Raw genomic sequence first — 57,671 nt, 5'->3', positions numbered from 1 at the left:
TTGATCAACCTCGTGCGCAGCGCCTCCGGCGCCGAGAAGATGCGGACGCTGTACCCCTCCCAGCCCGTGATCGCGACATGCGACGACGACTGGCGGGGACAAGTCCGCCGGCATGCCGGCGAGCGGGGCGTCCAGGTGGTCCTCGACTGCATCGGCGGTGCCATGACCCAGGACCTCGCCGAACTGCTCGCCGACGGCGGCACCCTGATCTCCTACGGGCACCTGGGTTCCGGCACGACACCGTTGGAGGCGCTTCCCCTCATGGCGCGGGCGCTGACGGTGCGGGGGGTGTCGATACTGCGCTGGATGAGCCGCACCCCCAAGGAGAGGGCCCAGGACGTCGCCTTTGCCCAGGACCTGGCGCAGAACACGCCGGACCTGCTTGAAGTCGCGGCCAGCTACGACCTCGCCGACTTCAAGGCGGCCGTCGAGCACGCCCGCCGCCCGGCCAAGAGCGGAACCGTCCTGCTCACCACACCGCGGACGGCCGACTCTGGACACGGGGCCGCCTGATGAAGATCGGAATGCTCGGAGCCGGAGCAGTCGCTCAGGCCATCGCCCGGCACGCGATCCGTCACGGCCACGAGGTCGTGCTCAGCAACAGCCGAGGGCCAGCCTCCCTGGCCCCGCTGGTCAAAGACCTCGGCGCGCTCGCGGCAGCCGCGACCCCTGCGGAGGCCGCCACCGCGGACCTCGTCGTGCTGGCGGTCCGCTGGCCGCAGATCCCTGACGCCGTCGCCGGGCTCCCCCGCCTGGACAAAACCGTCGTCATCGACGCCACCAACCAGTTCGCCTCCCTTCCCCCGAACCCGAAGATCGCCGAGCTGGGCGACCTCACCGGAAGCGAATACGTGGCCTCCCTGCTTCCCGGCGCACGCGTGGTCAAGGCGTTCAACGCCCTCTACGCGCAGTTCATCGCACCCGATCCCCGCCACGAGGCGGGGCGGCAGGTGCTGTTCCTCGCCGGTGACGACGCCGACGCCAAGAACACCGTGAGAGGCCTGACCTCCGAGTTCGGCTTCGCCCCCGTCGACCTCGGAACGCTGCGCGAGGGAGGGCGCCTCATCCAGCTCGGCGGCCCCCTGTCCGCCCTCCACGTCCTCAAGCAGGACTGACCCCACCAACCCGCTCGTGCTCCTCATGCCCATGAGGAGCGCCTTCCGCCACGAAAGAGATCCTCATGTCCGACCAGACCTCAGCGCCCAGCACCCAGCCCCTCCTGCGGCCCGTTCAGCTGGGCGCGCTCAAGCTGCCCAACCGCGTCGTCATGGCTCCCATGACGCGCTCCCGGGCCGACAACGAGGAACTGGCCCCCACCGCCCTGCACGCCACCTACTACGCGCAGCGCGCCGGCGCCGGCCTGATCATCAGCGAAGGGACCTGGGTCAGCACGGACGCGATCGGCTTCATCAACGTCCCAGGCATATACACCGACGCCCAGACCGCCGGCTGGTCCAAGGTCACCGAAGCCGTGCACTCCGCGGGAGGCAGGATCGTCTCGCAACTCGGCCACGCCGGCGCCGCCTCCCACCCGGATCACCACGGCGGCAGGCTCCCCGCCGGCCCTTCAGCGATCAATCCCCACGAGATGTCCTTCACCCCCGACGGCCCGAAGGACTCCCTCACCCCACGCGCCCTGAGCGCCGCAGAGATCGCCACCACGATCGGCACCTACCGGCAGGCAGCCGCCAACGCCCTGCGCGCCGGATTCGACGGCCTGGAGATCCACGCGCAGGTGTCCCATCTCGTGGCCCAGTTCCTCAACCCACGGCTCAACCAGCGTACCGACGCCTACGGCGGCAGCAGTGAAAAGCGGGCCCAGTTCCTCCTCGACATCGTGGACGCCGTCAGCAGCGTGTGGGGCAGCGACCGCATCGGAATCAAACTCTCGCCCTACTGGAATCACGGGCCTGCCTTCACAGCAGATGCCGAGACGATGGACGAGTACGACCAGCTCCTCAAGCGTCTCAACGACAGCAACCTGGCCTACCTCCACCTCCTCGGCCCGGAACCCGACACCGGAACCGACACCCTCACCGCATTCACCCGCTACCGCGCCCACTACCGCGGCGCTGTTATCGCCAACCTCGGCTTCACGCAAGCGAGCGGCAACGAGCTGCTCGAACGGCAGCTGGCCGACGCGGTTTCATTCGGCGCCCCCTTCATCGCCAATCCAGACCTCGTCGATCGATTCACCCACGGCCACCCCCTCGCCGCCGGCAACCGCGACACCTACTTCGCGGGTGACGCGGAGGGATACACGGACTACCCCGCGGTGACCGGCTCCTACTAGGGTCTGTCGTTTGGATCATGCGGCAGGTCGCGGGGTGTGGCACGCACCATTTGCGGCGTTGTCGTCGGTTGCCGACGTCCCCCCAGCCTTCGGCCGGGGGTGCCCCCAGCGCGTTGACGCCCTCCTCCGCCTTGCAGATGCACGCACCGCACCCCGCTCGGCCCCGCCCACAAGGCGCCGCATGTCGGCGCCACCTGGTCCAAACGAAAGGCCCTAGTTCGGCCCGCTCCCGTCGTCCTCGTCCAGCTCGGGCCCGTCCGGGGCGCGCAGTGGGCGCAGGGCGCCTGCGGCTGGGGTGCTGGCGGTGAAGCTGTAGCGGCCGAGCAGGTTCAGGTTACGGTGCTTGAACGGGGAGAGCCGGGCGATGTCCTCTCCTGCGCGGTGAGCTGCCGGTTCATCTGCCGCCGGTAGGTGTCGTCCACCGGGTCGACCACCCGCAGCAGGTGCTCGGTCTTGGCGATCCGCCCGTACTCCGCGAACGCGACGCCCAGCGGGGCCGGGCGGCCGTCGCGTCCGAGCATGCGCAGCAGGTCGTATGCGCGGATCTGGTTGGTGACCAGGGAAGCGGCGACCTTCATCAGCATGTCCGGCCAGTGCGTGATCACCTTGTTCAGGTTCACGCGGTTGCGGGCCAGGTCCTCCACGGCACCGTAGGTGCCGGTCTCGACGCCGGGCATCGTGGCTCGCCAGAACCGCTGGTCATCAAGGTCGCGGAAGCGCGGGCTGAAGTTGTAGCCGAGGATCTTGAACAGGCCGAACACCATGTCGGAGTAGGAGGCGTTGTCGGTGGCCACCATCTCCGGCTTTACGCCGCCGTCCAGGTTCAGCAGCACGTCCAGGATGTACAGGGAGTCGCGCGGGGTGCCGGGGACGACCATCTGCCCGATGCCAGCGACCTGGTCGTTGACGGCGTTGAGCCAGGTGATGCCCCGTTTGAACCCGAAGTACTTCGGCCAGGGCGCCGCGCTGACCGTACGGACGGGGACGACGAACCGCAGCCCGTCGACCGAGGCGAGCAGCCCCTCGCCCCAGAACTTCACGATGGGCACGGCGGCCCGGGCTTCGATCAGCGCGGCGTTCGCCGCGGCGATGGTGTCAGCGCGCAGGTAGTACTGGTCGACATGCACGAGCCGCGCCCGGGTCAGGGCCTCGTAGCCGGGGTTCACCACCGGGGCCAGGCCGATGTTGCACGCCTCCGGCACCAGCAGCGCGACCACCGAGGTGGACAGGTCCTTCATCCGGGTCGTGCCGTCGCCGAGGTGCACGAAGGCGTCCAGGAACCCGGTCCAGGCGTTCACCTCGAACAGCAGGTCCGGCAGGAGGCGAAGACGTCGCGGTTGTTCAGGGCCCGGTGCAGCTGCTCCAGTCACGCACACCACGTACGCGTCCCGGTCCACCGCGCCCTGCGGCAGATCAGGGTTGGCGTACACCGCCTTGCGCCACGCGGGCGGCACGAGCTTGTCGTCCACCTCGCGCGGCAGCAGCGGCTTCACCCCCACCTTCCGCCGCGCCAGCGCCGGAAGGCCGCGCACCCCGGCCAGGACCCGCTTCCCCGCGCTCGCCGCCTCCAGCGCCTTCGACTCGCCCAGCAACGCCAGGAACGGCCTTACTGTGGCCTACCGGTTCGCCGGCGCGGCCCGCATGGCGACCTCGGCCGAGTTCTCGTCCTCGGGCACCAGCGAGACCACCCTGGCCGCCGCGGTCATCACCGCGGAGCGCGGGGCGACCTCCTCGACCGCCGCCCACAACGCGGCCACGTCCACGTCGGTGCCGTGCCCCTCGACCAGCTCCAGCTCCTCGAACAGCACCTTCGCCGCCCGCGCGAGCACCCGTGACGCCTTCTCCAGCTGCGGCAGCGTGGACAGCCGCTCCTTCTCCGTCTTCCTTCGACCCCAGCGCGTACCGGGCCAACGCCGCCATCCGGTTCGGCGGGATCTGCGACAGCCTCAGCCGCCCGAGCCGGTAGGCGCCGATCTCATCCACCCGCTCCAGCGCACGGGCCAACGCAGTACCCGTCGTCCGCGTCGGCGGCCGGCGGAGCCGCTCCAGCTCCGAGAACCGGGAACCCTCCGGCGTCTTCAGCGTCGCCACCAGATCGCTTGGCAGGCCGGGGTCGGCACGGCGGGCGGCGCCCGCGACGGTGGCGTGCAGCCGCTCCTCCGCGACCTTCCGCGCCTCCGACACCTGCCGGGCCAGCACCGACACCCCCGGCAGCAGAACCCGGTGACGGCGCAGCCAGCCCACCGCGTGATCGAACAACGCCTTCGGGCCCTCGGCATGCGTCCACGCCCGCCCGTGCAGGAACGTACGGAACCGCCGGCCCCACTCGCCGTCCTCGTAGGGGTGGTAACCGTAGGCGTCCCGGATCTCCCAGGCATGGTCGTACAACGTCTGACGCCGCTCCGTGTACCGCTTGACCACCGACGGGTCCTCGATGCCGAGCTGCACGGCCAGGTGCTCGACCACCGGCCACGGCACCGCGAGCGGGTCCTCCAGGAACAGGCCGACGTACCGCACCGTGCACATCTGGAGCGCGAACCCGAGCTGGTGATGCTCCGTCCGCCGCAGGGCGATCAGGCATCGACTGTCCGATGTCGAGGTTCGCCCGGTCGAACAGGCCTCGACGGTCGGCGACATGAGCGCTCTTGAGGCTGTCATATGACGTGGCGGCCGCCGCGTCCACAGCCTTCGACACCGTCCCATGCGGATCGTCTCACCGGTAACTGGGGTGACCTCTGCGCATAGTTGGTGCCCGCGCTCATCACGAAGGTGGCTCTGTCGAGTGAAGGAGACCTTGCCGGGCTGGTTCGCGCCGAGCGGCCCGGCAACGACCTTGTCCGGGTAACTGGCGAAGTACTCCCGGTCGAAGGTGGCACCTGTCGACGACCTCCTGCACCGCCGTCGGCCGCGACGAGTTCCAGTTGCCGAAGTTGTACCCCGCGGACCCCGGTCCTCCTGTCCACAGCGTCTTCTCGTTGAGCTGCAGCTTCTCCTTGCCCACTCCCCCGGAGAGCATGGCGCCCATGGCTCCGTTGCCGATGGGCAGTGCTTCCTGCTCCCAGTCGGCTGCCGGCTTGGCGTACCAGAGAGTGTTGGGGTCGGCGGCCGCGGCTTTGCTGTCAGGCGCAACCGGGGCCGCCCTCGAGGCCGGGGGACGCCCAGGGCGCCCACGACCGCAAGGGCAGTGACAAGCCACCCTAGCGTTCCGCGTCTGCTACGTCTTCTGCTCATCGCACGTACGTCTCCTCGGCTCGCGGGACCCGAGTCGCCCCGCCGTGGGGCGGGACGACTCGGCCTGCGCTCCCCCGGTGGGTCCTTCCGCGTCAGTTGGGGTTGAGCTGCTGCTGCGGTATGACCTGCTGGTCCTGGCCGGGGCTGGACCAGAGCAGCTTCATGTGGGCCTCGCCGGTCTGCTCGACATACTCGATCTTGATGGCGTGGCGGCGGCCCTTGGTCAGGTCCACCTGGGCCTGGTCAACCTGCACGTTGTGCGGCTTCCAGTTGTCGATGACCAACTTGCCGTCGATCCAGACCCGTACGTTGTCGTCCGAGACGGTGCTGAGCGTGTAGGTCTCGGTGCGCCGCGGCTCAATGGTGCCGCTCCAGCGGACGCTGAATCCGTCCGACGGAATGCTCGCATCCGGAGATCCGGTGAACTTCCACGAGTGGTTGACCGTCGGGTCCGTACGCGTGAGTTTCGGCTCGCCCGCCAGGTCCGGGTTGGCGAAGACCTCCTCCTTCAGGCCGGTGCCGCTGCCCGGTGCTGCCGTGGCCCCGGGGTCGACGGTCAGCTCGATGACGGTGGCGGTCTCGTTGGTGGCCGCGCCGGAAGGCTTGATGTCGTAGCCATCACCGGACTTGGTGACGGACACCGATTGGGCGGAGCCCAGCACGCGGGCCTGCGTCACGTCGAAGCCGGTCCGGGCGGTCAGGTGCAGTGAGCCGCCCGACTGAGGCCACTGGGTAACTGCCGCGTACAGCTTGCCGCCCTTGCGGCTGACCGTGCCCCAGGACGGCTGCTCGACCAATCCGGCGCTGCCCGCTCCACGGACCGCCTCGCCCTGGTCCGCGGTACGCAGCCAGTTGCCCATCTCACCCAGGCGCTCGGCGGCGGGGCCGGGAACCCGCCCGCGAGCGTCGGGACCGATGTTGAGCAGGTAGTTGCCACTCCGTGACGAGGTGGTCAGCAGGTTGCGTAGCAGCTCGCTGCTCGACTTCCACTTGTCGTCGTAACGGGCATATCCCCAGTGGTCGTTGAGGGTCCCGCAGGACTCCCACAGCTGACCTGCGACCGACGTATCCGGTATCTCTTGCTCCGGAGTGCTGAAGTCGCCGTCGGTCACCCGATTCTTCCCGACCCGGTTGTTGACGATCAGATCGGGCTTGAGGCCTCGCAGATATGCCTCCAGGCGCTCGCCGTCCTCTGCGGTCCAAGGCTCTTGCCATGCCCCGTCGAACCACAGCAGCGCCGGATCGTAGGTGTCCACCAGTTCCTTGAGCTGGGCGTACATGCGCTTCTCGTACGCAGGGAAGGTGGCCCGGTCCGGGAAGTCAGGATCGTGCCAGTCCCAGATCGAGTAGTAGAGGCCGAGCTTGATCCCCGCCTCGTCGGCGGCCTTCTTCAGCTCGGCGATGATGTCCCGGTTCTTGTCGAAGGCCGAGTGGTCGCGCAAGTTCCACGAGTTGACCTTTGTCGGCCACATCGCGTAGCCGTCGTGGTGCTTGGCCGTGATGACGATGTACCGCATGCCTGCGTTCTTGGCCGCGGCGACGACGGCCTTGGCATCGAAGTCGGCGGGATTGAACGTTGCGGCCTGCTTCTCGTACTCCTCCCTCGGTATGTTGCAGTTCCGCATGATCCACTCGGCGTCGCGGCAGACGGTGCCGTCGGGGCGGGTGTACTCGCCCTCGAGGTTGGAGTAGGCGCCGAAGTGGATGAACATGCCGAAGCGGTCCTGGCGGAACCAGCTCGTGCGATCAGCCGTGAAGGGATCATCGACCGCGTAATCCGTGCCAGGGCCGGCCGTGATCGCTGTCGGCGCGGCGCTGGGCTGCGCGGCGCTGGGCTGCGCGGCAGATAGGGATCCGGCGGCGAGTGCGGCGGCAACCAGCAGCGGCAGCGCGGTAATTCCTCGTGCGGTGCGGATGTGCGGGGGGTGCATTGCGGCTCCTCATTCTTCGGATGGATGGAACGTGGAAGCGGATACATCGGGGCGTCAGTTGTCGCCTCAGACAGGGATGTATGACGCGAGATGGAGGGCAGCGCCTCAGAATTCACCCGGTGTAGGGCAGGACAGCCTCAAGACGAGAGCATGTAGGTCCCACCGGCCGTCGTGGTGAAGGTGTACCGGTCGTTGTTCTGGCTCGTGCCGACCGCGGCTCCAGCCGCATCGGTGACCTTCATGGTCCGGCCGGGCCACGGGTTGAGCACGGTCACCGGGCCGCCCGCATTGTCCGCGGTCAGGGAGACGTTGGACACGCTGCTGCCGTCATAGTCGGCGCTGATCAGGAAGCCGCCAGGGGAACGGAGACGGCTGAAATGTGCCTTCTGGCCTGCGGGGTAGTTGGGGAACAACCGTATGGTGCCGTTGATGGACTGCATCAGCATCGCGTTGATCGCGTTGGTCGCGGCAACGCTCTCCAGGCCGCCGCCTTCCTGTTCGACGCTGAGGTTGGACCGCATCTTCGAGTCGATGAGCGACTTCAGCCGCGCTTGGAGTGAGGCCGCCGGATAGCCGACGCGCGCCGCCACCCCGTAGCTCTTGGCAAGGTTGTTTCCCTGGTTCCAGGAGTCTATCGCGTCAAGCGTGTCGATCGCCGTCCGACGCTGGATCTCGGAAGATTCCAGGTCCAGGTGGCCGAAGGGATGGATGAACTCCAGGTTGCAGATGGTCCTGCCGACAATCGTCGAGAAGTCGGTGTTGGTGTAGTCACGGTTGTAGACCGTCTTGCCGTTGTAGGACACGGTCGGGAAGTCCGGCAGGCTGGAGAGGATGTCCTTCCACTTGTCCCGGCGCGAGGCGTCGGCTCCGAGCTGCTCGCTGTATTTGAGGGTGCGTGTCAGCACGTACCGGATGGCGGCGAGCCCCAGGGCGTCGTCCTTGGCCCAGTCCTGTTCGTAGGCCGCGCCCATGAAGTGGTACTTCCCATCGGCCTCCTTCGGCCCGGTGTAGTCCTCCCAGAAGTTCGCCAGTTCCAGCAGGTACGGGTAGAGCGTGTCCTTGAGGAATCCGGTGTCCGGCGCGTACTCGTACTTGTCGACCATGGGGACGGCTGCGTAGCTCGCATTGGTCGGCTGGTTCCAGAACGTCCACTCGCCTGAGGCGCCCTGCGGACCGATCGAGACCGGGTACAGGTAGCCGCGGGTCGAAGCGGGGACGGACTCCTTGAACACCTGGCTCAACCGGGAGTTGACCGCACCGCCCGGGGTTGTCTGGACGCGGGCGATGTTGGCCGTACCCGTGGAACGGTAGTCCAGAACCGCCTGGATCATCGGCTCCGCGATGTCGATGCGGTTGCTGGAGAAGGCGCCGTAGTAGGGGGCCAGCGCGTTGTAGTTGAGGAAGTAGCCGCCGTTCCATTCCGGAGTGTCGGTGGTGCCCCACGGCCCCCACAGGCCGGGACCGGTCGAGCCCCGGCGCGAGGAGCTGCCGAGAAGGTACTGGGAGCCGTAGTAGTACTTCTCCAGAGACGGGTCGTAGACCCGGACGTAGGACTTGAGCCAGTACTGCTTCCACCAGTGGCGGTGCTTGGTGCTCAGATCCGCCGCGGATGCGGCCGTCACCGCGTTGGCGGTGGCTACAGCGCGGCTGACGTGATCGGTGACACCGCGGCCGCCTTCGACGGCCGAGACGATGGTGACCGTCTCGCCCGGCTTCAGGGTGAACACGGCGATGGAGGTGCCGGTGGAGTTCGTACCGGTGGAGACCGAGGCGCCGATGACCTTGGTGGCGAGGCCCATCCGCGACACCCACTGGCTGGACGAGGCGCTCTCGGTGCTGCGCTCCGCCCAGAGGGTGGAACCCTCGGTGCCGGACTTCGCCGGGTACTGCGAGGCCCCGGACTTCGTCCAGGCGTCCAGGGCGAGCCGGACCTCGGCGGTCCCGGTCGTGCTGACCTCGGTGACCACGATGTCCGCGGAGTCCGCGACGAAGGTGTGTGTCCGGACGGGCACGCTGTTGACGGTCAGTTCGGTGCGGACCTCGGCGTTGAGGATGTCCTGTGTCATCTCATACGCCGTGCCGCCGTCCGAACCCGACACCTTGCGCAACGTGAGCCCGCCCAGCGCGATCGGGTGAGCGCCGTCAGCCCCTGGGCTGGTCCAGAAGTCGTTCTTGCCCAGATACAGCCGCAGGGTGTTGCGGTCCCCACCGACGACCACGCCGAGCTCTCCGTTGCCCAGAAGGGCCCCGTCGGTCATCTTGTTGGTCAGACGGTCGGGGTCGGTCGTCGCGGGCGGCGAGGTCCAGTGGCCGGCGTATCCGGACAGCAGGTTGCCGAGCGTGTCCCAGTCCGCGTCGCCGTCGGCTGTGGCTGCGCGGGTGGCGGTCGCTCCGGTGCCGTCGGCGTGGGCGGTCCCTACGGCACTTGCGAGTGGCGCGAGGGTAATGGCGGTGAGCAGGGTCCTGCGCTTCATGACGATGCTGTCCTTTCCTTGATCCGGTCACGGGAGTGGCATGCGTCGAGCCCCGAGGCGTGCCGGGTATGGCGCGCCCCGGGCCTGTTCGTCTATCCGACGGTTCGGGTCAGGCGCTCAGCCGCCACTGCTGGCTGCTGCCGCCGTGACAGCCATGGATGATCAACCGCGTGCCGTCGCCGGTGCCACCGCTGTCGGCCTCCAGACACTTGCCGAATGCCTTGAGCTGCCTACCGGCGGGGTCGTACGTCCACTTCTGGGCCTTGGTGCCATTGCATTGGTAGAGCTGCACCGGGGTGCCGTCGCTGGTGTCGGCCTGCTGGACGTCCATGCACTTGCCGAGCGCTCGGACCTCACCGGTGGCGGAATCGAAGGTGAACTTCTGGGCGGCGGTCTTGTTACAGGTGTGCAGCTGCAGGTCGTTGCCGTCTTCGGCACTGGCCTGGGGCACGTCCGTGCAACGCTGGCTGGCGACCCCGGTGATGGCGTTGGGGTGGGGGTCGATGACGAACCGGTCGATGGTGACCCATCGACTGCTCTCGGTTGTGATCTTGATGGTGTGGGTTCCGTAGGGCAGCGCGGGGCTGAGGTAGGCCGGAACGTCGACGCTGCGGGACTCGTCGGCGAGGTTGACGGTCGTGGCCGGGCCGCCGTCGATGGATACGGCGGCCGTGCCCTGGTCGGGCCCTGTGACACCGTTCCAGGTGATTCCGGTGCCGGTGAACTCGTACGTGACGGTGGAGCCTGCCGTGTTGGAGTTGTGGCAGGTGTTGTTGAAGCAGCTGCCGGGGTTGGAGCTGGAGAACCCGGTGTAGGTGATGGCGGGGTCGGTGTCGTCGATGTCGGGCCTGGTCGTGGTGTCGACTTCGAAGGCGTCCACGGACACGACGCCCGTCGTCGGGGTGACGGTGATGGTGTGCTTGCCGCGGCTCAGCCCATAGCGGGCGAAGACGACGTCGTTCCCGGTCGGTGGCGAGGAGGCGAGGTCGACGGTCGTCGGGGGGCCGCCGTCGATGCGAACCTCTGCCTTGCCCGCGCCCGCGTCGCGTGCGCCGACCCATTTGACGGAGGTTCCGTCGAAGGTGAACGACGCGGAGTTTCCGGTCGCCGTCGAGGTACGGGCCGTTCCACCGAAGTACTGGTCTCCGCTGGCGGTGCCCCACGCGCCGTTGTAGCTGATCGAGGGGGAACCGCTGTCGGTTCTTCCGCCGTTGCCGGGGAGGGTGCCGGTGGCTTCACCGACGGCGGCGAGTTGGGCCATCGACGAGTCGGAGATGCGGCCGCTGGGCCAGTCGTAGCCGACGTCCCAGGTCATCGCGGCGCCCTGACTCATCGCGCCGGTCGCATAGTTCACCAGTGTCTCGGTGCTGTGGGACATCGCGGCGTTCGAGGGATTGCCCCAGTGGCCCTGGATGCGGTTCAGGCCGTGGTTGAGCACCTGGGTTCCGTTGTAGTCGCGCCAGCGGCCGTCGGGCGAGAGCTTGTCCTCGCCGGAGACGACATCGGACTTGGCGGCGGCGTTCTTGTTCGTCTCGTACTGCCAGCCGGCCGCGCTGAGCCCGATCAGGCTGTCGGGGTTGCCGGTGTGCAGCGCGTCGATGATGTCCGAGGCGTAGGAGTCGAGGTTCGCGAAGCCGCCGTCCACCCACCAGCCGTCGATGAGCGGGCCCCACTCCTGGGCCCAGTACTTGACGACCTCGAGCCACTTCTTCTGGAAGTCAGCGTTGTGCACGCCGCCGTCTTCGTGGTTGTTGGGGTCGGCGCCGAGCTTCTCGGCGGCGTAGGCGTCGTTCCTCGGCGGGTCGAGCGGGATGTACGCCATGAACTTCAGCCCCTTGGCGTGCGCGGCGGTGGCGAGGTCCTTGATCAGGTCGCGCTGCGAGAGGCGGCTGGGGTGAGCGTCAGTGGCCGGGACGTACTTCTCGTACACCGGGTTGGGCGCGTCCCAGTAGCCGGAGATCTGTCCGACCGGGATCTGGAGCCATCCGGCGCCGACGGAATCGACTTGGTTGACGACGCCCTCGATGTCGTAGTTGTCGACCCGGTCGTTCCACTCGGCCACCGTCGGCCACTTCCCGGTCGCGTAGGAGCCGACCTGACAACCCGGCGGACAGCCTTCCGCGAGGTAGTGCACGGAGACGCCCCACTTGCGCTGGTTCATCCAGTCCGTGGCGTGACCACCGGCGGCCGCAGCCGGGGTCGGCCCGACGGCTACGAACAAGCTAACGATCACTATGGCTGCCGAGATGGAGCTCACCAGAGCACGCAGTGTTCTGCGCAGTTGCATCGCTTCTCCTCTGGGATCAGGGGGTTGATGCCGTCCTTGTGCCGGCTCATGCGCCAGGATCGGCTGGGCTATTGAGCGAAGTAGTCGAGGTAGGGCCGCCGCCCCCACTTGCTGTTGGACAGCGAATTGTGCCGACCCCACCTNTGCTGTTGGACAGCGAATTGTGCCGACCCCACCTGCCTGTTCGTCTATCCGACGGTTCGGGTCAGCCGCTCAGCCGCCACTGCTGGTTGTCGCGGCCGTGGCAGGCAGCGATGATCACCTTGGTGCCGTTGGCCGTCGCACCGCCGGAAGCATCCAGACACTTACCGAAGGCCGTGAGCTGCTTGCTGTTGGGGTCGTACGTCCACTTCTGAGCGTCCGTGCCATTGCAGGAGTACAGCTGCACGGGAGTGCCGTCGTTCGCGTTCCCCTGCTCGACATCCAGGCACTTGTCGAGAGCGCGGACCTCACGGCTCTCCGGGTTGAACCTCCAGGTCTGGGCCGCCGTGCCGTTGCAGTCATACAACTGCACGTCGGTGCCGTCCTCAGTGCTCGCCCCCGGAACATCGACACACCTGTTACTGCCGACCCCGACGAGTGCAGTGGGCAGCTTGCCCACCGCCTGGCCCAGCGATTTCAGCTGCTGCATGGCCGGGTCGGAGATGTGCCCGTTCGACCGGTCATAGCCGACATCCCAGGTCACCACTCCCCCGACACGGATGACCTTGAGAGTGTGGTTGATGAGTTCCTCGGTGCTGTAGGACATCGGCTGGTCGGGCAGGCTGCCCCAATCGCGCTGCGCCATGCTGAGGTACTGGAGTTGCATCTGGGTGCCCCGGTTGTCGAGCCAGCGGCCGTCGGTGGGACGGGTGGACCAGTCGTTGACGCCCGTTTCGCCCGGGTTGAAGTCGGACTCGGTGGTCACCGACCCAACCCCATTGGGCAGGCCGTTGAAGGAGAGGAGGGCCTTGGGGTTGGCGCTGCGCAAGGTGGTGGCCATCTTGTCGTAGAAGGGCTCCAGGGCCCGGTAACCGGAGCCGTCGATGAAGTAGCCGTCGACGTCGGTGCCCCACTGCTGCGCCCAGGTCTTGGCTACCTTGAGCCAGTTCTCCTGGTAGGTCGCGTTCGGCGCGGCTGGCTCCTGGCTGTCGCCGCCGAGCTTCTTGCGGGCGTAGTCATCGCGCTGGATGGCGTCGTCGGTGATGTAGACGATGAGCTTGATGCCTTCCTTGTGCAGCGCGGGGCCCAGTTCCTTGATGAGGTCCCGCTGGGAGAGGCGGGAAGGGTGGTCTGCCGTGGGTGGCACGAGCTGGTCGTAGGCGGCGTTCGGGGCGCTGTAGTAGCCGGTGTTCTGGCCGACCGAGATCTGCAGCCAGCCCGCTCCGATGGACTTGAGCTGCTGGACGACGCCGTCGACGTCGTAGTGGTTCACCCGGTCGTTCCACTGCGCGACCGTCGGCATGTGGTCGGGGTAATCGCTGAGACTGCAGTTTGGGCAGCCTTCGGCCAGGTAGTGCTCCATGACACCGAACCTGCCGTCATGCATCCAATCGGTGGCCGAACCACCAGCGGCTGCTGCCGGAGTCGGTGCCGCGACCACGGCGGTAGCCGTGACTACAACGGCTGACAGTGCCAATCCGGCGCATTTACGTAGATACGTTCCCGAGTTGTGCACGGGTTCCACTCCCTGATGTGGTGTGCATGCGCGACCGCCCAGTGCGCTGGACGGCCCGGCTCTTGGGCGCCTCGGGGTTGAGGCGGTGTTTCAGGTGCGGCAATGCGCGTGGACGCCGTAGGCCGGAGGCGGTCCCTCCACCGGCCGGACGGCATCCGTGGCAGGTCAGAGTCGGACGACCTGACCGGTGCGGCGGGATCTCTCGGCCGAGAAGACGACGCGATGGCTGTCGCGACTGGCCTCCGGGCCGGTGAGCAGCAGTTCGGGGCGGCCCTCGTGGTGCGCGCGGACGAATGCCTCGATCAGGCCGGCGTCTCCGCCGCCGTGGCCTTCGGCGGCCGAGGCGCCGCCGTTGTCGGTGTCGATGACGGTGCGCTCGTCGGTGCGGAAGTCGTAGATCTCGATCGTCCTGCCGTCGCCGGTGATCTGGCCGTGGGTGCCGAAGAGTTTGGTGTGGCGGTTCTCCTGTGGGGTGAAGGCGGTGAGGGTGAAGGAGGCGGTGGCGCCGCCGTCGTACTGGAGGTTGACGACCTGGTGGTCGACGATGTCGTTGTCACAGGCGTAGACACAGCGCCCGTACGGGCCCTTGGCCAGAGCCGTCTCGACCGCCTCCGCGGTCATCTCGTCGGCGACGATCCGGGTGAAGTAGCGCTTGACGCCGCCCTCGCGCAGACCGACCGGGTAGAGCTTGCGGGCCGAGTACGGGCAGTCGGGCTCGACGGAGCAGCTGATGCACCGCTCGCCCGCCCCGGCGGGGGCGTTCTCGGTGCGGAAGTGGGTGAGGGAGCCGAAGGACGACACCGCGGTAACGGGGCGGCCGACGAGGTGGCCGAGCCAGTCGATGTCGTGGCAGGACTTGGTGAGCAGGAGGAAGGACGAGAGGTCTTCGCGGCGCCAGTTGCCGCGTACGTAGGAGTGGGCGAAGTGCCAGTAGCCGATGGGCTCCAGGTGCTGGACGCTGACCAGGTCGCCGATGCGGCCGCTGCCGAGGAGCTCTTTGAGACGGCGGGTGTAGGGCGAGTAGCGCATGACGTGGCAGACGGTCAGCGATACTCCCGCTGACTGGGTCACCTCGGCGATGCGGTCGCACTCCTCCAGGCCGGTCGCCATCGGCTTTTCCAGCAGCATGTCGTAGCCGCGTGCGGCGAATGCCTCCACCGCCTCGATGTGTTGGGCGTCTTGCAGGGTAATGAGTACGGCGTCCGCGAGGCGGGGAGCTTCAGCCAGCTCGCGCCAGTCGGCGTACCGGTGGTCGAGCGGCACCCCGTGCTGCTCGGCGAAGGCGGCGCGGCGGACGTCGCGCGGCTCGGCGACGGCGGTGAACGCGACAGGTGTCTCCCCCGCCGCGGCCAGAGCCGCGTACCCGGTGCCGCGCGCCCCCGCACCGGCCACGGCCAGGTGGAGCGGGCCGCCGAGGGGGCGGCCGAGGTGCTCGCGGAGGTTGGCGAACGTCTGCGTCACGGTGGTCATTTCTTGACTGCACCTCCGGTAGGGCCCCTTCACGATGTGCTTCTGTAGGGCGCGGTGGAATCTGCACGGGCATCCCGTCCGGTCGGCCCCGGGGGCACCGGCCGGTGAACCTTGGCGTCAGCCCTTGCTGGCTCCTGCGGTGAGGCCCTTGACGAAGTGCTTCTGGAAGGCGAGGTAGAAGACGAGGACGGGCAGGGTGGCCAGGAACATCAGCGCGAAGACCTGGCCGTAGTCCTGTTGGTGCTCCCCCATGGCGCGGTAGATACCGACGGTCACGGTGGTGCCCTCGGCCGGACCGAGGATGATCAGCGGGTTGAGGAAGTCGTTCCAGATCCACACCCCGAGGAAGATCAGCACGCTGGCCGAAGCGGGCCGCAGCAGCGGGAACACCACCTGCCAGAAGGTCCGCATCCGGCCGGCGCCGTCGATGGCCGCTGCCTGTTCGAGTTCGACCGGGATGGTCTTGACGAATCCCGCGAAGACGAACACACCGAAGGGGACGTAGTAACCCACGTTGACCAGGACGAGCCCCATGACGGTGGACATCAACCCGAAGTCACGCAGCACTTCGGTGATCGGCGCGATGATGACGGCCGGCGGAATCATGAGCCCCGCCAGCATCACGACGAGCATGATCCGTGCACCAAGCCCATGGCTGCGGGCCAGGAAATGGCCGCACATCGCCGACAGGACGGTGAGCACCGTGATCGAGATAGCGGTGACCTCGAGGCTGTTGATGAGGCCGTACCAGAAGAGGTGGTCGGAGCGGGTGAAGACCTGCTTGACGCTGTCCAGGGTCGGCGGGATCGGCAGTCCAACGGGCGAGTCGACGATCTTGCTGCCGGGCTTGAAGACGTTGACCAGGACCAGATACAGGGGCAGGAAGAACACCGCGGTGACGAACGTGGCCACCATCGGGCGCAGCCATCCGCTGGTCTGCTTGCTCATGCGTTCACCTCGCGGCGCTGGAGAAGGCGGAGGACCACCGTGGACACGACAGCGACGAAGACGAGCATCACCACGGCGACGGCGGAGGAGTAGCCGCTGCGGTTGCCCACCAGGCCGGTCTGGATGACGTCGAAGGCGATGGTGCTGGTGGTGCGGTCGCCGGGGCCACCGTTGGTGATGACCTGGACCTGGTCGTAGGTCTTGAAGGTGCTGATCAGCATCATGACCGTGTTGATGGTCAGCGCCGGGGCCAGCAGAGGCCAGGTGATGTGGCGGAACCGCTCGAAGGGCCCTGCCCCGTCGACGGTCGCGGCCTCGTGCAGCTCATGCGGCACGCCCTGCAGCCCGGCCAGGTACACCACGACGCAGAAGCCGATCATCTGCCAGGTGAGGATCCAGCACAGCGTGTAGAGGGCCAGGCCCGGGTCGGACAGCCAGCCCGGCGGGTGGTCCACGCCGAGTTTGCGCAGCGTCGTGTTGAGCAGGCCGTCGTCGGTGAGGATGGACTGCCAGATGACGCTGACCACGACTCCGCTGAGCACGACGGGTGTGAAGAACACGCCGCGCAGCGCGTTGTAGAGCCAGCCGCGGCGGTCCAGGAGGACGGCGATGGCCAGACCGATCGCGTTGGCGGCGATCGTGACGACGAAGGTGATGACGAGGGTGTTGGTCAGCACCTTCCAGAAGTCGGGGTCGTCGGCCAGCGTCCGGTAGTTGCGCAGTCCGACCCACTTCATGGGTGGATTGAACGGGTTGCGATTGGTCAGGCTGTAGTACCCCGCGATGCCGATCGGGACCAGGACGAAGCAGGCGTAGAGCGCCAGCGACGGCAGGCCGAAGAGAGCGAAGTGGCTCAGCCGACCGAACCTGCGCGTTGTGCGTGAAGGCCCACCACTCATGCGTGGCGGGCGGCCCGCAGGCGGACTCTGCTCGGCGGGTGGGTCCTGCGTGGCGGTCCCAGGATGTGTCGCCGTCATCACGGCGCTCCTTTCGGGGGCGGTGCCTGGGGGTCTGTGGGGGCGGCCGGGCACCGCTGGGTCGTTCCTACTGCTCGGCCTTGGTCCACTCGCTGTCGAGGAACCGTGCGAACTGGTTCGCCGACTTCTTGCCGGTGATCAGGTCCTGCACGCCGAGGGCTGCCTTGTCGGACAGGCCGGGCAGCAGCGACCCGTCGCCGTTCTCCTGGGAGAAGGCAGTGGTCACACGGCCTTTCTTGAGCGCTTGTTCATAGACCGCGAGAGTGTCCTGGTAGACCGGGCCCATGCCCTTCGGCGGCTGGTAGCCCTTGATCGCGATGATCGCCCCGTCGGACTTCACGACGGCGTCGAGGTTGGTCTTGTCGAGCTGGAACGCCAGCGCCCACTTCCTGGCCAGCTCCACGTCCGGGGCCTTGGCACTGACGCTCAGCCCGCCGCCGGTGAAGGCGGGCACCACGAGGGAACCGTCGTCGGTGGGCCAGGCGAACACACCGACCTCGAAGCCGGGCTTCTTGGCGTCGGCGGACGCCGGGAACCACGACCCCATCGGGTACATGGCACCCTTGCGGTCGCGGAAGGCCTTCTCCGTGTCGGTGTAGGAGCGGCTGAGTCCTGCCTTGTCGATGTAGCCCTTCTTGGCCAGCTGGGCCACCTTGTCCACCGCCTTGACGAAGGCGTGATCGTCGAAGCTCTTCTTGCCCGCGGCACGTTCGGCCAGCCACCGGGGGTCGCCCTTGTAGACATCCGTGGCGATGGCGGCGATCAGCGGGTACATGTCCGCCCAGGTGTCCTTGCCCCCGCCACCGACAACGATCGGTGTGATGCCCTTGGCCTTGAGCTTCGCGCACACCTCGAGGAAGTCGGCGTATGTCGTGGGCGGGGCGGAGATGCCGGCCTTCGCGAAGAGGGCCTTGTTGTAGTACACCAACGGCACGGCCTGGGTGTTATACGGCAGCTGGTAGATCTTGCCGTCGATGGCGTTGGACTTCGACCAGACGAATTTTGTCAGCTCCTGCGGCGTGAATGCGGCGAGCTTGCCCGCCTGGGCGAACCCCTGGGGGTTGATCGCCGGCATGATGTCGGGCATCTGGCCGGAGGAGTCGAGCTGCTTGACGTAGGCGGTGCGGTCGACGACGGGCGACACCAGCTTCTTGATCTTCACTCCGGGGACCTGCTTCGAGGCCCGCTTGATGGCCGCGTTCCAGTAGGCGGCGTCGAGGTTGGGCGTCTCGAAGGTGAGGAACGACAGTTCCACGTCGCCGCCGGACGACGAGGACGACTTGCTGCCCGCGGTACAACCGGTCAAGGCCGCGGCCATGACCGCCCCGCTCCCGGTGAGGAATCTCCGACGATCCATTGCTGCTCCTAGCGATGATCTGTGATGCGTGGTGGCGAGGTGGTGGTCAGGACGCGGGCAATTCGAAGATTCCGTAGGAGAAGCCCTGGGTCCGGACTTCACCGCCAGTGATCTCTACTCCATGTACGGCGAGCGGGCGGGCACCGTCGGCATCGGACAACGGCGCGCGGGCCGGTTCTTGACAGCCGTTGATGACCACCAGGTGGCTGTCGCCCCGGGTGTAGACGAAGGGGTAGTCGCGGTGCAGGACCCGCACTGGTGCGTCAGCACCCAGCGAAGGCGTCTGTTTGCGCAGGTGGATGAGCGTACGGACCTGGTGCAACAAAGAGGTCTCGGTCGCCTGGGCGGAGGCGACGGTGGGCCGGTCGGGATCCGGATCGATCGGCAGGTAGAGGCGGTCGGCGGGTGCGGTGGAGAACCCGGCGTTCGGGCCGTCGTCCCACTGCATGGGGGTGCGTGAGCCTTGGCGGGCCTGGGTGTCGAGCTGACTTCCTTCCTTGTCGGGGAGGCCGGGGAGGTATCGCATGCCGATCTCGTCGCCGTAATAGATGACTGGCAACGAGGGCCAGGTGAGCTGGAAGGCGAAGGCCGGGGCGACCATGTCGCGAGTGCGCGGACCGCAGGTCAGGCGGGAGAAGTCGTGGTTGGCGGTGGGGAGTGCCACCAGGCCGCCGCCGTCGGCCGCCGCCTCGGCTTCGTTCCACGCCGTCAGGAAGGTCTCCATCGACCCCTTGCCGTCGGGGTCGAAGTAGCACGGCTGGCCGTCGCTCCAGGGGCCGATGCTGCCCGTGTTGTTGTCCCACAGGGAGCGCAGAGCGTCGCCATCGAAGTGCAGGAAGAAGTCGGAGTGGAAGCCGGCCGGGATGGAGGATCGGGGGTCACCCCACTCGGCAAGCAGGGCACAGTGCGGATAGCTGCGATCGATCCACTCGCGCATCTGCCTCCACAGATTGCCCGTCTCCACCTGGCCCGGGTCGTCCTTGACCAGGGAGTAGGCCATGTCCACACGGAATCCGCTGACGCCTCGGTCGAACCAGAAGGCCATGACGTCCCGCAGAGCCGCCCGGTTGGCCATGGGCCCATCGGCGTCCACGGGCTGCCGCCATGGCTCGGTCTCGTCCGACCTGGCGTAACCAAAGTTCAGCGCGGGCTGGATCGGGAAGAAGTTGGCCCGGTAGAAGCCGCCGCGCGCGCCCTGGTTGGGAATCCATTCGCGCATCGGGGAGGCGATGCGGTCGGACCAGATGTACCTGTGGTCACCGGGGGTGTTGGCCGACTCCTGGAACCAGGGATGCCGGTGCGAGGTGTGCCCCGGCACCAGGTCGAACATGACGCGGATGCCACGGCTGCTTGCGGCGTCGATCAGTTTCGCCGCGTCCTCGTTCGTGCCGTACCGCGGGGCGATGCTCAGGTAGTCCACCACGTCGTAGCCGCCGTCACCGAACTCGGAGGCGAAGCACGGGTTCAGCCAGACGGTGTCGACGCCCAGCCACGCCAGGTAGTCCAAGCGTTCGACGATGCCGGCCAGGTCGCCGATGCCGTCGCCGTTGGAGTCGGCGAACGACTGCGGATAGATCTGATAGAGGACGGCATCGGACAGCCAGGAGAGCGCGGTACGGGACTGAGACATGAGGCGGTACGGCCTTTCGCAGGGAGAGCCAGCCGGCACCGGCAGAGACTGGGTGTTCCGGCGCGATCGCTCTGAATTAGTAATGCAGGTGGATTTAATATCTCGCCGCAAGCTAGGATGTTTGCACCAGGTGGTCGCAGCGTCAAGAGGTCGGAGATGTTTCTATGAGTTCGGGTGCCCCCCAACACTGGTACGGGGCGCCGTGGAAGCGTGCCACGACAGTGGCGGCCCTGCGTGTGCTCCACGCGGACGCCTCGCGCCCGCTCGACGACGGCTCCACCGGTGGCCTCACCTTGACGGAGATCGCCGGGCGGGCAGGTGTTTCCCGTCCCATGGTCGAGGACGCCGTGGACGAGCTGACCGAGCGCGAACTGGTCGCCGAGATCGTCCCCGACCCCGACGCACCCCGGCCGGTGGGCCGCCCCGCCAAGCGCTACCGGTTCCGCTCCGAACGCGGATACGTGCTCGGTGTCGACATCGGCATCCACAAAATCCTGGCACTCTGCGCCGACCTCTCCGGCACCATCCGCGGCAGCCACCGCATCGAGGTGTCGGCAGACCTCGACAAAGCCGCCCGCATCACTGCCGCGCGCACCGCACTCAAACGCGCCGCGAGAGCGTCAGGGATCCGCCTCGCCGACGTGTTGGCCGTAGGCGCCGGAACCACCGGCCCGGTCGATCCGCACACCGGAACAGTGCTCCGGTCCCCGGCCCTGGCCGGGTGGGAGGGCGTCAATCTCAAGGAGGCACTGTCCGGCCTCGGTTCAGGGCCAGTCCTTGCCGGCAACGACGCCAACCTCGGCGCGCTCGCCGAACACTGGCGCGGGACCGCCGCCGACGCCCAGGACGTCGTCTACATCCTGGCCGGGCACCTCATCGCGGTCGGCATCCTGATCGACGGGCACGTACGTCAGGGACGGCACGGGGCCGCGGGAGAGATCGGCGTACTCAGAGCCGCTCGCTGGCACGAAGTCCGCGACGCACTGGCCGCCAACAAGCCCATCGACACGCCGGAACTCATCAACGACCTGGCCACCGGCATCGCCGCGGCCGTCCTCGTCGTCGACCCGGACAAGGTGGTCATCGGCGGCGGTGTGTCGCAGGCGGGAGATACCCTCCTCGAGCCGCTGCGCCGCCGACTCTACGAACTGTGTCTGTTCCCGATCCCCGTCGAAGCCTCACACTTCGGCGACCAGAACGTCGCCATGGGCGCGATCCGCCTCGCCCTCGATGAACTGGAAGACGAACTCTTCACCGGCACCACGTGAGGCGACGCCGCACGGTGGAACGTCCGCAGCCGTCCTCGCTCACGCGCCGAGCTGGCGCTCGGCAGCCTTCCGTCCGCTCCGGGTCGCATGTGTCGACGTGCCGGTAGTGCTGCGGCTGGTGCCGCAGCAGTCTGACGGAGCCAATTCCCCTATTTGCGCTTGGAGTTGGTGCGAACCGGTCGCGGTAGAGTCGGCCGACGAGGGCGGTGGCAGCGTGCGCGTCGAGGCACCGGCACGAGGTGGCCAACGAGGGTCCGGGGTCTTCACGCTCGGATCCGTGTCCTGCCTTCTTCCGGCCGGGGACCGGGCGCTGGAGGTGCTGGACTTCACCGGCCGCTAGTCAGGGGAGCGCGGGGCAGCGCCGCTCGTGCCGAGAACCTCATCCGCCCTGGTGGGAGGAGGTGCGCGCCGTGTACGGGAGGTCGGCCGGAGAACGGTGCTGGAACGCCAACTCGGTCAGGACCGGGGTACGGTTCACCCCGGGCGACCGGGCATTTCTGGCGGCGCTGCTGCACCGGCTCCCCATGGACGTGCTCCGCGGAGTGCGGCTGCTGGTGCGTCCGGACACGGTGCTCCGCTGGCACCGCGACCTTCTCGTCCGCCGCCATGCTGCCGCCTCCCGGCCCAAGCGTTCGGGACGGCCTCGGACCGTGCACTCCGTGCGGGCCCTGGTGCTGCGCCTGGCACGGTGGGTGCCACCGCGCACCCAACCTCTTCAGAGGTGGCGCAGACCGCGAAGAACCTCGTCATGGATCTTGAGGACGCGGGCCGCCGAGCGCGTTACATGATCAGGGACCGGGACGGAAAGTTCTCCGCCCTGTTCGATGCCATCCTGGCGGACGCGGGGATCGAGGTCGTGCTCAGCGGCGTTCAGATGCCGAGAATGAACTCGACCATGGAAGGTGGGTAGCAGACCTGCCGACGGGAACTCCTGGACCGCACCCTGGTTTGGAACCATCGGCACCTGCTTCACATCTTGCGCGAGTTCGAGCAGTTCTACAACGCACACCGGCCGCACCAGGGCATCGCGAACGCCAGACGGCCGCACGCCTTACCCACGCCGATCGACGATCCTGAGCAAATCAGCCGTCTCGACATACGCAGGGCCTGACCCGGCGCCGGCTCCGGCCACCGCGCTCCGTGGAGACGCTGGGAGAACACGGGGGTGACGGGCTCGTCACGCCCGTGCTGTCACCCTTCGTCGGGGAGTGTCAGCGGGACGCCACGTTCCTGTCGGCACCGACACGCGTGGGAGGGGTTCCGTCCGATGCCACCGCCGAAGGCTCTCGCCCTGCGGCCCAGGGTGTCGAAGACGCTACCGGCCCCCGCACAGGATCGGCCAGATGTGCGCGACCCCGGGCGACGCCAGGTGCCCCTGTCCAACGCGGCGGTGACGGCCGCCCTGTCCGGCGGACACGGACCGGCGGCGCCCCCGCTCTCCTCCACCCGGTTGCGGCCCGCCGGGCAGGACACGGTCGGCAATGGCGCGGTCGCGGCGGCCCGCCGTACCGAGACCGCCCCTCGGCAGGAGCCGCCCACGGCCGAAGCGGCGCGGGGGGACACGGCGGAGCCGGCGCCCGCCGGCGCGGCCTCCGCCACCGCTCCCGAGGTCAAGGCGCGTCCCGGCCCGGGAGCGGACCCGAAGTCCGCGACACTCAAGAAGGACGTACGGAATAAGCAGCGCTCGGTGGCGGCCTCGCACCCGCCCCCGAAGGCGGAGGTCGGTGCCGCGCAGGACGCCGCCCGGCCGCCCAAGGACGACGAAGAGGCACAGGGCAAGACCGCCAACGCGGAGAAGATGAACGAGGCCAAGCCGAAGGACTTCGACAAGGACGCGTTCATCAGGGCGGTCGAGAAGGCGATCGCCGAGAAGGCGCCGAAGAACCTCGACGAGGCGGACAAGTTCGCCAGCTCAGGCAAGGCCGATGAGGTGCGCGCGGAGGTGCACGGCAAGGTCGGCGAGGGAAAGGCGGACTCGGCCGAGCAGATCGCCACGACAACCGCCGCCCCGCCGGACACCTCGGCGGCCGTCCCCAAGAAGGTCGTACCGCTCACCCCGGACCGGCCCCCGGGGACCCCGGGCACGCCGAATCCGGCCAACGCCGTACCGGACAAGCTGCCACCGTCGGCGACCGACCTTTCCGCCGGACCCGCACAGGTCGACCGGCAGATGGCGGACGCGCAGGTCACCGAGGTACAGCTGAAGAAGTCCAACGAGCCGACGTTCACCAGCGCCCTGGGCGAGAAGAAGGCCGCCGAACGGCACTCCGAGGTGGCCCCCGGCCGGATGCGCGGGCATGAGAAGAAGGAGCTGAACGCGGCCACCGCGCAGGCGAGGCGGCTCGGCGCCGCCGCCATGGGCGCGATGGGCGCCCAGCGGGTGCGCACCGGTCAGCAGGTCGGGACGGGCAAGTCCGGTGCCAAGGGGCGGGACGAGGAGAAGCGGGCCCAGGTCACGGCGGTCCTGCAAGGGGTCTTCGACACGATAAAGAAGGATGTCGAGGCCATTCTCAACGGCCTCGACAAGCTGGTCGACGACCAGTTCGGCCGGGGTGAGAAGGCGGCGCGGGACGCGTTCACCGCCGAGCACCAGCGGAAGATGGACGAGTACAAGGACCGCCGGTACTCGGGGGTGACGGGTAAACTCCGCTGGGTGCGGGACAAGTTCGCCGGACTGCCCGCCGAAGCGGACAAGATCTTCGAGGAGGCCCGCGACAACTACGTCCGCCGGATGCGGCAGGTGATCTCGGATGTCGCCGACACCATCGGCACCGAGCTGAACCGGGCCAAGCGCCGTATCGCGCAGGGCCGGGGCGAGTTGCAGGACGCGGTGCGCAAGCTTCCGCCCGATCTGCGGTCCATCGGGCAGCAGGCGGCCGCCGAGTTCGCCGACAAGTTCGATGAACTCACCCAGTCCGTGGACGACAAGGGCACGCAACTCGTCGACACGCTGGCCACCAAGTACACCGACGCGCTCAAGTCCGTGGACGACGAGATCACGGCGGAGAAGGAGAAGAACAAGGGCCTCGTCGCCAAGGCCGTGGACGCGGTCAAGTCCGTGATCAACACCATCCTGGAGCTGAAGCGGCTGCTGCTGTCGGTCCTCGCCAAGGCCGCGTCGGCGGTCATGCTGATCCTCAAGGACCCGATCGGCTTCCTGCGCAACCTGGTCTCGGCGGTCGGCGCCGGCTTGCGGCAGTTCCTGGCGAACATCGGCCGCCATCTGCAACAGGGCATCCTGTCGTGGCTGTTGGGCAAGACGGCCGAGGCGGGCATCGAACTGCCGTCGAAGTTCGATGTCCAGGGCGTGCTGAAGATGCTCGCCTCCCTGCTCGGGCTGACCTGGCAGAACATCCGCTCCCGCATCGTCCGCAAGGTGCCGAAGATGGAACCGGCGATCGCGGCGGCCGAGACCGCGGTGCCGCTGGTCGCGGAGGTCCGCAAGCGGGGCGTCGCCGGGATGTGGGACGACCTCAAGGCCCGCGTGGGCGACCTGAAGAAGGACCTGCTGGACAAGGTCATCGCCTACGTCACACCGACGATCGTCGTCGCCGGGATCATGTGGGTGATCTCGCTGCTCAACCCCGCGTCGGCGTTCGTCCGGGCGGTGAAGCTGATCATCGACATCGTGCGCTTCATCGTCACCCAGGCGCGCCAGATCATCGAGTTCGTGAACACCGTGCTCGACGCGGTCATCGCGATCGCGAGGGGCGGCAGCGGGGGTGTGCCGGGCCTGATCGAGCAGGCCCTGGCCCGCTCCATCCCCGTTCTGCTGGGTGTCCTGGCCGCGATCCTGGGCGTGGGCGGGATCGCCTCCCGGGTCAAGCAGATCGTCCAGGCGATGTCCAAGCCGGTCGACCGGGCGGTGGACTGGGTGATCGACAAGATCGTGGGCCTGGTGAAGAAGCTCTGGTCCAAGATCAAGGTCACGTTCGAGAAGAAGAAGCCCAAGCCGAAGCCGAAGCGCCGCCCGGACCGGAAACACCCGGGCAGGCCGCGCCGCCGAACCCGTCCGGACCAGCGGCGCCGCCCCGACCGACGCAGGCCCAAGCGCAGACGCGACCCGAAGAAGAAGCGGCCCGACAAGCGGCCTGACAAGCGGACCGCGGCGGACAAGAAGCGCGCCCTCGACGCCGCCGTGCGCGATGCGACGCACTTGCTCAACGAGGAGTCGGCGACGGTCAAGTCCGTACGTCGCGGGCTCCCGGGCATCAAGCGGCGGCACCGCCTCACACGGATCCGGCTCAAGAAGGTGACCGGGGACAAGTACCGCATCAAGGTGGCCATCAACCCGGAGGCGGAGACCCCGGTCGAGGACCTGGGCGACAAGTTCCCCTACAAGATCGGCCCGGCCGAGGGGAACTTCAAGATCAGGAAGCATGGGAAGGTGGTCGACCAGCTCAACCCGATCAAGAACCTTCCCATGGCGGGGCGGGACCGGCGGACCGGCTTCGTCGTCAACATCGCGACCATCCCGGGCCAGGTGAACCCGGGCATGGCCGCCCGCTATCTCCACGACGCGTGGAAGAGTCCCGAGACCAAGCACTTCGGGCCGGTGAGCACGGCCGTCGTGATCGGCGTCAACACCTTCGAGCACCTCGACCAGAAGAACGACAGCAAGGTCCTCAACAAGGCCATCGACGCCGTCAAGCGGCCGGTGAAGCTCATCATGGCCGTGTTCGGCTTCATCTGGACGCCCAGGTGGCTCCACAACGACGGCCATGAGGTCCCCATGGCGGAGGTCCGCAAGAAGTACCGGGATCTGAAGACGGACAGTGAGAAACGCATCGCCGAGCAACAGGAGAAGGGTCTGCGCGACAAGGGCGCACTCCCCTACGGCCTCTTCCGCGAGGAGGTGACGAACTCCTCGTACACCCGCGAGGCGACGGCGATCCTGTCGGAGGCCAACGACCAGGTCCACATCCTGGGCCAGGACGCCGACACCGGGGTCGCGGTGTCCGAGACGACGGGGGTTCTCGCCGCGTACAAGCAGATCCTGGACGCGATGGAGAGCCATCCGCAGATCACCATCGGGGGCTACCACTTCAGGGGCTTCAACTGGAGCCCGGAGGGCGACCAGCGCCCCAAGCAGCTCACCCTGCTCGCCAACGCGCTGGACCGGGCGATCCGGGTCGTCATCGGCAAGCGGTTCCCGCAGATGCTCTACCCGACCGAGCCGAACATGCTGATCAAGGCGTGGGACCGCCATCGGCCGGACGGCCTGTTCCAGCACAGCCGCCTCCACGCCCTGCGCCAGATCCAGGGTGGGCTCTACGGAATCGGCAGTGCGGAAGGACGCACCCTGCGGATCAGGTACATGGAGGTTTTCGGCGAGGAGCTGCCCGTCGCCTACGCGCCCGAGGCATCCACCACCACAAGTCCGGAGCCGGACGACGAGGACCGCGGACTGACCGTGCGCCCCTCCGACGTTCACCGCGCCGCGCGGGGGAAGATGCGGGCCAGGGGCGGCGCGGAGGAAGCCATCCGGGTCGCACACCGGATGTACGCGCTCATCATCCAGTCGCAGTCCTACACCAGCGCCCACACCCTCTCCCGGGAGTACTTCTACGCGAATCCCGGGATGTCCAAGAGGCTCCGGTTCACCCTGCGGGACACCGTCTTCGTCCACGTCGAGAACGTGGCGATGCTCATGGCCGACAACCCCAGGCTGACCGCCCAGAGTGCCGGCGTCCAGGCGGAGCTCCAACGGCTGGCGGAAACCGTGGACCGGCTCGTCCGCGGCTCGGGCGGCGACCAGCGGCGCAAACAGGCCGTCCAGCGGGCCCGCGATCTGGTCTCCGACATCATCAGGGCGATGACCGCCCCCGAGCTGCACACCTACTGGGAGAGTGTCAGCACGGCGCTGGACGAGGCCATGAGGGACGCGCCGGAGAGCGGAGGAGAGCAGCAGTGAACCCGGAGGCCGATATCGGCCGGCTGCGGGACGAGGCGTCGCGCGAGGACTACGCCTCGATGGCCCGCCTGGCGCGGGCGCTGTACGCGAGCGGACTGGGGCCGCGCGAGGTGCTGCGCGAGGCCTACGGCACCGACTTCCCCGAAGAGGTCTTCGTCCTGGCCGGCGCCGGGCTGTCCGACCTCGACCTGCTGGCTTACTTCACCCATCAGCCCTGGCAGCTGGCCGTCCCGCCCGAACAGGGCGGCCCCGAAGAGGTTCCCGGTCCGCTGGCCGAGACCGAACAGCTGGTGCTGGCCCTGGACCCCGGGCTGCTGCCGCTGGCGCAGATTCCCGCGGCCACGTCCGCCGGGGACGACCGCGTCGTGTGCTACCGGTTCGAGGAGCTGCGGGCAGACCGGCCCACGGCCTTCTGCCTTCGCGCGGCGCCGTACCCGTACAGCGAGCTGCGGGACGCGGAGGCGGTGCGCTGCGGGGATTCCCTGCTCGACGTGTTGTACGAGGTGCACGTCGACGAACTCCGCCGACTCGAGGAGGAGCTGCACCAGCCATGGAACCGTGGCGCCGGGTCGGTGGACCGCGGGGAGGTGGAGGAGGCGCGCGGGGCCCTGGAGCTGGTCCGTACGTTGCGGAGGCAGGCGACCGGGCGTCAGGAGGGCTGAGCGGCCTTCGGCTTCAGCAGCACCACCGTGCCCGTCGGCGGGGGGCAGGACGGGTTCGTCCGTGCCGCCGCCTCCGCCACCGCCGCGTTGCCCACCTGGTTCTGGCCCGCCACGAGGAGATGCCCGGCGGGGGTGGGCGGCTTCGCCGGAGCGGGGGCCGGGGCCGGCGTCTGGTGGGTGGCCGCGGCCACTTCCTGCGGGCGGGCCGGCGGGACCGGCGCCAGCAGGCGGTGCAGGGAGAGCGGGGGTTCGGTGGGCAGCATCGGCTTCACCCCTGGGATGCGTCGTCGAGCAGATGGGCGTGCGGGCCCAGTTCGGTCGGGCGGAGCAGGCGGGCCTCGCGTTGGAACTGGCGTGCCACACCACGTACGACATGGCGCATGGCAATCGTATCGCCGCCCCCGTCCGCCGCCGCCAGTGCGGCCGTGCGGGCCGCCGCGGTGATGGCGGCGCCGGTCATGTCCAGGCGGGCCAGGGCGTCCAGGTCCACATCGGGCGCGAGCGGGGCCTCCTGGGGGAAGGCGAGGCGCCACAGCCGACGGCGTTCGGCGGTGGCCGGGCGGGGGAAGTGGACGACGAAGTGGAAGCGCCGGGTGAAGGCCGGGTCGATGTTGTCCTTGAGGTTGCTGGTCAGGATGACCAGACCGTCGCTGGCCTCCAGGCGCTGTAGGAGATAGCCGACTTCCAGGTTGGCGTAGCGGTCGGTGCCGTGCTTCACCTCGCCGCGCTTGCCGAACAACGCGTCGGCCTCATCGAAGAGCAGCACCGCGTGGCTCTCCTCGGCCTGCCGGAACGCGGTCTCCATGTTCTTCTCGGTCTCGCCCACCCATTTGGAGACGACCTGGGCGAGGTCCACCTTGAGCAACTCCAGGCCGAGCATGCCGGTGACGATCTCGGCGGACATGGTCTTGCCGGTTCCGGGCTCCCCGGTGAAGAGCGCCTTGACCCCGCCGTGGCCCGAGCGGTGGGCGAAGCCCCAGTTCTCGGCGATGCGGGGCCAGGCTCGGAAGGCCGAGGCGATCTCCAGGATCTGGCGGAACTGGACATCGGGCAGGACCAGGTCGTCCACGGTGCGGCGGGGCGTGATCGAGTGGACGGCGCTGCCGCTGCGGCCGCGGGTGACGGTGGCGATCGCGGGCTCGACGTGGGCAGCGACCGGCTCCGGGCGTCCGTTTCCGGCCAGGCGCGCCCCGGCGTTCGCGACCGAGGCGACGGCGCGCAGTTCACCGCCGCTCATCCGGTAGCGGACGGCGAGGTCTTCCAGGAGGGTGCCGTTCAGCTCCGGCAGGGCGGCCGACCACATCGCCCGGCGGTCGGTGAAGCCGGGGACGGGCACGGTGAGTTCGGCGTAGGCGCGCGCGGCGAGCAGGCCGGGCGGGCGCCATGGTTTCAGGCCGGTCAGGCACACCGGCACGTGTGAGCGCGGCAGCGCGGCGGACACCGCGTCGGCGAGGTGGCGCCGCGACTCGCCGTGCAGATCGTCGGTGGGGATCCACAACACCGCGCCCAGCGCGGCGGCCGTCCGCAGGTCGGCCTCGGGGTCGTCGGTCAGAGTACGCAGCGGTGCCCCCGCGGCCCGGGCCAGCGCCTGCGCGGCGTCGAGCTGGCCGTCGGGCGGGCAGCCCCACAGCCCGGCCAGGTCGATGTCGCCGCGGCCCAGCGCACGGCCGAGCCGCGCGAGCCGGTCCGAGGAGAGGTACGGGGACAGCACGCGCGGCTCCGGCGGCGCGACCTCGCCGGGGTCGTGGCCGAGCAGTCCGACGTCGCCGCCCCAGCCCAGCAGGAAGTCCAGCACCCCGGGGCCGGGGAGGAGTTCCTGGGCGAGTTCGACGGCGGCCTCACCGTGTGCGCGCAGAAGTCCATAGCGGCGCAGCGGCCCGGCGGGGCCGAGGGAGCGGCGCAGCGCCAGGCGTGCGGCCGCGCTGTCCGCGCCCACGCTCACCAGCAGCTCCACGCTCGGCAGCCGCCGGTTCAGGTTGTCCACGATGTAGGCGTAGATCCGTTCGTAGCCGCGGTCCAGCTCGGGCGCGGCGGCCAGCAGCAGGGCGTCCTGCTCCACGCGGGTCAGGCCGAAGCGGGTGGCGAGCGCGTCCAGCGGCAGGGTGATGCCCTCGGCGGAAGCGCGCCGCCTCAGGTCTCGTTCGGCTTCCGGCTCCGTCGGTCGGGGCAGGTACGGCTCGGCCATGGTGTCGGTGAAGGCCTGCACCTCGCCGAGCAGCACATCGACCTGTTCGTCGGTCACGCAGTACGGGGTGAGGTCCGGCCGGGTGAGCCGGGCGGCGAGCCGGGCCTGGCGCTCGACGGCGGCCCTGAGCGCCCCGTGCAGCCCGGCCAGCCGGATCCGCAGGTGTTCCACCGCGATGACGCCCATGGGTCTCACCCGGCCGAGAAGGTCAGGGTCCGGCCGCCCAGCCAGGCCACATCGGGCACGTCGGCGAGCAGGCCGCTGTTGTAGAGGTCCATGTGGCGCCGTCCCATCGGGACGCGCACCCGGACGGCCGTGGCCTCGAACCGCACGGTGGCCTCCAGGTCGGCGAAGCGACGCAGGGCCGGCACCGGATCCGGTGTCTCGCGGTCGCGCCAGAGCGTCCAGGCGATCGTGGACAGGCCGAGCGCTGCGGCCAGGGTGACGGTGCGCTCCAGGCCGCAGTGCCGGGCGAGCGGCACCGCCCGGCGCTCGGTGACCAGGGCGGTGACCAGGTTCGCGCACCGCTGGGCGTGGGCGGGCAGTTGGGCGGCGAGGCGCGGGTCCGGTGCCGCGCCCTCGGCGGCCCACAGCGGGGTGCGCCAGGGCAGCCGCGCCACCGGGTCGCCGCGCAGCGGCCGTACGGAGGTGAGGAACGGCACGCCCGCCGAGGCCAGGTTGCGCAGGGTGCCGGGCGGCAGGGGCCCGTCGCAGAGCAGCACGGGCGGCCGCCCGCAGGTCTCCCAGTGCGGCAGCAGTCCGGCGGCCTCCGCGGTCCAGGCGATCGGGAACATGCCGTGGGCGTCGACGAGGAGCAGTCCGTCGTCGGCCCCCGTGAGCAGCAGCGGGTCGGCGGGGTCGTGGCCCCGGCACACCGACAGCGCCAGGACGCCGTCGAGGACCGGGAGCGCGGGGCCCGCCTGGCGGGCGAAGTCGGTCAGCCGTTCCTCGGCGACGGGTGGCGGGAGGCCCGCGAAGGCGGCCGCGGCCTCGGTGTCGCGTTCGGTGCGGCGCCAGCCCCGTGCGGTCGCGCCCAGCACCTTGTACGCGAGGGCCGTCGCGAACAGCGGTGCGTCCTCGGCGAGTTCGATCCCGGCCAGGGCGGGTCCGACCGCGTCGAGGTAGCCGATGCGTGCGAGGGGCCCGGCGAGGAGGAAGGGCAGCGCGGACCACACCCGTACCTCGCCACTGGTCCGCGCTCCGGTGGTCGTGCTCGCCCCGGGGGTGGCACCCGCGGCGGTGGAGCCCGCCGTGCCGGGCGGCTCCTCGGCGCCCGGGTCGTACGGCCCGGCCAGGGACCGGACCAGCCGTACGGCCTCCGCGCGGTCGGCCGACGCCAGGAAGCCGGCGAGCAACTGGGGCAGTTCCGCCGTGTCGGCGCCCACGACGGCGGCGCGCAGACGCCCGGGCAGCGTCTCGGCGGGCCCAGGGCCGGCGGCCTCGCCGAGTGGCGGGTGAGCGGGCGTGTGGTCCGCCGCGAGGGCGCGCCCGACGAGTTCGGCGAGCAGCCGTACGGCCGCCGTGTCGTCGACGCCGAGCAGGGCGGGGAAGTACGCCCGCACCGACGCGTCCGGCAACAGCGCGAGCAGCGCGTCCAGTTCGTCGCGCTCGGCGAGTTCGGCGAAGAGCGCGGCGGCGCCCGGGGCGGTCCACGGGTCCGGGTCCGCCGCGAGGGACTCCTCGAAGGACCGCGCGGACGACTCGGCGTCGGTGCCGGGTTCGCCGGCGGGGTTTTCCACGACCGGCACCGGCGCGAAGTGGACCTCGACCGGCGGACCGCCGGCCGTGGAGCGCCCGGAGCGGCCCGGCCGGACGGTGACGGTCAGCGGCTCGGTGATCTCCACATCCGGCCCGTCGGCCGCCAGCCGCTCGGCGAAGTGGTCCGCCAGCAACTCGGGCAGGGCCTCCACCACACGGCGGATCAGCCCGCGTGGCTCGGGTCCCCAGCTCCAGCCACCGCGCCGGACCACCGTGACGGTGCACCGGCGCACCGCGATCTCGCCGGTCTCACCGCCATCGCCGGTCTCGCCGGTCTCGCCGGTGGGCGGCGCGGTGGGCACGTTCACGTCACCTCCAGCCGCTCCAGGCGGCCCGCCCAGCCGACCGCGAGGACCAGCACTCCGTGCGCACTGCCCGCCTCGAGGGTCACCGGCAGTTTCACCTGGGTCTGCTGGGCGGGGATCTCCCCGGTGAGCACATGGGTGTCCTGCTCGTCGGAGACCAGGGCGACCACGGGGGTGGCGCGGGCCGAGGCGACCTTCACGGTGACGGTGACCCCGTCGGTGGCCAGCGCGATGCCGTCGGCCCACGACGCGAGGCGCACCAGCCCCGGTTTGGGTTTGCCCTCGGGCGTCATCTCGACCCCGTGGGCCAACGGCTGGGCGAGGGCGCCCGGTTCGTCGTCGACGGCCGCCACGGCGAGGTCCCTGGCGTTCAGCGGAAGGGTCGCGACGCGGCCCTCGCCCAGGGAGACGCGCAGCGGCAACGCGCGTCCGACGAGCGAGGCCACATCGGCCGGGGCATCGGCGCCGGTCAGGGCGAGCGCGCCCACGACATGGCCGGTGTCGTGGGCGTACACCACGGAAAGAGCCATCGTCAGCCACCGCCGTTCGTTGCCGCGACCGTCGCCAGGACGAGGAAGTCGACCGCTCCGGGCTGTTCGACCGGCTGCTTCCAGTTCACCGAGGGGTTGTACACGCGCACCCGGCAGCGGACCCGGCGGTCGGCGTCCACCGTGGCCTCCACCGGACTGAACAGCGCCGAATCCGCCAGGGGCGGGATGCGCGGGGTCAGCTGGACATGGATCACGACCCGGCCGTCGGCGACCTGTTCCGGGGTGACGCCGGACGGCAGCGGCAGCAGCATCCCGTCGGTGGCGGTGCCGGAGGCCACCAGCGTGCTGCCGGCCGACATCCGGCCGCCGAAGCTGCCCTCGATGGTGAGGTTGCCGTTGGCCGCCACGGTCATCAGCGGGGCGACCGCGCCACCGCCCTGGTACAGGCCGAAGACCAGGTTCGGCGTCTCGCCGCCGGTCAGGACCAGCGCCGGCTCGCCCTCCTGGGTCTCCGTGCCCGTCCGCAGGGTCAGCGCGCCCGACCGGGCCGAGACGGTGTCCGCGCGCACTCCGGCGAACCGCGCCGCGACGCCGCGCGCCGCCGTCTCGACGCCGCTGAAGTGGCCGTCCGCCCAGTGGACATAGCCCAGCAGGACCAGCCAGCGGGTGGGCGGGGCGGCCGGTGGGTCGCCGATCGCGGGCGGCTGCTGCTCGGCGGCCAGCCGCTCGTCGCCGAGCCGCCCGAAGAGGATCTGGTACGACTCCTCCACCCGGGTCTTCGTGGCGCTCCCGGAGCAGGAGACGGGTCCGGCGGGCTGGGCCGGTTCGCGGTCGGCCGCGGTGAGGAAGACCGGGTAGGGCTCGTCCGTCGGCTGGTCCGCGCCGTTGACCTCCTCGAAGTCGCTCTCGCGCAGCACGACCGGCTCGGTGACGACCACCTCGCGGCCCGTGCCGTCGACCGCGATGCCCGCCGAGACGCTCACCTCGACATGGCGGACGCCCGTCAGCGGGTCGGTACGGGGCTGGGTGACGAGGCCGAGCCCTTCGACGATGCCCCATTCGTGCAGGTGCCGGGCGTGCCGGGCGGCCCCGCCGCGCGCGTACTCCACCGTGGCCGACAGGTCCGCGGCGGCCAGCACCTGGCCCTCGTGGAAGGTGGGGCGCAGCGGGCCCGTCATGGCGTCTCACCGGGCTTCCGGGTGCGGGAAGCCCGGGTGCGCTTGGCCGGGGGCTTGGCGGGCTCGGCCGCCTGCTCAGCCCCCTGCTCGGGCGGCTGGTCCGGGGTCTGGTCCGGCTCCGGCGCGGGCTCGCCGGATGGGTCCGGCGCCCGGCTCGGCATCCGCTCCTCCAGGTGGCTCACCTGCGTCTGCGCGCTGCCCAGTTGGGCGCGCAGCCCCTCCACGGCGGCGGTCAGATCGGCGACCTGTGTTCTGAGCCGGGCGAGTTCCTGCATGCTGTCGGTGACTTCGCTGGGGGTCGTATAGACCTGTTCGTGCAGCGCCTTGGGCGGTGTCTCGCCGGGTGCGGGGGTCAGCAGCAGGGACAGCATCTCCTCCAGGTCCCCGGTGCGCGGCCAGTCGCCGAGCAGTCCGTCCGCGTACGGGCGCGCCACCGGGCCCTCGGACGGCAGCGTGGGCTTCTGGTATCGCGGCACGGGCCGGCAGCACACCCGCTCGGCGAGTTCGCGCAGCCGGTAGAGCTTGGGCAGCCATTCGCCGTACGCCGACCCGCCCGGCAGCACCTGCTCCCGGGTGGCCGAGCAGACCCGTACGACATCGCAGCCATCCAGCTCCAGATGGGCGAGCAGGACGTCGGTGTCGGTGGAGTCGCCGCACGGCGGGTTGAGCGTGGCGCACGCCGCGTCGGTCAGGAACCGGCGCACCGCGGTGCCCAGTGCGGCGGCGGCCTCCGCGATCTGCTGCAACTCGGAGATGGTCGCCCTCTCGGTGCTGTCCGGCGGCGGGGACGGCAGCAGCGGCGGTACGTCCACGGCGGCGATGTCCTGGCGCAGGGCGCAGTCGGCGAGGTCGATGGTCTGGTCCAGTCGGCACAGCAGCCACTCCCGGATCAGGCCGAGGTCCGCGCGGAACTCCACCCGCAGCGCGTGACCGAGCGGCGTGCCCTGGGCGAGCATGCGCACTTCGCACGGCGCGTCCGGGTCGCCCCGTTCCGGTACGACGCGGGCCGCGGTCTCGGTGACGACGGCGCGGGCGATCCCGGCGCGCAGCGGGTCCGGCCACGCCGCTTCCAGGTCGGCGCCGCCGAGCCGCCGGCACGCCGTGCCCAGGGTGCTCCGGGCCTCCCTCAGGGTGGCGAGGTCCGGGTAGTCCCGTGCGAGTTGGGCCTGCCCGGCCGCGTCGTAGGTGTCGTACCGGGCGACGGCGGCGGCCAGCGCGCGGACGTGCTCGGTCATCTCGCGGGCCGTCGGTGGGGCGGGCGGGCCCTCCCCACCCGCGTTGTCGCGCAGCCACGCGAAGGCGGTGGCGTACCGCTGGGCGTCGGCGGCGTCGAAGCGGAAGGCCCGGCCGGTGCCGAGCGACGCGACGGTCAGGGCGTCGGTGTAGAACCCGAGCCGCCGGTCGCGGGTGCGGGTCTGGTCGGCGCGTGGGAGGTCGCCGAGGGTCATCAGCAGACGGGTACCGGGGTTGTGGCGGTGGTCCTCGAAGTCGTCGCACTTGACGACGAATTGGTACCCCTCCTGGATCCTGGAGGGCACGCACCCCGGCGAGGGGCAGGGCTCCTCGGTGGCGTACGGCGCCACCGGCTCGACGGGGAGCTCGCGGTAGCGCGCATAGAGCCCGTAGCGGCGCCCGCCGTCGTCGCCGTCGTTGTCGCAGTCCTCCCCGCAGTCCACGCCCAGCGCACTGATGCGGCGCTCCCGCACCAGCGCGGTGACGTCGACCCGCTCGGTGCAGGGCACCACGATGTCGTTCCCGGCGCAGTCCAGCGCGTGTCCGGGGTGGACCGCCACGGTTCCGCCGCCGCACGGGTCGCAGGTGACGCCGAGTCCGCAGATGACGCCCGGCCCGTACAGGGACCGGTTGTGCAGTCTGCGCTTCGCCGTCGTGTACTCGACCAGCAGGCTGAGGTCGTCCTCGGTCAGCAGTTGCCCTGCGAAGAAGCGAGGACGTACGAAGGCGGAGGTCCGGGTGGCGTCACCACCGCAGCCGCATCCGCAGTCTGTTCGCATGATCAGCGCTCCTTCACGAAGAACCAGCTCTCGAAGACGTCCCCGCCCGCGCCGGTGCCGGACGTCCAGGGCCCGATGCCCGAGGGCGGGAGGTCGCAGACGTCGCCGCCGTGCTCGGCCGACAGCGTCGAACCGGTGCGGATGAGCGGGACGCGCCCGCCGACATGGGTGCCGTCGACCGGGCGGCAGCAGCGGTCGAGGAGGAACGCGGCACGGACGGTGATCAGTACGCGGTCGCCGTCCTGCAGCGTCTCGCGCGTGGTCTGGCGGTAGCGGAACTCCCGCGTGAACTCGTCGCACTCGTCGGACTCGTCGGACTCGTCGGACTCCAGGTCCGGTTCGGCGAAGGTGCCGCCCATGTACCAGGTGGAGGCGTTGCGGCCGCTGCCGCCCTCGATCACCTGGAGCTCCACCACACCGGGCCGCAGCGTGTCGGACCGTACGTCGGCGGAGAACCGCACCACGAGCCCGCCGTCCTCGTCCAGGGTGCCGAGGAGGTCCTTGGCCTCGTCGATGGTGTAGGTGTGGCCGTGGATCCAGTTGATACCGGTGATCACCGTGGGCAGATGGCGGCCGAACGGGCGGCGTACGTTCATGTGGATCTGGTCGTGGCGCACCGGCTCGTACCAGTCCACGCAATCGATCCTGGCCAGCCACAGCACCGTGTGCTCGCACGGCTCGCAGCAGGTGTCACAGCGCTCGTCCACCGGCGGCTCGCAGCCGGTGACCCGCACCGTGCAGCACTCCTCGGTCCAGCCGAACTCGCAGTCGCCAGTGTCCGCGCAGGCGTCGTTGTAGACGGCGCGGGTGGGCTCGACGGGCCGCTCGGCGTACTCGACGCCGATCCAGACGGTGTCGGTGTCCCGTTCGTGCGGGGGCAGCGCCTTCCACAGGTCGATCTCGCAGCCGCCGCGCACCACGACCTCGTTGCCCTCGCAGTCCACGGCGAGACCGGGAGTGATCCTCACCTTGGCCCTGCGCCGGGTGTGCCGCGGTTCGGCATCGCTCCGTTCGGCCGGTGGCGGCTCTTCGCCGGTGTCCGACGGGCAGTCGTCCTCATCCCGTGGCACCGGTTCCACGTGGAGGCCGCACACCACGCCGTAGCCGAGCAGACAGCGCATGCGCAGTCTCAACTTCTCGCGGAAATACTCCTGTTCGCGCTGGAAGTCCCGCGCGCCCAGCATCTGGCCGTGGAAGTACCGCAGCCGGCGCAGTGGTGGCGCGTGGAACTCCTCGGTCCTCGATGGTCCTGTCTCGGTCATCGCCCCGTCCTCTCACGACACCTGTGTGTGCACACCGACGGCGGAGACGACTCCCACGCCCACCCCTCGGCGCAACCCTCTCGGTCCCGGCCTCAGCACCCCGTCGCGGCCCAACCGCACAGGGTCGGCTCCGCCCAGTACGGGCGCCGGCAGCGGAACGAACGCGGTGTCCACGCCGACCGTGGACCGCGAACCGACCACGAAGCCCGCACCGCCGGTGCGGACCGACCCCACCGTGTGCGCGGGCGCCTGCCGCTCCACCAGCCGCCGCAGCGCCGTCGCGTCCGCCGATCCGGCGGGCAGCAGCAGCCGAAACCGGTGCGCGTGCGCGGTGAACGGGTCGCTGTCCGGTGCGCCGAAGGCGCGCAGCGGCGCCGCGCCGAGCGCCGTGCCGCCGACGCGGAAGCGGCTCGCCGAGCGGCCGAACAGCCGTATGGCGCCGAGCCCTTGGGTCCTCCCCCTGCCCTGGTCCGGTGCCGCGCGCAGGTGGGCCCAGCGGCGGTCCGCCGCCAGCTCGTCCACGACCGGGGTCACCCCGAACACGATGCGCACCGCCTCGCGCAGCGCCCACGGCGTGCCCCGGCGCCGGTAGAGCTCCGGGGCGGCGGCCAGCAGCGCGCGCCGGGTGCGGGCGTCCCAGCCCGCCTCGAACGACAGGCCCAGCAGCCCGGCCAGCCACGGCAGCGCCCGGTCCGGGACGCCTGCCGGGTCGAGGAGCGACGGATACCGCTCGATCACCCGGTCGAGCTGGGCGAGCGTGGCGTCGAACAGCGACAGGAAGCGCTCGGTGAAATCGTCGGCCGCGGGGTCCGCGCGGAAGGCCGGCGGCAGCAGGTCGGCGCTGGTGACCCGGGGGAAGTCCAGCCGGATCCGGCGCAGCACCGGAGTCGAGCCGCCGTCGCCCGACAGCCGCAGCCGCAGCCGCAGGAAGCGGCCGGGCGGCTGGTCGACGAGGAAGTCCGTGACGCCCGGGGCCGACGCCTGCCAGTCGCTCTCGTCGTACCGGCCGTCCTCGCTCACCACGATCTCGACGGCGGCCGCTGTCCCGGCGGGCACATCGGCGTCCAGGCGCACGCGGTGCCAGCGGCACCGCGAAATGCCGCTGTCGATGAGGGTGGTGAGGTACGACCCGCTGGTGACGTACGCGTCGGTGGCGGGCGGCGCGGGGTCCCGGGGCTCTCCCTGCCAGGTGAAGCAGAGGGTCTCGGGGCCCTCCTGGCCCTTCTCGGTCAGACAGAACCCGTCCTCGTCGGCCGAGGTGAGCGTGGACGGCGGCAGGGCCGCGGCCAGTTCGTCGACGGTGACGGGGCGGAAGGGGCGGCGGTGGCCGCCACGGTGGATGCCGAGCCGTCCGCCGTCGTCGGTGAGCAGCCACACGGTCCGCTCCGGCCCGGTGCGCAAGGCCATGATCTCCCCGCGCACACCGGTGCGCAGCAGCCCGCGGAAGCCGCCGGTCGAGTCGAACCGGCGCAGGTCGGTGCTGCCCTGACACGCCACCAGGACGTCGTCGCCCGGGCCCAGGGCGGCGCACCGGGGCCGCTTGGCCCGGATCACACCGGCGAGTTGCCCGCCCTCACGGCGCCACACCAGGACCCGGCCGGACTCCACCACGGCCAGCCGGTGTCCGCGCGCGGCGACCGAGATCGGTTCGCGCAGCGAGTCGGGGTCGCAGCCGGTCGGCCAGACGGAGGCGAAGGCGCCGCCGCACCCGTCGCGGCGCAGCAGCCGCCGATCGCCGGGGACGAGCAGGTACCAGCCGCACGGCCCGCATCCGGGCGCGAGGCGGGGGTCGGGGAACCACGGCAGCAGCCGGTCCCTGGTGGGTCCTTCCGGCGCGGCGCCGCGGTGGGCGAGCCGGAGTCCGGCCGGGTCCTCGAAGCCGACGATGCCGTCGGCCTGCTGGAGGTCCCACTGGTCCCAGCCGACGTAGGCGTCGAGGAGGCGGAAGGTCGCGGGGTGCGGGGTGCACGTCATGGCTGGTCTCCAACCGGGATCAGCAGCGGGCGCTCCGGCCAGACGAGGGTGTGGGGCGGGAGGGCGTGGTCGGTGCAGGGCGGGCGGCGCACTCCGTCGACGGTGAGCGAGAGCCGGGTGACGGCCAGCACGCCCTCGACCGCCAGGAGCCGCCGGACCAGCGCCGTATGGCGCAGCGCGCCGCCGAAGGGCCAGCCCGCGCCGTCCTCCCCGCCGCGCAGCGGATCGAGGTAGGTGCGCACCGCGTCCCCGGCCCGGGCCAGGACGGCGGACCGGTCGAGGTCCGGGTCGAGGGCCACCCAGGACTCCACCGCGACGCGGCGGTACGGCGCGGGGGCGGCGACCACCGTGACCCCGGCGGGGGCGGCTTCGCGGATGAGGAAGTCGGCGACGGCCTTCAGGGTCGCGGCGGTGGCGACCGGCGGTTCGTCCGGGTCGCCGCCCGGAGTTGCGGGCGGTACGACGAGGACGCCCACCACGCCCGGGATCGGCACCCCGGCGAAGTCGGGGTGCAGACCGGGCACGCCCCGGGCGCGGGCCACCGAGGCGCCGGGCGCGCGGGGGGCGAGCTGCCCGTAGTCGGCCGGGGCCACGGCCCGGCCGCGGGCGCGCAGTTCACCGGCGCCGCGGCGCATGGCCTCGGCGTCGGGCTCGGCGTCCGTTCCGCCGGAGGCCGGGAAGGGGTTGCTCACGCCGGTGACGAATGGCAGCGCGGTCACCACCCCGTTGACCGCGCCCGCCGCCACGGCCCCGGCGCTGCCGCCGCCCACGCGGTAGCGCACGGCGCGGACGTTGCGGAAGCCGGGCGGGACGGCCGCGCCGCTCACGCCGTCCCCGAAGGTCACCTCGCCGCTCTCGTGGTCCACGGTGAACACCCGGTCGTCGGCGCCGTACCCGGCCAGGCTCTCCACCTCACGCCACCGGGACGAGGTTCCGGCCGAGGTGCCCGCCGTGGTGCCGAACACATCGCCGCCCGTGTCGTCGTCCACCTCGATGACCACCGATCCGGCGAGGATGGGCACCTGACTGAGCTTCATGCGCCGCAGCCCGGTCGTCGCCGGGTCCTGGACGGGCTGAAGCGGCTCGTCGCGGATGGTGCGGGCGGCGGTGGCGGCGACCACGTTCAGCCGCAGCCCGGACAGCACGGGCGCGGGTCCGGCGAAGGCGCCGTGCGCGATCCGCAGGCGCAGCCAGCGCAGCCGGGGCCGGGTGCCGGACGGGCTGCCCGGCTCCCATGACCGCGGGACCCGCAGCTCGACGGTCCCACTGGCGCCGAACCCGGCCGTGGAGTCCCCCATCAGCTCGGCGGGGACGAGCCGGTTGCCGTCCAGCACGTCCCAGCGCAGCAGCGGCGCGGGCGGCAGCGGCAGCGGCGCGGTGCCGCCGGAGGCCGCGGGGGCGGGCGGAGCGGCGACGACCACGAAGCCGAGCGACAGCCGCGGGTAGGGGGCGGCCGGTCCGGCGAGTCCGATCCACAGCGCGTTGCCGGGCCGCGGATCGCGGCCGAAGGGCTCGAAGGGACGGCTGGGCCCGGCCGGTCCCAGCGGCAGGGCCTGGATCGTTCCGGCCTCCTGGACGGCGAGATCGGCGAGGGTGGCCGGGGTGGCGTACAGGTCCTGGTCCGTCTCGTAGACGACCTGGCCCGCCGGGGTCTGGGCGGCGCTCTGGAACCCGGTGGGGACGAGCACCGAGGCGCCGTCCGGCGGGTTCACGGTGAACTCCAGCAGCGTTGCCGCCGCGCCGGCCGGCCGGCGCCGCACGCCCGCCGTCGCCAGGTGTTCGGCCAGCACCTTCTCCGGCAGCCGGTTGACGCGGCCGAGTACGGGTTCGGTCTGGGTGCCGAAGAGGCGGACGAGGGCGACACCGGCGTCCTGCCGGTCGGGGTCGGTCCAGTCCGGGGTGTAGCCCGCGATCCGGGCGCGGACGTCGGCGCGTACGGCCTCGCGGGTGGCGTCGACCAGTTCGGGCTGGACTCCGGTCGGGCCGGGGCCGGGCACGATCCGCCCGTCCTCGCGCTCCCGTTCCCGCGCGTCCCTCTCCCACCACACCTCGCCGGTCATACCAGCCCCTCCCCCGGTTCGACGGCGGGCACGATCCGGGTGTGGACCGTCCGCAGGACGGGAAGCTCCCCGGCGCCGAGCGGCACCTCGTCGCACTCCTCCACCGCGTCGGCCCCGTCGAGGCCGATCGCCACGGCGGCGATGTCCGCGAGGTCGCCCAGCGCCCGCTGTGCGGCCCGCAGCAGGGCCGAGGGCCGCAGCGGCTGTCCGAAAGGCCAGCCGTCCTGGTCCTCACCGCCCACGAGCGGGTCGAGGAAGCGGCGCAGCGCGGCGGTGAGCGCGGTGGACACACGGGTGACGTCCGCCGGGTCGCCCGACAGGGTCACGCGCAGCGTCACCTCCCGGTAGCGGGGCGCGCGGACGAAGACCTCGGAGGTGAGCAGCCGCGCCTGTTCGAGGTGGGCGGCGGCCGCGCGCAGCATCCCGGGGTCGGGGAGCGGCGCGGCCACGAAGTCCTCGCGGGTGAGGTCGTCGCGGGGCGCGGCCGGGACGATATGGACGGTCACCGCGCCGGGCACCGTGGCGCACGGGAAGCCGGGGTGCGCGCCGACGGCCGGATAGGCGCGGGCGATGGCGACGCCGGGTGTCGCACGCGCCAGGGTGACGTAGTCCTCGGCGGTGACCGCGCGGGTCACCTCCCCCAAGGAGGCGGCGGCGCGGCGGCGCGCCTCGGTGACGGTCTCGGGTTCGGTGCCGCCCTCGGCCCGTACGAGATTGGCGGCCGAGACCGTTCCCGGAAGGTCCTGGGCTGGCAGCCAGTTGCCGGTCATGCCGCCGTTGCCGATCCGGCCGCCGCCGGTCGCGTAAGTGATGTGCGCGTCCGGGTCCGGGTGGGGGATACGCCCGGTGAGTCCGTCGCCGAACACCAGCGCGCCCTCGGCCCGGTCGAGCACGAAGATCCGGTCGGCCGGGGAGCCGAAGGTGAAGTCCGGTGCCGGACGCCACTCCTGGCCCGCCAGGCGCAGCGTCGCCTCCAGGAGGCGGTCGGCGGCGTCCGGCAGGACGAGATGCTGGCCGGGCAGCCGGAGCCAGGCGCGGATCTGGTCCTGGAGATCGGCGCCGCTCACGGCGCGGTGCCGGCGGTGGTGTGCGGCGGAGGCGTTGACGGCGAGTTGGAGCAGACGGGGTGGGGCCGCGTAGGTGGCGGCCGGGGTGGACACCAGGAGCCCGGTGTCGCGTGTGGACCAGTCGGCCGGGGGGTGGAGCCGGACCACACCGGACCGTCTGAGCCCGCCCGTGCCGTCCTCCACCTTCTGATACGCACCGCAGATGTCCGTGCCCGGCCGGAACCAGGACCAGGTCAGCTCGGCCGGCGGCGGTACGTCGGCGACCGCGCCCGGCAGCCACGACGGCGCGGACGCGGTGGGCGCGTCCAGCTCCACGAGCAGCCCGATCGGGCCGGGCGCGGGGTGGTCCCCGGTGAGCGGCAGGGTGAACCGGACCTGTGCCGGGGCGCCGTCGCTCGCCAGCAGGGCGATACCGCGCCGGGCCCGCAGATCCGCCGTGCGGTCGCGGTCGGTCCACACGGTGACCTCACCGTCCTCGGCGAGCGGCAGCACGGCCACGTCGTCGTCGAGGGTGAAGACGACCTGCCCGGTGGGATCCCGGGTCAGCGCCGTCCCGGCCGGGACGACCGGGACCGCGGTGCCCTCCTGCCGGGCAGTGAGGCGCAGCACGGTGGCGGCGGGGCGGGCGGGGCGCGGCGGTTCGAGGCCGAGCAGCCGCAGTATGGCGACCACGAGCGCGTCCGGCACCTGGTCGAGCCAGTACAGCCGCTGTTCGAGGAGGTAGGCGAAGAGTTCGAGGAGGGTGATACCGGGGTCGACGGGCGCGTGCAGCGTCCAGGTGCCGTCGGACTCGGCGGGGATCCGGCGGCGGATGGCCGCCATCATGTCGGCCCAGGTGAGGTCGTCCAGCTTCGGCGGGGGCAGGGTCATGGGGTGCCCCCGGTGGATCCCGTGGGTCCGGTCAGCCCGGTGTAGAACGGGAACACCAGGTTGGCCTTGGTGTTGCTGCGCCGGATGCGGTAGACGACCGAGACGGTGATCCGCGACTCGTCGGCCGGGTCGGCCTCCGCGCGGACCTCCTCCAGTTCCACCCGCGGCTCATGGTCGCGGACCGCGACGGCGATCGACTGCTCCAGGTCGCGCAGGTTCTGCACACTGCCGGGCGCGAACACCAACTCCTGGGAGCGGGTGCCCAGTTCGGGCCGCATCACCCGCTCGCCGGTGCCGGTGAGCAGCAGCGCCCGCAGACAGTGCTCGATGCTCTCCTCGCCGACGGCGTATCCGAGCCGCCCGGACGCGTCGGGCAGGATCGGGAACCGCCAGCCGGTTCCGAGGAACTCCTCGCTCATACCGTCCTCGCCTTCTTGGCCAGCACGGCGGGGGTGAGCGGCGGGGCGGGTGGGCCGGTGGGCCCGGCGGCGGAGGGGTGGGTGTGGGTGTTGAACGCCTGGAGCAGCGCGTTGCCGAGCACAAGCGGCTCGGTGGCACCGCCGCCGAGGTCGATGGACGGGGAATCGACCGTCAGCTTGGGTGCCTTGAGGGTGATCTCGCCCTGCGCGGTCACGGTGACGCTGCCGCCCTCGGCCGCGGTGATGCGGACGGCCTTGCCCTGGTCGTCCAGTTCCACGACGTGTCCGGCGGCGGAGGTGATCCGCACGGCGGCCTTGGACCGGGTGTCGTCCAGGAGCACCTCATGGCCGTGCCGGGTCCGGATGACCTTCTGGTCGCGGCCCTCGGTGCGGGCGGTCGGCGGCTTGTCCTCGCCGTTGTAGAGGCCGCCGAGCACGATCGGGTACCGCATGTCCCCGTGCACGAAGGCCACGAGCACCTCATCGCCCTTCTCGGGGACGAACACCGAGCCGTAGCCGCCTCCCGCGTACAGCTGGCTGACCCGGACCCAGTCGGTGACCGTGGTGTCGTCGAACCACGGGAACTTCAGCTTGACCTGGCCCTCGTCGTCGCCCTCGTTCTCCACGACGAGCGCCTCGACCACGCCGTAGTAGCGCTTGTCGGTGGAGCGGGCGCGTGGCGTGCCCCTCATGGTCACTGGTCCCCCTGATGGATCCGCCGTCCGGTGAACTGGGTGAAGAAACCACTGGTGTTGAGGGTGTGCTCGACCCGCTTGACGAAGTAGGTGCCCGAGAAGCGGTGGCCGAGGCCGTAGATCTCCAGGTTGTCGCCGGGCCGCAGCTCGGGCAGGCCCGCCACCTTGCCGGTCGCGGTGATGAACTCGTAGGCCCGCTCGCGCAGCAGGCTGATCGCCAGTTCGCGGGCCTCCTGGTCGCTGCCTACGGGTGCGTCCACCACGACCTCCTGGCGGCCCTGGAGGGTGGACTCGGCGACCTGCGGCCCGCTCTGTCCGTCGGCCGTGTTCTGCCCGGCCGGGAGGTTCTCGGCGGTCGCGGTGAACGCGATCACCTGTTTGGTACGGGGGTCCCAGCCGCGCACGGTGACCTTGCTGACCTGCTGGGAGACGGTCAGGGTGGGGGTGAACTCCATCAGGTTGGGGACCAGCCCCTCGGGCCGGCCGGTGGGGCCGGTGCTCAGCCCGGGTGCGTACGCCAGCCGGTACAGCCGGATCGGGCGGCCGTCGCGGCCGTCGGTCGGCTTGGTGAAGAACAGCGTGTCCTCGCCGGTCTTCGCGTCCGGCAGGATGTAGCAGTCGAAGTCCAGCCGCTTGGCCCGCTCCAGCAGGAACGTCGCGTCGTCCTGGTTCTTCTGCACCACCACGTCATGGGTGGGCCCCTCCCGGGTGACCTCGATGCGCAGGTGGTTGCGCTGGGCGATCTGCTCGGCGATGCGCCAGTCGGGCAGATTGCGGTAGATCTTGGTCTCGTTCTCGGTGGGCTTGCGGTCCTTGAGCCGCAGCAGCCCGTCCACGCCGCTGACCTGCACGGTGGGCGAGGCGCCGTCGGTGAACTTCGGGCTGAGCGTGGAGATGGTCCCGGTGGCGACGGTGAGCAGCTTGTCGGCGTAGCCGAGCCGGACCGAGACCCGGCCGCCGAGCCGGAAGCGCGGCGAATCGCTGTGCTTGAACCGCAGATTGACGTCGTCCCAGTTGTTCAGGGTGAGGTCGAAGCCGGACAGCTCGTCGATGTCCCGGTTCACCTTGATGTCGATGATGTCGTTCTTGGTGGACGGGTCCATCTCCAGGCCCTCGATGCGCACCTCGAACTCGGGCGCGTACCGGTCGGGCGAGGCGATCTCGGGGGTGGGGGTGCTCATCGCGCGCTCCTCACGCCAGCCGGGGCACGGTCAGCACCCGGCCCGGCCGCAGGTCCCGTGGGTCGCTGATGCCATTGGCGCGCGCCAGCTCCCGCCAGGCGTCGGGCCGCCGGTACAGCGCGGCGGAGATGGAGCTGAGGGTGTCGCCGCGGCGCACCACATAGCTCTTCTCCACCGTGGGCGACGAGCGGGGCGTCTCGGCGACCTGCGCGGCGGCGGTGCGGAACTCCTTGAGCGAGAGGTCCAGCATGGCCCGCAGCGGCACGCCGTCCGGCCGGAACAGCTGGTAGTTGACGTCCAGCTTCTCCACGACGCCGGTGAAGACCTCCTCGTCCCAGACGAACCGCACGACCGGTGGCGCGTGTTCGCGGCTGTCGGGCCGCAGCAGGTTGCGCACCGCGTTGACGTAGGACTTCCGTACGTTCTCCAGGGTGTCGGAGGTGTCCACCAGCGCCTGCACGGTGAGGGTCTCCGTGCCGCCGCGGACGTATTGCAGGGGCGGTGTCTCCAGGCCGGGGATGGTGATCTCGGCGAAGGTGTTGCTCTTGCTCAGCTTGTAGTCGGTGGGGTTGAACCGCAGCGGGATCCGCCGCTGCCGCTCGTCGGCGATCACCGGCCGGACGATCTCCAGCCGGGCCCGGGCGGCACCCTGCCGGGCGAAGGACACGGGCGTCACACTCATGAATCGCCCCCCGCGTCGCCGAAGCGCCGTTCGGTCTCGGTGTGTTTGGCGCGTGCGCACTGGTCCTCGTACAACTTCGCCCACGCCTGGATGTGCTGGTTGAACAGGCGGGTGAACACGGCGCCGTCGTCGCCGTCCACCTGGAACCGGACCTCGAGGTGGTGAATGGTCACCTTCGGCACCTCGGTCACCTCCCTTGGATCTGGCGCGGCAAGGCGCTCGCCGCGGCGTCCTGCACGACCTTCGTCAGCCCCTCGTGCGCGATCTCCAGCGACTCGATGGCGATCGCGTTCTGCTCCCCGTGCAGATCCGGGCCGGTCCACTTGGCGGCGAGCCCGCCGTGGAAGGCCCAGGCCGCACCAAGCGCCCCGTCCGGGCCGAGCACGATCACCGCGCCGTCGCGGCGGGCGCCCAGCGAGTCGGCGAGCCCGGCCTGGTACCAGGACCACAGCCCCGGGTCGCGCACCACACCGCGCTTGAGTGTGATCCGGTTCCAGGAGTGGCGCAGCGGCAGTTGGTGGACCGAGTCGTTGCGCCCGCCCTCCGGGTAGCTCGTCACCTCCAGCTGCGCGCCGAGCCCGGTGACCTCCTGGAACGCGCCGGAGGCGGCCAGTGGCAGCAGCAGCGCCTGCGCGGCGGGCAGATACGCGTCGCCGGGGTCGAGGGTGACCAGGAAGCGGTATTTGGGCAGCGGATCCAGGCTCACGCCTCGATCACCTCCAGACCTCGGTCCTGGCCGAGTACGAGACGCAGCCGGATGAACTCCATGGGGACGGCCGGGGCCACTTCGATCTCGCAGACCAGGTGCCCCGGGTCCTGCTCGGGCGGGTTGTTGGTGTCGTCGCACACCACCCGGAAGGCCTGCTCGGGCCGGGCCCCGGCGAGCGCCCCGGCCCTGAAGGCCGACAGGAGCACGGAGGTCAGCGCCCGTACCAACGTCAGCCGCAGCTCGGCCGAGTTGACGTCGAACACCAGCGGGCTCGCCGCCCGCCGGATCGCGCGCACCAGCAGATGCACCAGCCTGCGGTGGGCGATATAGCGGGTGCCCGGGTCGGCGGACAGGGTGCGCCCGCCCCACACCATCAGCCCTCGCCCCCGGGTGCACCGGATCAGGTCGATCCCGGCGTCGAACAGCCGGACCTGCTGCGGCTCGGGGTATTCGGTGGCGAGGTCGACCGCCTCCAGGAGCACGGCGTTCGCGGGTGTGTGGTGCGCCCCGCGCTCGCCGTCGAGGCGGGCGATGACACCCAGGACGTGCCCGGACGCCGGGACGGTGCGCAGGTCCTGCCCGTCGGGGGTGCGCAGCGGTGGGTGGTAGACGGCGGCGCGGCCGAGCAACTGGCTGTCGCCGGTGGCCGCCAGGGAGCCCACCCAGTCCACCACCTGGTCCACGGAGGACAGCGCGGGCGGCACGTCCAGAACGGCGAGGCGGTCGTGCGACGGCTCCACGCTCCGCAGCAGTTCGAACACCATGTCGGTGTGCGCGGCGCCGGACAGGTCCGTGCCCAGGTCCGGCAGCGCCACCAGCGCCGGTTCTGGCAGTTCGGCCTGTAGGGTCACGGCGTCCGAGTACGCCGCGCGGGTGGGCGCGGCGTCGGCGCCGCCCGCGAGCGTCAGGTCCCAGGACATCGAGATCGGGCCGGGCCGCCCCGGCGGCGGTGGCGGCCCGTCCGGGACCAGCCGGATGTAGCGGGATCCGGTGAGCCGGTCGGCCAGGCCGACGAGCGGCAGGCCCGGAAAGGTCTCGGGCGGCTCGCCGGGCATCATGATCCGTACGCCCACGGTGGGCGGTCCCGCGACGGTGCTGGCCTGGTAGCGGACGGCGACGCGCCCGCCGTTGGCCCAGGCTCCGGGGCTGGTGGCCACCACCTGGTAGCTCATGGCGTCCCAACCGCTCAGCGGACCGACCGTCCACGCCGTCCGGGCCGTGGCGGCCGGCCCGGACACGCGGAGCACCCAGGCGGTGCGGCCGCCGTTCTCGAAGAAGCCGCGCAGTGCGTACGGGGTGGCGAAGGCGCCCTCCGGCGGCCCGAAGGTGCCCACGACGTCGTTCCAGCTCTCCACGCGCACGGGAGTGCCGACCGGGCCGCGGCGGAGCCGGCCCAGGAACGCCGCCACGTCGGTGCGCAGCGGCTCGGTGTCCGAGCCGCGCGGCGGACACGCGAGGGATACTCCGGGGAGCGCTTCGCCTGCCATGTCAGGTTTCGATCTCCAGCTTCTCGACCGCCAGGACGAGCGTCTCCATGGCGATCTCGTTCTTGGTGGCGCTCAGCGTCGGGCCGGTGTACTTGGTGGGCCAGCCGCGGTCGAAGTTCCACCGCATCACGTCGTTGCGGTTCTCGTCGCACAGCACGATCGAGCCGTGGGTGCGCTTCACCGTGCCGTTGAGCGCGTCGGCCACCCACTTCCAGAAGGCGGCGTGGCCGGTGATGCCGCGCTTGAAGGTGAGGTTGGTGAACTTCTTCAGACCCGGGATCTTGCGGACGGTGATGTCCTCGCTCCCGTTGCGGTACTCGATCGGCGGGATCTCCAGTTCCAGCCCGCTCGCCTCGGTGAAGGACCCGCTCACCGCGAGGCCGTCGTCGCTGACGTTGAACACGAAGATCTTGAAGTTATAGGACGCGTATGGATCGTCCCTGGTCACGGGCGGCATGGTGGGCTCCCTCGGGCACTCAGGCGAGTTGGGTCTCGCGGGTCTTCTGCTGGATCCGGAAGATCACGAACTCGGCCGGGAAGACCGGCGCGACGCCGATGACACAGATGAGCCGGCCATTGGCGAGGTCGTCCTCGGTCATCGTGGTGCGGTCACAGGCGACGAAGAACGCCTCGTCGGCGGTGGTGCCGGCGAGCGCGCCGGTGCGCCAGACCGTGGTGAGGAAGTTCGTGACCGTCTGGCGGACCAGGGACCACAGCGCCTCGTCGTTCGGCTCGAACACCACCCACTGGGTGCCCTCCTCGATCGACTCCTCCAGATAGAGGAACAGTCGCCGGACGTTGACGTACTTCCACGAGCTGTCCGAGGAGAGCGTGCGCGCGCCCCAGACCCGGTGGCCGAGGCCGGGGAAGAACCGCAGCGCGTTGATGCCCTTGGGGTTGAGCACGTCCTGATGGCGCTTGGTGATGTCCTGGGCGATGCCGTCGGTCAGCCGGATGCCCCGGATGACCGCGTTGGCCGGCGCCTTGTGCACTCCCCGCTCCACATCCACGCGCGCGTAGATCCCGGCCATGTGACCCGAGGGCGGCACCTCGATGTCGCGGCCCGCCGACGGGTCGCGGGTGACCAGCCACGGGTGGTAGAGCGCGGCGTACTTGGTGTCGAACCGCTCACGGAACGCCTGGACGCCCTCGATGTCCAGGCCGTCCTGCGGATCGAGGATCGCGAACCGGTCCTTGAGCAGCTCGCAGTGGGTGACCAGGGCCGATTCGACCGTCCCCGACCACATGCCCGGCACCGCGCAGACGGCCACCTCGTCGATGTCCTCCAGCGCGGCGATCCCGGTGCGCTTGCCGCTGCCGCCGTCCTCGCCGACGAAGTCGGCCACGCTCAGGCTCCCGTAGGCATCATCGCCGTCCTCCAGGGTCACCCATGAGCCGATCGCGGGCACGGGGAACTTCGCCGGGTCGGCGGACAGGCCGGACAGCGCGGTCGCCCGCACCAGCTGCGAGCGGGCGGCCAGGGTGGTCACCAGGTTCGACGGCGCGTCGCCGGTGAGCCTCAGGTTGGCGAACGTCTCCGTCACCTGGGCCCCGGACGGGTCGGTGAACCGGGCGTCGACCTGCGCCTCGATCAGATGCAGCCGGTCGGTTTCGAACAGCGTGCCGGGCACGTTCCCGTCGAAGGTGACGAGGTCGTCGGCGACCGACTGGACGGTGCGGATGGTCAGACTGGTGCCGTCGTCGAGCTGGATGACGGCGCCCGTGTACAGCCTGCTCGCCCCGCCGACCCGCAGCGCCGGCCCGGCCGAGGTGTTGCCCCGGCGCACCCGGCGCACCAGCAGCCCCTTGCGCCACGCCTCATGGGACGTAGCCGAAGGCAGGGTCAGCGTCACCTTCCCGTCCGCGGGCTGACCGAGCTGGACCTTGAACCGGCCGGAGCCGATCTGCACCCAGACGTCGGCGGGCAGGTCGTCGGGGTCGAGCCCGGTCCGCGCGGCGACCTCGACCGTCTCGCTGTCCGCGGCGGCGTCCGCGGCCAGCTGGGTGACGAACAGAGCGCCCTCCTGCGGATCCGGCAGCACCGGTAGCGCGGCCGAGGCCGTGGGCTGGATCCGCACCTGGACGCCGCCGCCCCATGAGCCGGGGCTGACGGCGGTGAACCCCAGTGTCTCTTCCGCGCTGCGCGTCCCGATCTGCACGTAGTCGCCGCGGGCCGTCCTGACCTCCGCGGGCAGCGCGGCGTCGAGTTCGATCCGGTGGGCGGTCGCGTCGTACGCGGCGACACCGGCGGTGTGGATCGACTGCTGGTCGTCGCCACGGAAGATCTGGATCTGCTGCCCGACTCCGGTGAAGCCGATCAGGTGGCCGAGTTCCAGGCGGGTGGCGCCCTTGGCGGCGTCACGGGCGACCGGGCTCACCAGGCCGTGGCCCAGGACGCGCGAGGCCGGTGTCGCCTGTTTGCTGGCGACCCGCTTGACGTACAGCCGCTGGCCGCCGTTGTCGAAGAAGCCCTTGACCGCCAGTGGGAACAGCCACCAGCGGCCGCCCTCGGCCGGATCGCCCGCCCAGGTGTCCCGGATCGAGGCGTCCGGCTCGGGGACGAACCCGCCGAACGTGTTCTGGAACTCCAGGAAGTTGGTGACCAGTTTGGGCTTGCCGGTGTACGGACCGCGCACGGTGACCCCGGCCATTCCGGCCGTACTGGTGCTCACCCCCGCGATCGGCCGTGGGCCCGCGTCGATCTCCTCGATGTAGACCCCGGGGCTCAGATACTCCGCCATGGACGGCTCCTTAACTATCGCGGATCTCTATGACGTGCCGGCGCTCGGTGTCCTGGGGCAGCCGCACGACCAGCGATCCGGACCGGCCCGGCCGCTCGGTGGCCTGGAGGCGGAATGTCTCCTCGACGGCGTGCTCGTCGGCCTTCTCGCCCTCCCACCGAAGGGCCAGCCGGAAGGCGCCCGCGGCGTCGGACAGGGTGCGCTCGTGCCATGGCGTCAGGTCCCGGCTGGTCTGTCCCCTGGCCTCGATCAGCGCATTGGCGATGGGCGCCTTCGTGGCCGCGTCGACCACGGCGCCGTGCACCGTGCGCAGCCCCGGCGGATAGGGGAAGGAGACGCTTGGCAGCAGCCGGACCAGCCGGGGCTCGGTCACCACCGGCGGCGGGTGGCCGTCGTCATGCGGGTGCACCAGGAACTCGACGCCCACCAGAGCGGCCGAGAACGGCTGTCCGTCGGCCGGGTACAGCGGCTGGTAGCCCGGGGCCGTGAAGCGGGCCCGGTGGCGCCGCGGCCGGGCCGCCCACGGCTCGGCGCAGCGGCCGAGACCCGGATAGACGAAGGCGGCGCTGGGGGTGCGCACCGCCGTGTCGTCCAACGGCAGCCAGTCGCCGTCGTCGTAGCGGTCCAGCTGGACGGTGACCCCGGCGGCGCGCACCCGCCGAGCGTAGTCGTCGAAGGGTATGAACCAGGCCGGGCTGTAGAGCGTCGACCGCTCCAGCGGCAGGAAGCGGCTCATGGCAGCCCCGCCCCGCTGATGACCCGGCTGTGCACCGGGTGGACCGGTGTCTCGACGGCGGAGTCCAGGTTGACCACGCGGACCTCGTAGTTGAGCGACAGCCGGTACGGCTTCTGGATCGCGTACCAGACCCAGGACTTCTGGTCCAAGGTGAGCGGGGTGAGGCTGAGGTGGAGCGCGTCGGTGCTCGCCGCCAGGCTGCCGGACAGCTGCGCGCCGTCCAGGATGGCGTCGTCGTAGAACGTCTGGAGGGCCCGTCCGAGCATCCGGTGCTGGGTGGCCTGGTCACCGCCCCAGGGGGTGATCAGGTAGCGCAGCAGCAGGGCCATCGGCGGCTTGCGGGTGGTCGGTGGGTCGGGTGGCTGGGAGCGCACCGGCGGCCGGTTGCGCGAGGTGGGGTCCTCGGCGATCTCGTAGAGGAACACCGTGAGTTTGGGCGGTGGTGTCTGGACCGTCTCGGAGAGGTCGTTGAGTTCCGCGATCGGCGGTTCCACCTGGCTGAGCCCGCGCAGGGCCTGGGTCAGGCTGTCCACGATGACCGTGGAGACGTCGGCGATGACGCCGAAGTCGCCCATGCGAATGCTCCCCCTCTCCGCGCTCGAAAGCGTGCTCCGAGAGGATGCCGGGACCGGCGTGGCCAGACCGCGATACGCACATCACACGAACGTCACCGGTGCGTTTTCGTGACCGCCGATGACGAGCCCGGACACACATCGACAACGCCGAGGTGACACCGACGGGCATATTCTCCTTCCATGGAAATCCCCTCGGAACGGACCGGTGTCCTGATCCTCCGGGTCTGGGTGGAAGGCGGCAGGCCGGATGGGTTCCGTGCGCGCATCGTGCCGACCGGGGGCGGGCATCAGACGGCCCCGAGCGCGGTGAGCGCGGTCGACGATGTGCTCACGGCCGTGCGCGCCTGGCTCGACCAGTTGCTCGAGCCGGAGGGGTGACGTTGCCGCGACGTTTCGGTGATGGCCGGCCATATAGCGTCCTTTTGCGGGAAGACCGGACACACGATCATGATCTGCTCGTAACATGGTTTTAGGGCATCCCGACGGGACGCACGGGATGGGTCACTGGAGCCGATATCGCCCGGGGGGCCGATGAGCGCAGAAGGCCACGTCATGACGTTGAGACTGCTCAAGAGTTTCGCGTTGTCGGTCGATCAGAATCGCGTTCCCATATCCTCCAGCGCCCAGCGCCTGCTCGCGTTCCTCGCCCTCCAGAACATGCCACGCAGCCGGACCTATGTGGCCGGGATGCTGTGGCCGGATGTCACGGCCTCCCGCGCCAACGCCAATCTCCGGTCGTCGTTATGGCGCGCCACACGCACGGGGCATCAGGTCATCGACGCCTCCGCGCAGGAACTGGCGATCTGCAAACACATCGACGTGGATATCCACGTGGCGGCGACGCGCGCGCACCGGCTGCTCGATATGTCGCGGCCGTGCGATGACATCCTCACCGCGCGGACCCGGGAGGATCTCTCGGCCGATCTCTTACCGGAGTGGTCGGAGAACGAGTGGGTGCTGGTCGAGCAGGAGCAATACCATGAACTCCGGCTGTATGCCCTGGAGGCCATGACCGAACGGCTGACGGCGGCGGGCCGCCATGGCGAGGCCGTCGCCGCCGGACTCGCCGCCGTACGCGCGGAACCCCTGCGGGAGAGCGCTCATCGCGTACTCATGAACGCGCATCTCGCCGCCGGCAACAGGGGCGCGGCGCTGCGGCAGTACGAGCAATGCCGCCGGGTGCTGCTCGAGGAGCTGGGCCTGGAGCCCTCCCAGACGCTGAGGAACCTGGTGCCGGCTCACTCCGGGGGCGGGGACGCCACCATACCGGCCCCCTCCGGAAGCGGGGGCGCGGCCACACCGACGCCCTCCGGGAGCGGAGGCGCCGCTCCGGAGCTCCCGACACGTCGGATCGTCTGCCATCCGGCGAGCGAGGTCCCGGTGCCGGGCACGGACACCTCGGCCCCGGCCGGCACCGTGCCCGCGTGACCCATGGCTCGTTCAGGAGGTTCCACACAGGGCTAGTGGGACTCCGTTAGGTCTGTGTGTCGGCTGTCTTCGGGGGCACACGGGGTGTGTGGACGCACATGAAGTCAATGTGAACCCGGTCGGGCCGGGCTGGATCAGCCGTACCGCAGGGCGGCGGTGATGTAGGACCGCAGGAGAGCGTGCTTGTGTTCGTAGCCGGGCTCGTCGGCGATGTTGCGCACGCGGGTGTCGAACGCGCTCTGGGTGAGGGCTCCCACCGAGTACAGGTACGCCCAGTGGTGGAACCCGGCGGGCTTGTCCGGCAGCGCGATGCTGAGCGCTTCGACGAACTGGCGGGCCAGCGGGTCGAACTGGTCCCGGATGACCGGTCGCTCCTGGCTGGACGGGTCGGAGGCCTCGCGCAGTACGAGACGGGCGAACCAGACGTCGTCCGGGTCGTCGTGCAGCGCGAGAACCGGATCGGTGAAGGAGCTGACGATCTGTTCGACGGCGTCGTCGGCGCGCAGGTCGGGGATCGCCTTCAGACGCGCCAACCGCTCGTCGTTGACGTACCGGCGCTCCTCGAAGAGTGCCGAGTACAGTCCGAGCTTCGAGGTGAAGTGGTAGACGACGAGGGACAGCTTGACACCCGCCTCTTCGGCGATCTGGCGCATCGTCGCGCCGTGATAGCCCTCCAGCGCGAAGAGGCGTTCGGCGGCCCGTATGATCGCCTGCCGTCGGCCGCCGCTCGTCTCGCTCCGACCGGCCATCGAATCGCCCACCTGGCCATCCCTCATTTCTGCGCGCTTCGGCTCGAGTATGGCACCGGCGTCGCCGAGCGACGCCGTCCGGGCCACGCATGGCTCCCTTGCGATACGAGGAGCGGATGCTCCGTCCGCCCGCTAGGCGGCCGACCTGCTCGCCAGTGCTGCCCGTACGTTGTCGACGAGCACCCTCTCCACCGACCGCACGGTGCCGAAGCCGCGTTCCTGGAAGATGTCCCACTCCCGCTTCAGCAGGCCGGGCCTCGGCTCGACGGATCGGCCGAACCAGAGGACGTTCCCGTCCTCCGCGTCGAATCGCGGCCACCGGGCTCCTGGGTCGCCGCTGCGGATGAAGGACGCGTAGAGCTCACCCATCCGCCCGCTGACCTGTCGTACGTCCTCCCGGTCCGCCCCGTCGAAGGCCGGCCACCAGGCGAGGTCGCGTTCGGAGTGGTTGCGGAACAGGAAAGGGATGTCCCCGGTGTGCACGGCGCGGAGCCGACCGCCGAGGCCGGGCAGGTCGTAGGAGAACTGGAACAGGTGCACGGGGATCCGCTGCGCGCTGAGGTTCCGCGCGATCGCCAGCGACGACAGCTTGAAGAACTCGAAGGACATGATGTCCGACAGCAGCAGGCCGGGCGCATGGTCCGGGCGAAGTTCGTGGAATCGCCTGTACACCTCCTCGGCACCGTCCGCACCGAAGACCTGTTCCAGGACGCCCAGCACGTCCCGCCGGGATCCGCGGCTGACCGTCTCCGAATGCCCGCGGAAGAACTGCCACTCGTCCTTCGCGAAACCGATGGCCACTTCCAGGCCGGGCTTGGCGACCATGTTCTCCGACAGATGCAGTGCCGGGGCCTGCGGCACCCAGTCCCCCTCGACGACGGCGCCCAAGGGACGCCAGGCGACATGCCGGTCCGGATCGAAGTAGCGGGTCAGCACGTTCTGCACGGCCAGCAGCCGGTTGGGGTCGATGTCCTTAAGTCGCGTCGGGTCGTCGATGCGCAGGAGGTCGAGGTACATCCGCGCGACGGTGACGGCATCCGGCCGCTGCTGTGTGCACCAGAGATTGAAGGGGGACAGCGACTGCAGCACCGCGCGCCGGAAGTAGGGATGCGCGTTCGGGTTGGTCAGCAGGTGCGAGACCGCGGTGGCTCCGGCGGACTCCCCGCCGATCGTGATGTTCTCCGGGTCGCCGCCGAACGCCTCGATGTTTTCGTGCACCCACTTCAGCGCGGCGAACTGGTCCTGCACGCCGAGGTTCACCGCCTCCGGCAGACCACCGCCCAGGAGACCGAAGTGGACCCAGCCGAGAGCGCCCATCCGGTAGTTCGGCCGGACCACGATCATGTTGGCCTCGCGGGCCAGGTTCGCGCCCCGCTCCAGCTCGAACGAACCGGAGCTGACCGCGTTCGCGCCGCCGTGGTAGTAGACGTAGACGGGCAGGACTGCGCGCGGAGCCGACTCCGGCACCCAGATGTCGAGGTACAGGCAGTCCTCCGCCGCGTGGTTGTGGCGGTAGGTCGCGTTCGTGTAGCCGGGCCACGCCATGATGCCCGGCACGCCGGGGTCGATGTCCCGGACGATGCGCTCGACATCGCTGTGATTGTCGGAGTTGAACTGGTACGAGGCGGGGCCCGGGCGGCTGGCGTCCCGGATGCCCGACCACCGCTCGGGCGGCAGCGGTGAGCGGAACCGCAACGGCCCGACTGGCGGCTGGGCGAAGGGCACGCCGCGGTAGACGACGACGCCCTCCTCCGGGGTTCCGCGGAGCAGTCCGGTCGCCACCCGCACAACCCCCTGCGCGTCCATCATGTGCATGGTTTCCTCCTCCTTCGGGGTGCGGGTCGAGCCTTTCTCGACGCGCGCGCCATCAGGCCGCCGCGACCTGCCGACCGAGCCGGGCCGCAGCCATCGGAAACAGGCGCAGAGCGTTGTGGCCGATGGCCTCGAGTTGTTCGCGGGGAAGTCCGGTGAAGTCCGCCAGGACATGCCGGTTGGCTTCCAGCGTCGTTTCCGTGCTGCACGGCACGCCGCTGTCCGAGCCATAGACGAGGTGGTCTGGGGTGGTCATGGCCAGGGCCGGTGCGAGGGTGTGGGCGGTGCCGGTGGCGGCGGTGTCCAGATACAGCCGGGCGAGGTGGTCCCGGATCTCGCCCTGGTCGAGTTCGCCGGGGTTCGGTACCCAGGCTTCCGCGCCCAGCAGATGCAGGCGCCCCGCCAGGGCGGGAAGCGCGCCGCCGCAGTGCGCGACGATCACCCGCATGTTCGTAAACCGGCGGAAGACGCCTGCGTACAGCATGTCGACGATGGTGCGGGCGGTCTCGAAGGCGACCTCCAGCAGTGGGCTGGGGCGGCCCATGAACGCGGGAGCGTAGGCGTCCGGGTGGACGAACACGGTCGCGCCGCGGCGGTCGAGTTCGGCCCACACCGGTTCCAGGCTCGCGTCGCCGAGGGAGACTCCGTTGTACATGCAGGTCACCGCGAACCCGTCCGCCTGCAGGTCGCCGCCGGCGCGCTCGATTTCGGTGAGCGCGGCGGCCGGGTCGTCGGTGGGCAGAGCGGCGAGCAGGCCGAACCTCGAGGGATGCTCCGACACGAGGAACGCGCCGTAGTCGTTGGACGCGCGAAGGGCGTCCAGGGTCTTGGGGATGTTGCTCAGCAACTGCATCGCGACGCCGGCGCGCTCCATGTAGTCCAGCGTCGCCTCGACCGTCCAGTGGTAGGGAGCCGGTGCGAGGAACTGCTCCGCTCGCATGGCATGCCACCGCGTTTTCCGTTCTTCGGGAGTGGTGGGCGGGGTGAAATGCGCGTGCACGTCGATCAAGTCGGACATCATGCCGCACAACCTTTCTCCTGGGCCTGCCACCCTAACCCCTGACTGTACGTACGTACAGTCAGGGGTCGCGCATGCCTGCCGAGTACCGAGCCCGTTGACCCAGCGCCCCGACCACGCCACGGTGAACACGTCCTTGTCGACGGTGGTGATTGACGAAGACCTGGAACCGGTGGAC

The 57,671-nt window shown here is 70.5% G+C and carries 44 protein-coding genes and 1 pseudogene (2 of these 45 only partly in view); 9 read left to right on the top strand and 36 right to left on the bottom strand.

Going from position 1 to position 57,671, the window contains the following annotated elements; all coding sequences use genetic code 11:
- The 3 genes from IEJ02_RS07430 to IEJ02_RS07420 form a co-directional block, all read left to right on the top strand.
- Window positions 1–513, top strand: partial view of a zinc-binding dehydrogenase gene (locus tag IEJ02_RS07430; protein ID WP_191063981.1) — the 3' portion only. The gene continues 516 nt to the left of window position 1, outside the view; the window shows 513 of its 1,029 coding nt (coding positions 517–1,029); its start codon lies beyond the left edge, outside the window; its stop codon occupies window positions 511–513.
- Window positions 513–1,115, top strand: a complete 603-nt coding sequence (locus IEJ02_RS07425) for an NADPH-dependent F420 reductase (RefSeq protein ID WP_191063980.1) — start codon at window positions 513–515, stop codon at window positions 1,113–1,115. The genes IEJ02_RS07430 and IEJ02_RS07425 overlap by 1 nt, the downstream gene beginning before the upstream one ends.
- A gap of 65 nt (window positions 1,116–1,180) precedes the next feature.
- Complete coding sequence (locus IEJ02_RS07420; protein ID WP_191063979.1) at window positions 1,181–2,293, top strand: alkene reductase; 1,113 nt, start codon at window positions 1,181–1,183, stop codon at window positions 2,291–2,293.
- A 213-nt stretch (window positions 2,294–2,506) separates the two neighbouring features.
- On the opposite strand, the pseudogene IEJ02_RS50715 reads toward IEJ02_RS07420, so the two are convergent.
- The 11 genes and pseudogenes from IEJ02_RS50715 to IEJ02_RS07360 form a co-directional block, all read right to left on the bottom strand.
- Window positions 2,507–4,876 (bottom strand): annotated as a pseudogene (locus tag IEJ02_RS50715) (Tn3 family transposase); the annotation flags it as partial.
- 178 nt (window positions 4,877–5,054) lie between these two features.
- Window positions 5,055–5,489 (bottom strand): glycoside hydrolase N-terminal domain-containing protein, encoded by a 435-nt coding sequence (locus IEJ02_RS07405; RefSeq protein WP_191063977.1) that lies wholly within the window; start codon window positions 5,487–5,489, stop codon window positions 5,055–5,057.
- 127 nt (window positions 5,490–5,616) lie between these two features.
- On the bottom strand, window positions 5,617–7,455 hold the full coding sequence (locus IEJ02_RS07400) for an alpha-L-fucosidase (protein WP_191063976.1): 1,839 nt from the start codon (window positions 7,453–7,455) through the stop codon (window positions 5,617–5,619).
- Between the two features lie 137 nt (window positions 7,456–7,592).
- Window positions 7,593–9,929, bottom strand: coding sequence for a glycosyl hydrolase family 95 catalytic domain-containing protein (locus IEJ02_RS07395; protein WP_191063975.1), 2,337 nt, complete (start codon window positions 9,927–9,929; stop codon window positions 7,593–7,595).
- A gap of 109 nt (window positions 9,930–10,038) precedes the next feature.
- Window positions 10,039–12,090: a ricin-type beta-trefoil lectin domain protein gene (locus IEJ02_RS07390; RefSeq protein WP_191063974.1), complete on the bottom strand. Its 2,052-nt coding sequence runs from the start codon at window positions 12,088–12,090 to the stop codon at window positions 10,039–10,041.
- Between the two features lie 331 nt (window positions 12,091–12,421).
- On the bottom strand, window positions 12,422–13,660 hold the full coding sequence (locus IEJ02_RS07385) for a ricin-type beta-trefoil lectin domain protein (protein WP_191063973.1): 1,239 nt from the start codon (window positions 13,658–13,660) through the stop codon (window positions 12,422–12,424).
- 378 nt (window positions 13,661–14,038) lie between these two features.
- A complete protein-coding gene (locus tag IEJ02_RS07380) occupies window positions 14,039–15,343 on the bottom strand; it encodes a Gfo/Idh/MocA family protein (protein WP_191063972.1) in 1,305 nt (434 codons plus the stop codon).
- A 117-nt stretch (window positions 15,344–15,460) separates the two neighbouring features.
- Window positions 15,461–16,291, bottom strand: coding sequence for a carbohydrate ABC transporter permease (locus tag IEJ02_RS07375; protein ID WP_191063971.1), 831 nt, complete (start codon window positions 16,289–16,291; stop codon window positions 15,461–15,463).
- Window positions 16,288–17,190, bottom strand: coding sequence for a carbohydrate ABC transporter permease (locus IEJ02_RS07370; protein WP_191063970.1), 903 nt, complete (start codon window positions 17,188–17,190; stop codon window positions 16,288–16,290). The genes IEJ02_RS07375 and IEJ02_RS07370 overlap by 4 nt, the downstream gene beginning before the upstream one ends.
- A 145-nt stretch (window positions 17,191–17,335) precedes the next feature.
- A complete protein-coding gene (locus IEJ02_RS07365) occupies window positions 17,336–18,625 on the bottom strand; it encodes an extracellular solute-binding protein (protein WP_191063969.1) in 1,290 nt (429 codons plus the stop codon).
- A 46-nt stretch (window positions 18,626–18,671) separates the two neighbouring features.
- On the bottom strand, window positions 18,672–20,255 hold the full coding sequence (locus IEJ02_RS07360) for an alpha-amylase family glycosyl hydrolase (protein WP_191063968.1): 1,584 nt from the start codon (window positions 20,253–20,255) through the stop codon (window positions 18,672–18,674).
- A gap of 164 nt (window positions 20,256–20,419) precedes the next feature.
- Here IEJ02_RS07360 and IEJ02_RS07355 point away from each other — a divergent pair, with 164 nt between their 5' ends.
- The 4 genes from IEJ02_RS07355 to IEJ02_RS07340 all read left to right on the top strand — a co-directional run bounded on the left by IEJ02_RS07355 (window position 20,420) and on the right by IEJ02_RS07340 (window position 28,099).
- The gene (locus IEJ02_RS07355) at window positions 20,420–21,523 is read left to right on the top strand and encodes an ROK family protein (RefSeq protein WP_191063967.1); all 1,104 of its coding nucleotides are present in this window, start codon (window positions 20,420–20,422) and stop codon (window positions 21,521–21,523) included.
- Between the two features lie 721 nt (window positions 21,524–22,244).
- Complete coding sequence (locus IEJ02_RS51045) at window positions 22,245–22,433, top strand: hypothetical protein (protein WP_223863504.1); 189 nt, start codon at window positions 22,245–22,247, stop codon at window positions 22,431–22,433.
- 435 nt (window positions 22,434–22,868) lie between these two features.
- On the top strand, window positions 22,869–27,437 hold the full coding sequence (locus IEJ02_RS07345) for a hypothetical protein (RefSeq protein WP_317985749.1): 4,569 nt from the start codon (window positions 22,869–22,871) through the stop codon (window positions 27,435–27,437).
- Window positions 27,434–28,099: a hypothetical protein gene (locus IEJ02_RS07340; RefSeq protein ID WP_317985748.1), complete on the top strand. Its 666-nt coding sequence runs from the start codon at window positions 27,434–27,436 to the stop codon at window positions 28,097–28,099. The genes IEJ02_RS07345 and IEJ02_RS07340 overlap by 4 nt, the downstream gene beginning before the upstream one ends.
- Here the strand turns inward: IEJ02_RS07340 and IEJ02_RS07335 are convergent.
- From IEJ02_RS07335 to IEJ02_RS07235, 21 genes are read right to left on the bottom strand one after another with little or no spacing between them, the layout of a single operon-like run.
- Entirely contained in the window at window positions 28,087–28,362 is a 276-nt protein-coding gene (locus IEJ02_RS07335) for a hypothetical protein (protein WP_191063965.1), read from the bottom strand. The genes IEJ02_RS07340 and IEJ02_RS07335 overlap by 13 nt on opposite strands.
- Before the next feature lie 5 nt (window positions 28,363–28,367).
- Window positions 28,368–30,470 (bottom strand): ATP-binding protein, encoded by a 2,103-nt coding sequence (locus IEJ02_RS07330; protein WP_191063964.1) that lies wholly within the window; start codon window positions 30,468–30,470, stop codon window positions 28,368–28,370.
- A 5-nt stretch (window positions 30,471–30,475) separates the two neighbouring features.
- A complete protein-coding gene (locus tag IEJ02_RS07325) occupies window positions 30,476–32,350 on the bottom strand; it encodes a hypothetical protein (protein ID WP_223863503.1) in 1,875 nt (624 codons plus the stop codon).
- A complete protein-coding gene (locus IEJ02_RS07320; protein ID WP_191063963.1) occupies window positions 32,347–32,877 on the bottom strand; it encodes a hypothetical protein in 531 nt (176 codons plus the stop codon). Before IEJ02_RS07320 ends, IEJ02_RS07325 begins: the two co-directional genes overlap by 4 nt.
- Before the next feature lie 2 nt (window positions 32,878–32,879).
- On the bottom strand, window positions 32,880–34,016 hold the full coding sequence (locus IEJ02_RS07315; RefSeq protein WP_191063962.1) for a hypothetical protein: 1,137 nt from the start codon (window positions 34,014–34,016) through the stop codon (window positions 32,880–32,882).
- Window positions 34,013–36,028, bottom strand: coding sequence for a hypothetical protein (locus IEJ02_RS07310; RefSeq protein ID WP_191063961.1), 2,016 nt, complete (start codon window positions 36,026–36,028; stop codon window positions 34,013–34,015). Before IEJ02_RS07310 ends, IEJ02_RS07315 begins: the two co-directional genes overlap by 4 nt.
- 2 nt (window positions 36,029–36,030) lie before the next feature.
- Window positions 36,031–37,290 (bottom strand): hypothetical protein, encoded by a 1,260-nt coding sequence (locus IEJ02_RS07305; RefSeq protein WP_191063960.1) that lies wholly within the window; start codon window positions 37,288–37,290, stop codon window positions 36,031–36,033.
- Window positions 37,291–37,302: 12 nt separating this feature from the next.
- Complete coding sequence (locus IEJ02_RS07300; protein WP_191063959.1) at window positions 37,303–39,264, bottom strand: phage tail protein I; 1,962 nt, start codon at window positions 39,262–39,264, stop codon at window positions 37,303–37,305.
- Window positions 39,261–41,324 carry a putative baseplate assembly protein gene (locus IEJ02_RS07295; protein WP_191063958.1) on the bottom strand — a complete coding sequence of 688 codons (2,064 nt, stop codon included), beginning with the start codon at window positions 41,322–41,324 and terminating at the stop codon, window positions 39,261–39,263. The genes IEJ02_RS07300 and IEJ02_RS07295 overlap by 4 nt, the downstream gene beginning before the upstream one ends.
- On the bottom strand, window positions 41,321–43,261 hold the full coding sequence (locus tag IEJ02_RS07290) for a putative baseplate assembly protein (RefSeq protein WP_191063957.1): 1,941 nt from the start codon (window positions 43,259–43,261) through the stop codon (window positions 41,321–41,323). The genes IEJ02_RS07295 and IEJ02_RS07290 overlap by 4 nt, the downstream gene beginning before the upstream one ends.
- Window positions 43,258–43,680: a GPW/gp25 family protein gene (locus tag IEJ02_RS07285; RefSeq protein ID WP_191063956.1), complete on the bottom strand. Its 423-nt coding sequence runs from the start codon at window positions 43,678–43,680 to the stop codon at window positions 43,258–43,260. The genes IEJ02_RS07290 and IEJ02_RS07285 overlap by 4 nt, the downstream gene beginning before the upstream one ends.
- Window positions 43,677–44,372 carry a phage baseplate assembly protein V gene (locus IEJ02_RS07280; RefSeq protein ID WP_223863502.1) on the bottom strand — a complete coding sequence of 232 codons (696 nt, stop codon included), beginning with the start codon at window positions 44,370–44,372 and terminating at the stop codon, window positions 43,677–43,679. Before IEJ02_RS07280 ends, IEJ02_RS07285 begins: the two co-directional genes overlap by 4 nt.
- 2 nt (window positions 44,373–44,374) lie before the next feature.
- Window positions 44,375–45,556, bottom strand: a complete 1,182-nt coding sequence (locus IEJ02_RS07275) for a phage late control D family protein (RefSeq protein ID WP_191063954.1) — start codon at window positions 45,554–45,556, stop codon at window positions 44,375–44,377.
- Window positions 45,557–45,566: 10 nt separating this feature from the next.
- Window positions 45,567–46,238 carry a CIS tube protein gene (locus IEJ02_RS07270; RefSeq protein ID WP_037957275.1) on the bottom strand — a complete coding sequence of 224 codons (672 nt, stop codon included), beginning with the start codon at window positions 46,236–46,238 and terminating at the stop codon, window positions 45,567–45,569.
- Window positions 46,235–46,411, bottom strand: coding sequence for a putative phage tail protein (locus tag IEJ02_RS07265; RefSeq protein ID WP_223863501.1), 177 nt, complete (start codon window positions 46,409–46,411; stop codon window positions 46,235–46,237). Before IEJ02_RS07265 ends, IEJ02_RS07270 begins: the two co-directional genes overlap by 4 nt.
- Window positions 46,412–46,425: 14 nt before the next feature.
- On the bottom strand, window positions 46,426–46,944 hold the full coding sequence (locus IEJ02_RS07260) for a phage tail protein (RefSeq protein WP_191063952.1): 519 nt from the start codon (window positions 46,942–46,944) through the stop codon (window positions 46,426–46,428).
- Window positions 46,941–48,434: a phage tail sheath family protein gene (locus tag IEJ02_RS07255; RefSeq protein WP_191063951.1), complete on the bottom strand. Its 1,494-nt coding sequence runs from the start codon at window positions 48,432–48,434 to the stop codon at window positions 46,941–46,943. The genes IEJ02_RS07260 and IEJ02_RS07255 overlap by 4 nt, the downstream gene beginning before the upstream one ends.
- Before the next feature lies 1 nt (window position 48,435).
- The gene (locus IEJ02_RS07250) at window positions 48,436–48,891 is read right to left on the bottom strand and encodes a phage tail protein (RefSeq protein WP_037957264.1); all 456 of its coding nucleotides are present in this window, start codon (window positions 48,889–48,891) and stop codon (window positions 48,436–48,438) included.
- A gap of 19 nt (window positions 48,892–48,910) precedes the next feature.
- The gene (locus IEJ02_RS07245) at window positions 48,911–51,175 is read right to left on the bottom strand and encodes a phage tail sheath C-terminal domain-containing protein (RefSeq protein WP_191063950.1); all 2,265 of its coding nucleotides are present in this window, start codon (window positions 51,173–51,175) and stop codon (window positions 48,911–48,913) included.
- A 10-nt stretch (window positions 51,176–51,185) separates the two neighbouring features.
- A complete protein-coding gene (locus tag IEJ02_RS07240) occupies window positions 51,186–51,911 on the bottom strand; it encodes a carboxypeptidase-like regulatory domain-containing protein (protein ID WP_191063949.1) in 726 nt (241 codons plus the stop codon).
- Window positions 51,908–52,486: a Pvc16 family protein gene (locus IEJ02_RS07235; protein ID WP_191063948.1), complete on the bottom strand. Its 579-nt coding sequence runs from the start codon at window positions 52,484–52,486 to the stop codon at window positions 51,908–51,910. Before IEJ02_RS07235 ends, IEJ02_RS07240 begins: the two co-directional genes overlap by 4 nt.
- A gap of 180 nt (window positions 52,487–52,666) precedes the next feature.
- On the opposite strand from IEJ02_RS07235, the gene IEJ02_RS07230 reads away from it, so the two are divergent.
- Window positions 52,667–52,864: a hypothetical protein gene (locus tag IEJ02_RS07230; protein WP_191063947.1), complete on the top strand. Its 198-nt coding sequence runs from the start codon at window positions 52,667–52,669 to the stop codon at window positions 52,862–52,864.
- Window positions 52,865–53,038: 174 nt separating this feature from the next.
- Window positions 53,039–53,914, top strand: coding sequence for an AfsR/SARP family transcriptional regulator (locus IEJ02_RS07225; RefSeq protein WP_191063946.1), 876 nt, complete (start codon window positions 53,039–53,041; stop codon window positions 53,912–53,914).
- Window positions 53,915–54,048: 134 nt separating this feature from the next.
- Here IEJ02_RS07225 and IEJ02_RS07220 read toward each other — a convergent pair whose 3' ends face one another.
- From IEJ02_RS07220 to IEJ02_RS51040, 4 genes are all read right to left on the bottom strand, one after another.
- Window positions 54,049–54,663 (bottom strand): TetR/AcrR family transcriptional regulator, encoded by a 615-nt coding sequence (locus IEJ02_RS07220; protein WP_191063945.1) that lies wholly within the window; start codon window positions 54,661–54,663, stop codon window positions 54,049–54,051.
- A gap of 132 nt (window positions 54,664–54,795) precedes the next feature.
- Window positions 54,796–56,478, bottom strand: coding sequence for a carboxylesterase/lipase family protein (locus tag IEJ02_RS07215; RefSeq protein ID WP_191063944.1), 1,683 nt, complete (start codon window positions 56,476–56,478; stop codon window positions 54,796–54,798).
- Between the two features lie 52 nt (window positions 56,479–56,530).
- A complete protein-coding gene (locus IEJ02_RS07210; protein ID WP_223863545.1) occupies window positions 56,531–57,493 on the bottom strand; it encodes an amidohydrolase family protein in 963 nt (320 codons plus the stop codon).
- Window positions 57,494–57,554: 61 nt separating this feature from the next.
- Window positions 57,555–57,671: the 3' portion of a recombinase family protein gene (locus IEJ02_RS51040; protein ID WP_370466994.1), read on the bottom strand. Its footprint extends 339 nt past the window's final position; 117 of the gene's 456 nt are visible here — the last part of the coding sequence; its start codon lies off the right edge, out of view; it ends in the stop codon at window positions 57,555–57,557.

The sequence above is a fragment of the Streptomyces sp. 5-10 genome, from assembly GCF_014712245.1.
Classification (GTDB): Bacteria; Actinomycetota; Actinomycetes; order Streptomycetales; family Streptomycetaceae; genus Streptomyces; species Streptomyces violaceusniger.
Note: the sequence above shows the minus strand (reverse complement) of the source record. Positions and strands in the feature narration are given on the sequence as shown.

What these genes read in the sequence shown, in the direction of transcription:
- IEJ02_RS07370 (WP_191063970.1), bottom strand. Translation starts at nt 17,190, where the DNA reads ATGAGTGGTGGGCCTTCACGCACAACGCGCAGGTTCGGTCGGCTGAGC.
- IEJ02_RS07255 (WP_191063951.1), bottom strand. Translation starts at nt 48,434, where the DNA reads ATGGCAGGCGAAGCGCTCCCCGGAGTATCCCTCGCGTGTCCGCCGCGC.
- IEJ02_RS07385 (WP_191063973.1), bottom strand. Translation starts at nt 13,660, where the DNA reads ATGCCGACGGTCGCGCAGTGGAACGACCGGGTGAACCACTACGACGTC.
- IEJ02_RS07305 (WP_191063960.1), bottom strand. Translation starts at nt 37,290, where the DNA reads ATGACCGAGACAGGACCATCGAGGACCGAGGAGTTCCACGCGCCACCA.
- IEJ02_RS07335 (WP_191063965.1), bottom strand. Translation starts at nt 28,362, where the DNA reads ATGCTGCCCACCGAACCCCCGCTCTCCCTGCACCGCCTGCTGGCGCCG.
- IEJ02_RS07230 (WP_191063947.1), top strand. Translation starts at nt 52,667, where the DNA reads ATGGAAATCCCCTCGGAACGGACCGGTGTCCTGATCCTCCGGGTCTGG.
- IEJ02_RS07295 (WP_191063958.1), bottom strand. Translation starts at nt 41,324, where the DNA reads ATGACCGGCGAGGTGTGGTGGGAGAGGGACGCGCGGGAACGGGAGCGC.
- IEJ02_RS07320 (WP_191063963.1), bottom strand. Translation starts at nt 32,877, where the DNA reads ATGGCTCTTTCCGTGGTGTACGCCCACGACACCGGCCATGTCGTGGGC.
- IEJ02_RS07285 (WP_191063956.1), bottom strand. Translation starts at nt 43,680, where the DNA reads ATGAGCGAGGAGTTCCTCGGAACCGGCTGGCGGTTCCCGATCCTGCCC.
- IEJ02_RS07210 (WP_223863545.1), bottom strand. Translation starts at nt 57,493, where the DNA reads ATGTCCGACTTGATCGACGTGCACGCGCATTTCACCCCGCCCACCACT.
- IEJ02_RS07390 (WP_191063974.1), bottom strand. Translation starts at nt 12,090, where the DNA reads ATGAACCAGCGCAAGTGGGGCGTCTCCGTGCACTACCTCGCGGAAGGC.
- IEJ02_RS07275 (WP_191063954.1), bottom strand. Translation starts at nt 45,556, where the DNA reads ATGAGCACCCCCACCCCCGAGATCGCCTCGCCCGACCGGTACGCGCCC.
- IEJ02_RS07290 (WP_191063957.1), bottom strand. Translation starts at nt 43,261, where the DNA reads ATGACCCTGCCCCCGCCGAAGCTGGACGACCTCACCTGGGCCGACATG.
- IEJ02_RS07225 (WP_191063946.1), top strand. Translation starts at nt 53,039, where the DNA reads ATGACGTTGAGACTGCTCAAGAGTTTCGCGTTGTCGGTCGATCAGAAT.
- IEJ02_RS07400 (WP_191063976.1), bottom strand. Translation starts at nt 7,455, where the DNA reads ATGCACCCCCCGCACATCCGCACCGCACGAGGAATTACCGCGCTGCCG.
- IEJ02_RS07360 (WP_191063968.1), bottom strand. Translation starts at nt 20,255, where the DNA reads ATGTCTCAGTCCCGTACCGCGCTCTCCTGGCTGTCCGATGCCGTCCTC.
- IEJ02_RS07245 (WP_191063950.1), bottom strand. Translation starts at nt 51,175, where the DNA reads ATGGCGGAGTATCTGAGCCCCGGGGTCTACATCGAGGAGATCGACGCG.
- IEJ02_RS07250 (WP_037957264.1), bottom strand. Translation starts at nt 48,891, where the DNA reads ATGCCGCCCGTGACCAGGGACGATCCATACGCGTCCTATAACTTCAAG.
- IEJ02_RS07355 (WP_191063967.1), top strand. Translation starts at nt 20,420, where the DNA reads ATGAGTTCGGGTGCCCCCCAACACTGGTACGGGGCGCCGTGGAAGCGT.
- IEJ02_RS07220 (WP_191063945.1), bottom strand. Translation starts at nt 54,663, where the DNA reads ATGGCCGGTCGGAGCGAGACGAGCGGCGGCCGACGGCAGGCGATCATA.
- IEJ02_RS07425 (WP_191063980.1), top strand. Translation starts at nt 513, where the DNA reads ATGAAGATCGGAATGCTCGGAGCCGGAGCAGTCGCTCAGGCCATCGCC.
- IEJ02_RS07215 (WP_191063944.1), bottom strand. Translation starts at nt 56,478, where the DNA reads ATGCACATGATGGACGCGCAGGGGGTTGTGCGGGTGGCGACCGGACTG.
- IEJ02_RS07310 (WP_191063961.1), bottom strand. Translation starts at nt 36,028, where the DNA reads ATGCGAACAGACTGCGGATGCGGCTGCGGTGGTGACGCCACCCGGACC.
- IEJ02_RS07280 (WP_223863502.1), bottom strand. Translation starts at nt 44,372, where the DNA reads ATGAGGGGCACGCCACGCGCCCGCTCCACCGACAAGCGCTACTACGGC.
- IEJ02_RS07395 (WP_191063975.1), bottom strand. Translation starts at nt 9,929, where the DNA reads ATGAAGCGCAGGACCCTGCTCACCGCCATTACCCTCGCGCCACTCGCA.
- IEJ02_RS07420 (WP_191063979.1), top strand. Translation starts at nt 1,181, where the DNA reads ATGTCCGACCAGACCTCAGCGCCCAGCACCCAGCCCCTCCTGCGGCCC.
- IEJ02_RS07365 (WP_191063969.1), bottom strand. Translation starts at nt 18,625, where the DNA reads ATGGATCGTCGGAGATTCCTCACCGGGAGCGGGGCGGTCATGGCCGCG.
- IEJ02_RS07240 (WP_191063949.1), bottom strand. Translation starts at nt 51,911, where the DNA reads ATGAGCCGCTTCCTGCCGCTGGAGCGGTCGACGCTCTACAGCCCGGCC.
- IEJ02_RS07315 (WP_191063962.1), bottom strand. Translation starts at nt 34,016, where the DNA reads ATGACGGGCCCGCTGCGCCCCACCTTCCACGAGGGCCAGGTGCTGGCC.
- IEJ02_RS07300 (WP_191063959.1), bottom strand. Translation starts at nt 39,264, where the DNA reads ATGACGTGCACCCCGCACCCCGCGACCTTCCGCCTCCTCGACGCCTAC.
- IEJ02_RS07235 (WP_191063948.1), bottom strand. Translation starts at nt 52,486, where the DNA reads ATGGGCGACTTCGGCGTCATCGCCGACGTCTCCACGGTCATCGTGGAC.
- IEJ02_RS07380 (WP_191063972.1), bottom strand. Translation starts at nt 15,343, where the DNA reads ATGACCACCGTGACGCAGACGTTCGCCAACCTCCGCGAGCACCTCGGC.
- IEJ02_RS07330 (WP_191063964.1), bottom strand. Translation starts at nt 30,470, where the DNA reads ATGGGCGTCATCGCGGTGGAACACCTGCGGATCCGGCTGGCCGGGCTG.
- IEJ02_RS07270 (WP_037957275.1), bottom strand. Translation starts at nt 46,238, where the DNA reads ATGAGTGTGACGCCCGTGTCCTTCGCCCGGCAGGGTGCCGCCCGGGCC.
- IEJ02_RS07375 (WP_191063971.1), bottom strand. Translation starts at nt 16,291, where the DNA reads ATGAGCAAGCAGACCAGCGGATGGCTGCGCCCGATGGTGGCCACGTTC.